Source organism: Streptomyces mexicanus (assembly GCF_902506575.1).
Taxonomy (GTDB): Bacteria; Actinomycetota; Actinomycetes; order Streptomycetales; family Streptomycetaceae; genus Streptomyces; species Streptomyces mexicanus.
The window spans coordinates 3,023,136-3,064,899 of sequence record NZ_LR732544.1 but is presented as its reverse complement, the minus strand read 5'-3'; the positions used below and the strand labels follow the sequence as shown (position 1 = coordinate 3,064,899).

Below are 41,764 nucleotides of genomic sequence, written 5' to 3'. Positions count from 1 at the left end.
GGTCGTCGGCAGCGTCGGATGTGTATAAGAGCCGGGACCCCTGGACCACCGTCTTCGTCCGACCTTTCCTCACGCCACTTTGGGAGCGCTCTCACCATGACCGCCGTACGACCCGAGACCACCGCCCGGACGGCCGCGGACACCTCCTTCCCGCCCGGTTTCGTCTGGGGCGCCGCCACCGCCGCCTACCAGGTGGAGGGCGCCGCCACCGAGGACGGCCGCACCCCCTCCATCTGGGACACCTTCAGCCACACCCCCGGAAAGGTCCGGGGCGGCGACACCGGTGACGTGGCCGCCGACCACTACCACCGCTACCGCGACGACGTCGCGCTGATGAAGGACCTCGGCCTGAAGGCCTACCGCTTCTCCGTCTCCTGGTCCCGGGTGCAGCCCACCGGCCGCGGGCCGGGCGTCGAGCGGGGCCTGGACTTCTACCGCCGGCTCACCGACGAGCTGCTGGCGGCGGGCATCACCCCCGTCGCCACCCTCTACCACTGGGACCTGCCCCAGGAGCTGGAGGACGCCGGCGGCTGGCCGCACCGCGACACCGCGGACCGCTTCGCCGACTACGCCGAGATCGTGGCCCGCGGCCTGGGCGACCGGGTCGGCGTGTGGACCACCCTGAACGAGCCCTGGTGCCCGGCGTTCCTCGGGTACGGCTCCGGCGTGCACGCCCCGGGGCGTACCGACCCCGCCGCCACCCTGCGCGCCGCGCACCACCTGAACCTGGCGCACGGCAAGGCGATCGGGGCGCTGCGCGCGAACCTCCCCTCCTCCGCGCAGACCTCCATCACGCTCAACCTGCACCAGGTGCGCCCGCTCACCGCCGGCCCCGAGGATGCCGAGGCCGCCCGCCGCATCGACGCCGTCGGCAACCGGATCTTCACCGGCCCGATCCTGGACGGCGCCTACCCCGAGGACCTGCTCGCCGACACCGCGCACCTGGTCGACTGGGGGGAGCTGGTGCACGACGGCGACCTCGCGGAGATCTCCCGCCCGATCGACGTGCTCGGCATCAACTACTACTCGCCGACCGTGGTCTCCCTGGCCCCCGACGGCGTCGGCTCGACCCGCGACGACGGGCACGGCGCGAGCGACCACACCCCGTGGACCGGCTGCGAGGACGTCGCCTTCCACCTCGCCAACGACGACGTGACCGCGATGAACTGGGCGATCGACGCCGACGGGCTGCACACGCTGCTGACCGAGACGGCCGCCGCGCACCCCGGGCTGCCGCTGATGGTCACCGAGAACGGCGCCGCCTTCGAGGACCACGTCACCGCCGATGGCCGGGTGGACGACCCGCAGCGGATCGCCTACCTGCACGCCCACCTCGACGCCGTGCGCCGGGCCATCGCCGACGGCGCCGACGTGCGCGGCTACTTCCTGTGGTCGCTGCTGGACAACTTCGAGTGGTCCTACGGCTACTCGAAGCGCTTCGGGCTCGTCTACGTCGACTACCCGACCCAGCGCCGCATCCCCAAGGCGAGCGCCCACTGGTACGCGGGCGTGATCCGCGCCAACGCGCTGCCGACGGCCACCGCGCGGGACTGAGCGCCCGGGCCGTGCCGGCGCGCGCCGGCACGCGGGCCCGGCCGGGTCGCTGACACGTGACACCGGCCGGGCGCGCCGGGCCGGCCGCCCACCCCGCGCGGGAGGTCCCGCACCGGCGAGGGACGATGGAGGCGGGAGCACACCGGTCCGGCTGTTAGATTCCTGGCCTGACTGACGGCTGCGAACGGAAGGCGGCGACCATGGCGGTCAACACGGGGCGGAGCCGGGGCGGTCGGCGGCCGACCCTGGAGGAGGTCGCTGCCCGGGCCGGCGTCGGCCGCGGCACGGTCTCCCGGGTGATCAACGGCTCGCCCCGGGTCAGCGCCGCCACCCGCGCGGCCGTCGAGGCCGCGGTCGCCGAACTCGGCTACGTCCCCAACACCGCGGCCCGCGCCCTGGCCGCCAACCGCACGGACGCGATCGCGCTGGTCGTCCCGGAACCGGAGACCCGCTTCTTCGCGGAGCCGTACTTCTCCGACATGCTGCGCGGGGTCGGTGCCGAACTGTCCGACACCGAGATGCAGTTGCTGCTGATCTTCGCGGGCGGCGACCGCGAACGCCGCCGGCTGGCGCAGTACCTGGCCGCGCACCGGGTGGACGGGGTGCTGCTGGTGTCGGTGCACGCCGACGACCCGCTGCCCGATCTGGTGGCCCAGCTGGAGATCCCGGCAGTGATCAGCGGCCCCCGCTCGGTGGGGGAGACGCTGCCCTCGGTGGACTCCGACAACTACGCGGGCGCCCGCTCGGCCGTGGAGCATCTGCTTCAGCGCGGCCGCCGCCGTATCGCCCACATCACCGGCCACCTGGACGTCTACGGCGCCCAGCGGCGCGTCGACGGTTACCGCGACGCCCTGCGCGACGCCGGCCTGGCGGTGGACGAACGCCTCGTGGAGGTCGGCGACTTCACCGAGGAGGGCGGCCGGCGCGCCATGGCCCGGCTGCTGGAGCGCGCCCCGGACGTGGACGCGGTCTTCGCCGGTTCGGACGTCACCGCCGCCGGTGCCCGCCAGGTGCTGCGCGAGACGGGCCGGCGCATCCCCGACGACGTGGCCCTGGTCGGCTACGACGACTCGGCCATCGCCCGCCACATGGACCCGCCGCTGACCAGCGTCCGCCAGCCCATCGAGGAGATGGGCCGGGCGATGATCGACCTGCTGCTGACCGAGATCGCCGACCACCGGCCCGTCCCGTCCCCGGCGCGGGAACCGCGCCAGACGGTCCTGCCGACGGAACTGGTGGTGCGGGCGTCGTCGTAGGCCCGCGCGGACACCCGCCGCCGGCCCGGCGCTTCTCACCGGCCCAGGGTCAGCCGCCAGAGCACCTCGCCGTCGTGCTGCTCGCCGGTCGCGCTCAGGCCGGCCGCCGCGGCGACGGCGGCGGAGGCGTGGTGGGCGGGATGGACGTGCGCGAGCACCGTGCGCACCCCGTGCCGGCGCAGCAGGCCGACCATGCCGCGGGCCGCCTCCGTGGCGAGGCCGCGCCCCTGCCAGGGGGTGCCCACGACCCAGGCGATCTCGGCCGCCGTGCCCTCGGCGCCCTCGGTGACGGTGGCCTGCACGGTGCCGGTCAGCCGCGCCTCGGCGCGCAGGCGGAGCACCCAGTTGCACCAGGAGACCTGCGGGTCGGGGGAGCCAGCGACGAGCCGGGCGTAACGCGTCCTCAGATCCGCCTCGGCCAGGGGCGCGCCGCCGATGAAGGCGTGCAGCGCCGGGTCGGCCAGCACCTCGGCCATCTCCGCGGCGTGTTCCACTCGCAGGGGCACCAGATCCAGGCGGGTGGTGCGCACGGGCTCGGCGTGCATGAGGAAGCCTCCCGGATACGCGTCAGCCGGTGACCGCGATTCACATCGCTGTCACCGGCTGACCACTCTGGGTGAGTGACGGGACTCGAACCCGCGACATCCTGGACCACAACCAGGTGCTCTACCAGCTGAGCTACACCCACCATGACCGGCGGCGGACTGCTTCGTGGTTTCCCCGACCGGCCGAGAAAAAGTGTACAGGGTCCGAAGGGGTGCTCGCGCACACATTGCCGGGCGCCCCTTCGGTGGACCCGTTCAGCCCTGCTGAGCAGGCATGACGTACTTCGCGGCGATCGCCTTGGCGGTGTCGGAGTCGGGGCCGGGCTGCGGGACGAAGACGGCCTCGCGGTAGTAGCGCAGCTCCGCGATGGACTCGCGGATGTCGGCCAGGGCCCGGTGGTTGCCGTTCTTCTCGGGGCTGTTGAAGTACGCCCGCGGGTACCAGCGGCGGGCCAGTTCCTTGATGGAGGACACGTCCACGATGCGGTAGTGCAGGTAGCCCTCCAGCGTCGGCATGTCGCGCAGCAGGAAGCCGCGGTCGGTGCCGACGGAGTTGCCGCACAGCGGGGCCTTGCCGGGCTCCTTGACGTACTCCCGTACGTAGGCCAGGACCTGTTCCTCGGCGTCCTTCAGGGTCGTGCCGCCGGCCAGTTCCTCGAGCAGGCCGGACGCGGTGTGCATCTGACGCACCACCTCCGGCATCGTCTCCAGCGCCGCGTCCGGCGGACGGATGACGATGTCGACGCCCTCGCCGAGCACGTTCAGCTCGGAGTCGGTGACGAGGGCGGCCACCTCGATGAGCGCGTCGTCGGACAGCGAGAGGCCGGTCATCTCGCAGTCGATCCACACCATGCGATCGTTCATATGTCTCACCTTACGGCGACCGGCCGCACACAGAACCGACGGTGCGGCGGCGGGCACGGGTACGGGTGCGGGGCGGCGGGATCGCTGCCCGCCGCCCCGCACGTCCCGGGCCGCTTCGCCGGTCAGCCGCCGCGCTGGCCCGGCACGCTGCCCGACAGGGCCGCCGGGGCGCGGCGGGCCTGGTGCTGCACCGGTCCCTCCGGGTGCAGGGACGACGCCGGACCCGTGGGCTGCGGGACCCCGGACAGGTGCCCGGTGGGGGCCGCCGCGGCGGACGGGGCGCCGGCCGCGCCGGTGGTGTGCGCCGGGGCCGTCTCGTTCTCCCCGGGCCGTTCGCCCTGCGGCCTGCGCGCCCGGTAGGCCGCCCGGTAGGCGGCCGGCGAGGAGCCCAGCTGCCGCCGGAAGTGTCCGCGCAGCGCCACGGGGGAGCGGAAGCCGCACCGGCTGGCGACCTCGTCCACCGAGTAGTCGGACGTCTCCAGCAGCCGCTGCGCCTGCAGCACCCGCTGGGTGATCAGCCACTGCAGCGGCGCGCTGCCGGTCAGCGAGCGGAAGCGGCGGTCGAACGTACGGCGGCTCATGTACGCCCGTGCCGCCAGCGTCTCCACGTCGAACTGCTCGTGGAGGTGTTCCAGTGCCCAGGCGACGACCTCGGCGAGCGGGTCGGCGCCGATCTCCTCCGGTAAAGACCTGTCCAGGTAGCGCTCCTGGCCGCCGCTGCGGCGCGGCGGGACCACCAGGCGGCGGGCCAGCGCGCCGGCCGCCTCGTTGCCGTGGTCGGTGCGCACGATGTGCAGGCACAGGTCGATTCCGGCCGCCGTCCCCGCGCTGGTGAGCACGTCGCCGTCGTCGACGAACAGCTCGCGCGGGTCGACGTGCACCGACGGGTAGCGCTTGGCCAGCGTCGGCGCGTACATCCAGTGGGTGGTGGCCGGGCGGCCGTCCAGCAGGCCCGCGGCGGCCAGCACGAAGGCGCCGGTGCACAGCCCGACGATGCGGGCGCCCTCCTCGTGCGCCCGGCGCAGCGCGTCGAGCGCCTCCTCGGGCGGCGGCGAGGTGATCGAGCGCCAGGCCGGCACGACGACCGTGCCCGCCCGCGCGATCGCCTCCAGCCCGTGCGGCGCGGTCAGTTCCAGGCCCCCTGTGGTCCGCAGCGGGCCCTCCTCGCCGGCCGCCACCAGCAGGCGGTAGCGCGGCACGCCGGCGTCCTGGCGGTCGATCCCGAACACCGACAGAGGTATGGAACTCTCGAAGATGGGGCCGCCGCTGAACAGCAGCACCGCGACGATCTCCTTGCGCCGTCGCCCGGACAGCTTCCGGGCCGCGGCGTCCGGCGCGGCAGTGGAGTCGTGGCTCATCCTGCTAAGCCCCCCTCGGTGGTCGCGGCTCCTCGGTTGTGTCGCTCCTGCACGTTTCCCCTCGGTCCTGCACGAGTCCCCCGCCGTAAGACAGTCAAGATCGAATCTACTGCCTCCCGCCGTGCCGCGGTGGCCAGTTCGGCACCCGGCACATTGTCGACATGGCAACTTGGCGTGAAGCATTCGATCACGAAGCGTTGCACTCGCGAGCCGCGCAGGGAAGTGCGCCTTGTGGCGGTGGCCAATCCCCATAGGGTGCGCAGACCGCCCGAGGCCCTTTCGATGCAGGTCGAACGGGGGGTGAGGGGTACTTCGGCCGGGTGATGCGCGAGTTCGAGAAGTTGGCTGAAAACCTACGGGCGCGTGCGCGTAAACCGGTCAGTCGGCCGGAGTTGTGCCCCCGGGGCGCGACCGCCCCGGTGGGCCCCGGTGCCCGTGCGCTGATGGCGTCCGCGGTGCGGGACGGGCTCCTCGGCACGCAGCCGGGCCGCCCCGCGTTCCGACTGCCGCAGCAGCACCCGGCAGACGCCGGTGAGGGCCGCCAGGCCCAGGGCCGTGCCGGTGGCCCCGCCCAGCGAGGTGCCGTACCAGAGCAGCACCACGGGCACCAGGACGCAGCTGAAGGCGGCCCAGCGGACCACGTCGCTCACCGTGTCGCCGGCTCCCCGCGCCCCGGGGCCGGGCACGCTCTCGCTCGCCCCGGGCGGCGACGGGCACCGCCCGGCGGCGGTACGGGGTCCGGACACGGCGTGCTCCCTATGCTCCTGCGGTGCTCCCCGCGGTGGCGGCTCACCGGGTCCACCGACCCACGGATCCACAGGATCCACAGGGGTCACGGCTTCACCGGGGTCATCGGCATCACCTGGTTCAACGCCTGTTCGATCGGTCGGTCACTGTGCGGAGCCGAACACCACCTGTGCGGCGGCGTGCGCGGGCGGTGACCGGGCGGTGGCGGCAGGTGAATCCCGCGCAAACCACCTGTACGAGGCAGCAACCATTGCGTTACGGGCGCCGGTCGTGCATGCTCCGGTGAACCGCCACGGAGAGTGCGCGGGGTCTGGGCTTCACAGGAGTGCCGCCGTACTCTTCAGGGTATGGGGACGGGAAGACCATTCCCGGACACAGCTCCGCCGCAGACTGTCGTCCCCTACGAAGGATCACAACGCCGAGACAGCCATGGCCGGTCACGAATTCCCCGAACCCGCGGACCGCAAGCGGCCGGTCGCCGATCCTACGGCGGCCGATCCCCTGGCCGGTCGAGAAGAGCCACGCCACCCTTGCGATCCGGCGTTCCAGCACGGCGTCGTCGTCGGCTTCGACGGATCCGTCTCCAGCGAGCGCGCCCTCGCCTACGCCATCGGCATGGCCCACCGGTCCCGCTCGGGGCTGATCATCGTGCACGTCGCCAACCGGCTGCCCACCACGGTGTGGGCGGGCTGCGAGCCGCCGGTCTTCGTGGACGTGCCCGACCACCGCACCGAGGTGCTGGGCCTGGAGCTGGCCTGCGCGGACTACCTCGCCGAGGTGCCGTGGATCCTGGTCGAGCGCGGCGGCGACATCTGCCACGAACTGGAAGAGGTCGGCAAGGAGTACGAGGCGGACGCGATCGTCGTCGGCTCCACGCACGGCATCGTGGGCCGCCTCTTCGGGTCCGTCGCCGGCCGGCTCGCCAAGCGTGCGCAGCGCCCGGTCGTCGTGATCCCCTGACGGGACCGGCGGCACCGCACCCTTATGGTCCCTCCCGGGCCTGTCCAACTCCCCTGACACCGGGGACGCCTCCGGCGCCGCCCGCGCGCGGCCAGGACCGGATGCGCCCCGTGGACTCCCCTTCACGCCCCCGGAGATTCCTTCCCTGCGGAGGTGTTTGTGCCCTTGTGAAGGGCATATACCGGTCACCGCACCACCGCACAGGCACGAAGGGAGCCCGCCGTGGCCAACGACGTCTCAGCGGGAAGCACCACCACCACCACCATCGCCGGCCGACTGGCCCTGTTCGTGACCCTGTTGGCCTTCGGCCTGGGGTACACGCGGGTCATCGACGCCGTGACCCCGGGCGACGCCGTCGTCCTCGCCCGCTACATCGGCGGCATATCCCTGTTCCTCGTGGGCCTGCTCGCCTTCCGCGACCGCGACACGGCCTCCGGCACGGCGTTCACCTCGCTGGGCGCGCTGTGGTTCGCCTGGTCGCTGTCCGCGCAGGGCCAGGTCGCCGCCGACGCCGCCGGACTGTTCCTCGCCCTGTTCGCCGCCGTCGTCCTCTCGCTCACCCTGGCCGGCGGCGACCCGCTCACGCAGGCCACGTACGGGCTGTTCCTGGTGTCCCTCGTCCTGCTCGCCGTCGCCCGGTTCGACGGCGCCTCGGGCCTGGCGAAGGTGGGCGGCTGGTTCGCCGTCGCCGCCGGTGCCGTGGCCTGGTACGCGGCGACCGCGGCCCTCGCCCACTGGCCCACGGCGCTTTCGCGGCGCGCTGCCGGCCGGGGGGTGACGGCCGCCGGCTGAGGCAGTGCCGGGCCGGGGGTCTGGGCGGCCCCGGCCCATGAAGAAGCGACCCCCTGTGCGGGTGGCACACAGGGGGTCGTTCATGTCCCGTGTCGGGCGGGGCGGTTACTCCACCGTCACCGACTTCGCCAGGTTCCGCGGCTTGTCGATGTCCCGGCCGAGGGCCAACGCCGTGTGGTAGGCGAGGAGTTGCAGCGGAATGCCCATCAGGATCGGGTCCAGCTCGTCCTCGTTCTTCGGCACCACGATGGTCCGGTCGGCCTTCTCCTGCTCCTGGTGGGCGACGGCGAGGATCTTGCCGCTGCGGGCCTTGATCTCCTCCATGGCCGCGCGGTTCTTCTCCAGCAGGTCGTCGTCCGGCACGATCGCCACCGTCGGCAGGGCGGGCTCGATCAGGGCCAGCGGGCCGTGCTTGAGCTCGGAGGCCGGGTAGGCCTCGGCGTGGATGTAGGAGACCTCCTTGAGCTTCAGGGAGGCCTCGCGGGCCACCGGGTAGCCCCGGACGCGGCCGATGAAGAGCATCGAGCGGGCGTCGGCGTAGCTCTTGGCCAGCTCCTCGATCTCCGCTTCCTGCTTCATGATCTCGGAGATCTGCTCGGGCAGCCTGCGCAGGCCCTCGATGATCCGCTTGCCGTCGCGCACCGACAGGTCGCGGATGCGGCCCAGGTGCAGCGCGAGCAGCGCGAAGGCGACGCAGGTGTTGGTGAAGCACTTGGTGGACACCACGCACACCTCGGGGCCGGCGTGCACGTAGATGCCGCCGTCGGCCTCGCGGGCGATGGCGGAGCCGACCACGTTGACCACGCCGAGGACGCGCGCGCCCTTGCGCTTCAGCTCCTGCACGGCGGCGAGCACGTCGTAGGTCTCACCGGACTGGGAGACGGCGACGTAGAGCGTGTCGGGGTCCACGACCGCGTTGCGGTAGCGGAACTCGGAGGCCGGCTCGGCGTCGGCGGGGATGCGGGCCAGCTCCTCGATCATCTGGGCGCCGATCATGCCCGCGTGGTAGGAGGTGCCGCAGCCGAGGATCTTCACCCGGCGCACCGCGCGCGCCTCGCGGGCGTCGAGGTTGATGCCGCCCAGGTGGACGGTGGCGAACCGGTCGTCGATCCGGCCGCGCAGCACCCGGTCCACGGCCTCGGCCTGCTCGTGGATCTCCTTGTGCATGTAGGTGTCGTGGCCGCCCATGTCGTAGGAGGCGGCCTCCCACTCCACGGTGGTGGGCTCGGCGGTGGTGCGGGTGCCCTCGGTGGTGTAGGTGCGGAAGTCGTCGGCCGTGAGGGTGGCCATCTCGCCGTCGTCGAGGGTGACGATCTGCCGGGTGTGGGTGACCAGCGCGGCGATGTCGGAGGCGACGAACATCTCCTTCTCGCCGATGCCGAGCACGACCGGGGAGCCGTTGCGGGCGACCACGATGCGGTCGGGGAAGTCGGCGTGCATGACGGCGATGCCGTAGGTGCCCTCGACCAGGCGCACGGCGGCGCGGACCTTCTCCTCCAGCGTGGCGGCCTCGGAGCGCGCGATGAGGTGGGTGAGCACCTCGGTGTCGGTCTCGGAGAGGAACTCCACCCCGTCCGCCTCCAGCTTGCGGCGCAGGTCGGCGGCGTTGTCGATGATGCCGTTGTGCACGACGGCGACCTTGTGGTCGGCCGACATGTGCGGGTGGGCGTTCACGTCGGAGGGAGCGCCGTGGGTGGCCCAGCGGGTGTGGGCGATGCCGGTGGTGCCCTTGAAGCGCGCGGGGACCTTCGCCTCCAGGTCGCGCACCCGGCCCTTGGCCTTGACCATCTTCAGGCCGGGCGTCTTCGGCGAGGTGACGACGATGCCCGCCGAGTCGTAGCCGCGGTACTCCAGGCGCTGCAGGCCCTCCAGGAGCAGCGGGGCGACGTCACGCTTGCCGATGTATCCGACGATTCCGCACATAGAGCTGTATTCCTCCGCTGGTCCTTCGTGGTGCCCGGCTGTGGGTGGTGTCCGTGGTCGAGGCGTCGCCTCAGCCGTAGACGATGCGGCGCAGCTGCCGCAGGGACAGCTCCGGCGGCGCCACCGTCCGGTACTTCAGGTCCGCCCCGATCCGTTCGAAGATCTCCGCGTTCACCAGGCCCTGGGCCTGCAGCTCGCGGTGGCGGCGACGGACGAACTCCTCGGTCGTCTCGTCGAAGAAGGCGAGCACGTCCTGGATCACGCGCAGCGCCTCGCCCCGGCTGAGCGGGGTGGAGCGCGTCAGATGATCAACAAGTTCGTCGTGCACCCGGTAGATCCTGGGGTACCGGGGACAGTTTCGCAAGAATCTTGCCCGAATTCGGGCAGGAGGCTGTTGGGGCTCTTGTGAACTCCTGTTCGCATCCTGTCCATACGGCGTCCCGCGTCCCGTCGCGGGCGTGGACCATTTTCAGACGCCATGGACATTCCACGCATGGGAGTTCCCGAGAAGCTCGCCGAGCGCATGAGCATGGCCGAGCAGCACGAGTACCTGCGCGCCAGATTCTCGCGCCGCACGATGATCAGGGGCGGCGCGGTCACCCTCGGCGCCGTCGCCGGTGGCGCGTATGTGACGGGCGCCACCGCGCAGGCGGCAGTCCCCACCCAGCGCACCGCCCCGGCCACCGAGCACGTCGACGGCGCCCTCGTCGCGCCCTTCGGCCGCCACCTCGCCTACGGCAACGACCCGCGCACCGAGATCACCGTCTCCTGGCAGGTGCCGGTCGCCGTCAAGAACCCCTTCATCCGCATCGGCGCGAGCCCCTGGGACCTGTCCCGGAAGATCCCCGCCGAGGTCCGCACCCTCTACACCCCGGCCGGCGTCGGCGCCAGCGGCGACCGCACCCAGTACTACCTGCACGCCAAGCTGACCAACCTGCGCCCGGGCAAGACGTACTACTACGGCGTCGGCCACCAGGGCTTCGACCCCGCCGAACGCCACCTGCTGGGCACCCTGGGCACCTTCACCACCGCCCCCGCCCACAAGGCGCCGTTCACCTTCACCGCCTTCGGCGACCAGGGCGTCAGCTACCACGGCCTGGCCAACGACGCCCTGATCCTCGGCCAGGACCCGGCGTTCCACCTGCACGCCGGCGACATCGCCTACGGCGACCCGGCCGGCCAGGGCAAGACCTCCGACACCGGCTTCGACTCCCGCGTGTGGGACCAGTTCCTGTACCAGACCGAGTCCGTCGCCAAGCAGGTGCCGTGGATGGTCTCCTACGGCAACCACGACATGGAGGCCTGGTACTCGCCCAACGGCTACGGCGGCGAGGAGGCCCGCTGGACCCTGCCGGACAACGGCCCCGACAAGAAGAACCTGCCGGGCGTCTACTCCTTCGTCTACGGCAACACCGCCGTCATCTCCCTCGACGCCAACGACGTCTCCTTCGAGATCCCGGCGAACCTGGGTATCTCCGGCGGAACCCAGACGAAGTGGCTCGAAGCGCAGCTGAAGAAGTTCCGGGCGTCGAAGGACGTCGACTTCGTCGTCGTCTTCTTCCACCACTGCGCCTACTGCACCTCCACCGCGCACGCCTCCGAGGGCGGCGTGCGCCAGGAGTGGGTGCCGCTGTTCGAGAAGTACACCGTGGACCTGGTCATCAACGGACACAACCACGTCTACGAGCGCACCGACGTCCTCAAGGGCGACAAGGTCACCAAGAAGCTGCCGATCGGGGGCACCGCCTACCCCGAGACCGACGGCGTCGTCTACGTCACCGCAGGCGCGGCCGGCAAGAGCCTGTACGCCTTCAGCGCCGACCAGACCTACGAGGGCCACGAGAAGGACATCGACTCCGTGTCCTCCTTCGTCTGCCTCAAGGACGGCGCCCGGCAGCAGGAGAGCGTCGCCTGGTCGCGCGTGCGCTACCTCGACTACTCCTTCCTGCGCGTGGACGTCACCCCGGCCGCCAAGGGCCGCTACGCCACGCTGACCGTGCGCGGCATCGCCGAGACCGGCGAGCAGGTCGACCACTTCACGGTGGCCCGCCGGGCGAAGTGACGCCCGCCGCGGCGGGCGGTCCTCACATGCGCTTGAGGACCGCCTGCTTCGCCAGCGTGAACTCCTCCTCGGTGAGCACCCCCGCGCGGTGCAGCTCGCCCAGCTCGCGCAGCCGCCGCAGCAGCGCGTCGTGATCGTCCTCGACGGGCGCGCGCTGCCCCGGCACCCCGGGCCCGGCCGCCTCCACCGCCCGCCGCCCGGCCTCCCCGCGCCCCTGGGGTGCGGCGGGCGCGGCCGGGTGCGGCAGCCGCGCCTGCACGGCCGCGGCGACCAGCGCCATCAGCGGGTCCTTCTTGAAACCCCACAGCTCCACCGCGTGCGGGTCGTACTTCGGCGGGGTCGTGGCGGACACGCCGCGCACCGAGAAGCGCAGACAGCCGTTCTCCAGGCCCACCGCGGGCCACCACTCCACCGCGGTGATGTCCGCGAGCGCCAGCGTGCGGGGGCCGCCCGCGGCCTTGGAGTCCTCCGTCTTCCAGTTCCACTCCAGCCGGATCTGCTCGCCGTCGAAGCCCGCCGTGCCGTCCCCGGCGGACACCGACACCGGCAGCGCCGGCCCGGGGAGCAGATACTCCGTCACCGGATCGGGTGAAACCTGCTCCAGCAGCAGGGCGCTGCGCACCTCGTCCACGAAGTACTCGGCGACGCCGTACCGGCCGGGCTCCACCAGCAGCTGGTAGGGGTCGTGCGGCTCGGTCAGCCGTCCCCCGGTCGCCAGCAGCAGCGGATCGGCGCCGTCGCGCAGCCGCAGCCTGAGCCGCCCCGCCTTCTTGCCCTGCTCGAACGAGATGCCCGCCAACGCGCGCAGCGGTACGGTCAGTTCGCCCAGCGCCTGGCGCAGCAGGCTCACAGCGCGGTCCCGCCCGGGGGTCAGGCGCAGGACGTCGCCGTCGAACGTCCAGGTGCCGTCCTTCTGGAGGATTTCCGCCATGGAGGGATTGTTTCACCAGTTCTGCGAGAGAGTGGTCTATACCCGTCGGGGCCCAGCGGCCCCGATCCTCGTGTGAAGGGAGCGCATGTGAGACGGCACCACAGCACGACTCCCCGCAACCTCCGTACCACCCGATTGGCCCGCGTCCTCGGTTCGCTGCTGCTGGTGGCCGCGGCCGGGGCCGTCACCGCTGGCGCCGCGCCCGGCACGGGCGGCGCGCAGGCCGCGACCCCGCTGGGCCGGGTGATCCCGGCACCGGCCGCGGTGCGGGAGGGCGGCAGCCCGTACCGCATCACGGCCGCCACCCGCATCCGCGTCGACGGCGGCGGCGAGGCCCGCCGCGTCGGCGCCTACCTCGCGGACGTCCTGCGGCCCTCGACCGGCTACCGGCTGCCGCTGACCACGTCCGGACCGGCCGGGATCCGGCTGAAGCTGGCGAAGGGCGGCCCCTACGGCCCCGAGGGCTACCGCCTCGACAGCCGCGCCGGCGGGGTGACGATCACCGCGACCGCACCGGCCGGCCTGTTCCACGGCGTGCAGACCCTGCGCCAGCTGCTGCCCGCCGCGATCGAGAAGAAGACCGTGCAGCCCGGCCCCTGGCTGGTCGCCGGCGGCACCGTCCAGGACAGCCCGCGCTACGCCTACCGCGGCGTCATGCTCGACGTCTCCCGGCACTTCCTGACCGTCGCCCAGGTCAAGCGGTACATCGACGAAGCCGCCCTGTACAAGGTCAACAAGCTGCACCTGCACCTCAGCGACGACCAGGGCTGGCGCATCGCCATCGACTCCTGGCCGCGCCTGGCCACCTACGGCGGCTCCACCCAGGTCGGCGGCGGCCAGGGCGGCTACTACACCAAGGACGACTACCGGGAGATCGTCCGCTACGCCGCCTCCCGCTACCTGGAGGTGATCCCCGAGATCGACACCCCCAGCCACACCAACGCCGCCCTCGCCTCCTACGCCGACCTCAACTGCGACGGCGTGGCACCCCCGCTCTACACCGGCACCAAGGTCGGCTTCAGCTCCCTGTGCGTGGGCAAGGACATCACCTACACCTTCCTCGACGACGTCATCCGCGAGGTGGCCGCCCTCACCCCCGGCCGCTACCTGCACATCGGCGGCGACGAGGCCCACTCCACCAGCCACGACGACTACGTGAAGTTCATGGACCGGGTCCAGCCGATCGTCGCCAAGTACGGCAAGACGGTCATCGGCTGGCACCAGCTGACCGCCGCCACCCCGGTCAAGGGCGCTCTCGCCCAGTACTGGGGCCTGGACTCCACCAGCGCCGCCGAGAAGCAGCAGGTCGCCCAGGCCGCGCAGAACGGCACCGGGCTGATCCTGGCCCCGGCCGACCGGATCTACCTGGACATGAAGTACACCAAGGACACCCCGCTGGGCCTGGCCTGGGCCGGCTACGTCGAGGTGCAGCGCTCCTACGACTGGGACCCGGGCAGCTACCTGCCGGGCGTGCCCGCCTCCGCGGTCAAGGGCGTCGAGGCCCCGATGTGGACCGAGACGCTGTCCACCTCCGACCAGCTCGACTACATGGCCTTCCCGCGGCTGCCCGGCGCCGCCGAGCTGGGCTGGTCGCCGGCCGCCACGCACGACTGGGACACCTACAGGACGCGGCTGGCCGCGCAGGCGCCCCGCTGGGACGCCCTGGGCATCGGCTACTACCGCTCGCCGCAGGTGCCCTGGCCGAGCAGCTGACCCCTGCCGCACACCGACGGGCGCCCCGCGGGACCGTACCGCGGGGCGCCCGCCCGTGTCCGCGGCCCTGCGCCCTACAGCCCGGCGATCGGGTTGCGCAGGGTGCCCACCAGCTGCAGCGCGCCCGACGGATCGGCCAGGTCCACCATCTGCCGGTTGTCGCGCAGTTGCAGCCGGTTCAGGCAGGACAGCGCGAACTCCGGGGCGAACACGTCGTACCGGCGGAAGCGGTCGGCGAGGTGCGGGTTGGCCTCCTGGTAGGCGCGGGTGACCTCGGCGACCGTGCGCCAGAAGGCCTCCTCGGTGACCACGCCCTCGGCGGCCAGCTGCGCGGCGAGGAAGCGGAAGAAGCAGTCGAAGACGTCCGTGAAGACCGACAGCAGCTTCATGTCCTCGGGGACCTCGGCCCGGATCCGCGCGACCTCGGGCGGCAGCGCCGCGTCGGGGTCCATCACCACGATCTCCTCGGCGATGTCCTTGTAGATCGCCCGCCGCACCACCCCGTCCCTCAGCACCAGGATCGTGTTCTCGCCGTGCGGCATGAACGCCAGGTCGTAGGCGTAGAAGCTGTGCAGCAGCGGCGTGTAGTAGGCGCGCAGGTAGTGCCGCAGCCACTCGGTGGGGGCCAGGCCGGAGCGTTCGATCAGCGCGGCCGCGAAGCCGTGGCCCTCGTGGTCCACGTGCAGCAGCGAGGCCATCGTCGCCAGTTGCTCGCCCTCCTCCAGGGACGGCACCGGGCTCTCCCGCCACAGCGCGGCGAGCATCTTGCGGTAGGGCGAGTACCGGTCGGTGGCCCGCTCGTACTCCAGGTGCCGGTAGCCCACGGCCGCCCGCTCCCGCAGGATGCTCAGCCCCGTGGACTTCAGCACGGGGTCGGCGTCGATCAGCCGGGCCAGCCAGTCGTTGATGGCGGGCGTGGCCTCCATGTAGGCGGCGGACAGGCCGCGCATGAAGCCCATGTTGAGCACGGACAGGGCGGTCTTGACGTAGTGCTTCTCGGGGTGCGAGGTGTTGAAGAAGGTCCGGACGGACTGCTGGGCCAGGTAGGCGTCCTCGCCCTCGCCCAGGCACACCAGGTGCTTCCTGGCGACCTCGGCGGCGAAGGTGACGGCGAGCTTGTTCCACCACTGCCAGGGGTGGACGGGGATGAGCAGGTAGTCGGCCGGGTCCAGGCCCTGCGCGCGCAGCACGCCGTGGAACCGCTCGACGGTCTCCTCGCCCAGCTCCTGCCGCAGGAAGGACCCGTACTCGATGCCGGCGCCGGCCGTGAACGCCGCCCGCGAGCGGTGCGCGGCCAGCCACACCAGCCGCACCGGGCTCGCGGTCTCGGGGGCGTAGGACAGATAGTCGTGGACGCCGAAGCCGAGCCGGCCGTTGTTGGCGACGAAGCAGGGGTGGCCCTCGGTCATGCCGGTCTCGATGTCCTGGAAGCCGCCGCGGGCCAGCTCGGCGGAGGTCACCCGCGGCTTGGTGAGCTTGTAGCAGGTGCTCGCCAGGGTGGAGGAGATCTCCTCCAGGTACACCGGCAGGATCGTCTCGCTCAGCCCGAGCGTGTCCTTGAACTCCAGGAAGAACTCCAGGGCGTCCAGCGGCAGTGCGGCGCCGTCGCGGTGGCGGGTGACGGAGTCGGCGTCCACCTGCCAGTGGTCCAGGGCGCGGCGGGTGGCGGTGAAGCGGTAGCGGGTCAGGCCGTCGTCGCCGTGGACGGCCCAGCCGTCGCCCTCCCGCTCGGGGGTGATCAGGCGCTCGTGCGCGAACTCGGCGAGCGCCTTGCGTATCAGCAGCCGGTTCGCCCGCTCCCAGTGCCCGGGGTCGAGGTGGGCCACGGCGTCGGCGAGGCTCATGCGGCCACCCCCGTCGCGGCGGCGAACCGCTCCCGGGTGCAGAAGCTGAGCAGGGCCGTCTTCTCCGGCTTCCGGATCTCCCGCTCGGGGACGAAGCCGACGGCGGCGTTGAGGGCGTGCACGGCGGTGTTGCGCACGTCCGGCTCGACGACGACCCGCCGCACCTGCTCGTCCTCGAAGAGGTGGGCCATGACGGCGGTGATGACGGCCCGCGTGAAGCCGTGCACCGGCCGGTCGGTCGGCGGGGTGAGGAAGTGCATGCCGACGTCCCCCGGTCGCGGCTCGTACAGCCCGACCAGTTCGCGGTGGGCGGGGTCGTACTTCTCCATGAGGAAGACGGGCTCGCCCTCGCGCAGCCCCAGCAGGGCGTGGTGGTGCTCGTCCGCGGCGATCTCGGCGTAGACGCGCTCGACGTCGCGCACGGTGGCGTCCCGCATCATCCAGAAGGCCGCCTTGGGGTGGGTGACCCAGGAGTGCAGCAGTCCGGCGTCCTTCGGCGGATCGACGGGGCGGAAGGTGAAGGTCATACGGAGAACTCCTGGAATGCGATGGTCTTCTCGACCGGGTAGTACTCCCTGCCGAGCAGTTCGCGGATGATGCAGCTGTTGCGGTAGGCGCCCATGCCCAGGTCGGGACTGGTGATGCTGTGGGCGTGGACGCCGGCGTTCTGCAGGAAGACGCCCCGGCCGGTGACGTCGATGGCGTAGTTGCGGCCGATGTCGTGGTTGCCGTGGGAGTCGTAGCGCAGCCGGTGCCGGATCGGCGCGAGGAACTCCGGTTCGGTGTACCGGTAGCCGGTGGCGAGGACCAGGCCCTCGGAGCGCAGCTGGAAGTCCTTGCCCTGCTCCTCCTGGCGGAAGGTGAGGGTGTAGACGCCGTCCTCGTACGTGGCGTGGTTCAGGGAGGAGTTGGTGAGCAGGCGGGTGGGGACGGGGCCGGCGAGGTTCTTCCGGTACAGCAGGTCGAAGATCTCGTTGATCAGGTCGCCGTCGATGCCCTTGAACAGGCCCTTGTGCTGCTCGGCGAGGCGGTAGCGGGTGTCCTCCGGCAGGGCGTGGTAGTAGTCGATGTACTCCGGGGAGGTCATCTCCAGGGTGAGCTTGGTGTACTCCAGGGGGAAGAAGCGCGGGGAGCGGGTCACCCAGTTCAGCCGGTAGCCGTGGACGTCGATCTCGCCGAGCAGGTCGAGGTAGATCTCGGCGGCGGACTGGCCGCTGCCCACCAGGGTGATCGACTTCTTGCGCATCAGGGCCGAACGGTTCTCCAGGTAGCGGGAGTTGTGCAGGAAGTCGCCGCCCAGTCCCGCGCAGGCCGCGGGGAGGTGGGGTGGGGTGCCGGTGCCGAGGACCAGCCGGCGGGCGCGGTAGGTCCCGCCGGTGTGGGTCCGCACGGTGTACACCTCGTCGGCCTCGTCGTACGTCACCTCGGTGACCGTGGTGCCGAAGCGGACGCTGCGGAGCCGGTGCGCCGCCCAGCGGCAGTAGTCGTCGTACTCGACGCGCAGCGGGTAGAAGTTCTCCCGGATGTAGAACGAGTACAGCCGGCCCTTCTCCTTCAGGTAGTTGAGGAAGGAGTACGGGGAGGTGGGGTCGGCCAGGGTCACCAGGTCCGACATGAACGGGGTCTGCAGATGGGCGCCGTCGAGGAACATGCCCGAGTGCCAGGCGAAGTCGGGCTTGGACTCCAGGAAGAGGCCGCTGAGTTCGGCGATGGGCTCGGTGAGGCAGGCCAGGCCGAGGTTGAAGGGGCCGAGCCCGATCCCCACGAAGTCGTACGGGTCGGTCGGGGCTTCAGGACGCGCGGTCAAGGGACTCTCCCAGGTACTGCTCGGCGTGGCCGGCGATCAGGTCGAGCACGGCGGCGATGTCGTCGGCCGTGGTCTCGGGGTTGAGCAGGGTGAACTTCAGGTAGTGGCGGCCCGCGACCTTGGTGCCGGCGACGACGGCGTCACCGGAGGCGAACAGGGCCTTGCGGGCGTGCAGGTTGGCGCGGTCGATCCGGGCCGGGTCGGTGACCGCGCGCGGGACGTAGCGGAAGACCAGCGTGGACAGGGCCGGCTCGACGACGACGTCGAAGCGCGGGTCGGCGGCCAGCAGCCGGTGGCCCTCCCGCGCGAGGTCGCACACCTCGTCGAACAGCCGTCCCACGCCCTCGGCGCCCATCACGCGCAGCGTCATCCACAGTTTCAGGGCGTCGAAGCGGCGGGTGGTCTGCAGGGACTTGTCGACCTGGTTGGGGACGCGCTCGGCGGCGGCGCGGCGGGGGTTGAGGTAGTCCGCGTGGTAGGTGGCGTGGCGCAGGGTCGCGGCGTCGCGGACCAGCACGGCGGAGGAACTGACCGGCTGGAAGAAGGACTTGTGGAAGTCGACCGTGACCGAGTCGGCGTGCTCGATGCCGGCGAGCAGGTCGCGGCGGGTGGGGGAGACCAGCAGTCCGCAGCCGTAGGCGGCGTCCACGTGCATCCAGGTGCCGTACTCGGCGCACAGCTCGGCGATCTCGGGCAGCGGGTCGATGGAGCCGAAGTCGGTGGTGCCGGCGGTGGCGACGACGGCCATGGGGACCAGGCCGTCCTCGCGGCAGCGCCGCAGTTCCTGGGCGAGGGCGAGGGTCTGCATCCGCTGGTCGCGGTCGACCGGGAGCGCCACCACCGACTCCGGGCCCAGGCCCAGGAGTTTCGCGGACTTCTGCACGCTGAAGTGGCTCGCCCGGGAGGTGAAGATGCGCAGTCTCGCCGGCCCGGCCGGCCCTTCCCGGCCCGGCTTGGCCTCCTCGCGGGCCAGCAGCAGCGCCTGGAGGTTGGACTGGGTGCCGCCGGAGGTGAACACGCCGTCGGCGGCGGGCCCGAGGCCGATGCGGGCGGCCGTCCAGTCGATGAGCCTGCGCTCGATGAGGGTGCCGCCGGCCGACTGGTCCCAGGTGTCCAGCGAGGAGTTGACGGCGGACAGCACCGCCTCGCCGACCACCGCCGGGATCACCACCGGGCAGTTGAGGTGGGCCAGGTAGCGGGGGTGGTGGAAGTAGACGGCGTCCCGCAGGTAGACGTCCTGCAGTTCGTCCAGGGCCGCCGTGGTGTCGTGCAGCGGGCGGTCCAGGTCGATCCGCTCGATGCGGGGGGCCAGGGCGTCGACCGTGACACCGGTGAACGGCCGGTCGGTGGCGGCGAGCCGGGCGGCCACCCGCTCCACTCCTTCGGTCACCGAGCGGCGGTAGTGCTCCGCGGTGAGGTCATTGAGCAGGTGTGAGCGCATGGGGGGTCCTCCGAGGTGTGGGGACGGTCCGTGGCGGGACGAACGGGCGGCGTCGCGCGAACATCAACTTAGGTTAGCCTAACCTAACTCTATGTCGCGCGTGTCCCGCCCCTCCGTGACCGGGGTCACGCCTGAGCCGCTGTCACCGGGCGCGCCGGGGCCCTACTCCTGGGCGCGCAACTGCTCCTCGCTCAGCCCATGCCGCCAGTAGCCGACGAAGGTCACGCGCCGCTTGTCGATCCCGCGCTCGCCGACCCAGTGCCGGCGCAGTCGCTTGACGCACCCGGACTCGCCCGCGAGCCAGACGTACGGGCGCTCGGCGGGCGGCAGCACGGCCTCGCGCAGGGCGGTGAGGGCAAGCGGGGTGGACACCGGAAGGCTGCCGTCCCGCCCCAGCCAGGTGACCTCGGCGTCGGCGCGTGTGGCGACGTTCTGCACGTCACCGGCGTGCGGCACCTCCAGCCAGGCGCGCACCCGGGTGCCGGCCGGCAGGGACTCAAGGATCGCGGTCGCCGCCGGTACGGCGGTCTCGTCGCCCCACAGCACCACCAGATCGGTGTCCTCGGGCGGGCGGAAGCGGATCGCCCTGTTGTCCTCGATCGCCGGGCCGAGCAGCAGGACGCGATCGCCGGCCATGGCCCGGGCGGCCCAGCGGGAGGCCGGTCCGGCGCGACCGGGCGCCTGGGGGCCGACCCCGTGCAGGGCGAAGTCGATGTCGATCTCGGCGGTGTCGCCCAGGGCGTCGCGGCGCAGCGCGCGCAGGGTGTAGGAGCGCATCACCGCCCGTACGTCGTCGGGCAGTTCCCGCCAGGCGTGCCACCAGCCGTCGCCGTGGTCCAGCGGGACCACGGGCTCGCGCTGACCGGGGTGCGGCAGGAACAGCGACAGGGACTGGTCGCGTCCGTCGGAGCGGAAGGCGCGCAGGTCGGGCCCGGCGAAGGTGACGCGGACCAGGGACGGGCCGAGCCGCCTCGTCCGTACGACCTGCAGGGAGAAGAAACGGAACGGGGCGGCTACGGCCGTCGTCATGGATGCTCCTGAGTGTGCGTCAGGGGGCCGGGGCCAAGGCGCGGGTCAGGAGACCTTCTTCGCGGTCTCGATGGCCTGGGCGAGGTTCTCCAGCAGCGGGGCGCACTTGTCGTAGGACAGGATCGGCTCGGGGGTGCGCGCGATGACCTGGCCGGCCTTGACCGCGGGGAGCTTCTTCCAGGTGGCCTGGGTGATGTCAGCGGGCTGGATGGCCGAGGTGCGGTCGTCCATCATGATGATGTCCGCCGGGTACTTGTCGACGTTCTCCCAGCTCAGCGACTCGTACCAGCCGCCGCCCTGCTTCTTGGCGCTCTCCGGGGGCTCGACGAAGTGCACGCCGAGGGCCTTGAAGTACTCCAGGTCGATGGAGAGGTTGGTGCCCGAGACGTAGAACAGGTCCTGGCTGGCGGAGCCGGCCATCACCTTGATGTCGGGCTTGGCCTTGGCGGCGGCGCGCAGCCGGGCGGCCGCGTCCTCGAACCGCTTCTTGGCCTGCTTGACCTTGTCGGTGGTCACGTCCGCGCCGAGCGAGGCGGCGAGCGCGAGCATGCGCTCCAGCGGCTCGGGCAGCTGCCGGTCGTAGACGGAGATGCCGACGGTCGGGGCGCCCCCCGCCCGGATCTTCTTCGTCGACTCCTCGGGGACATACCAGAGGGTGCCGACGTTGTCGAACATGGTGGAGATGAGGACGTCGGGCGCCAGGGCCGCGTACTTCTCGATGTTGAACTGGCCCCACTCGTTGCCGAGGACGGTCACCTTGCTGACGTCCATGTCACCGGCCTGTACGTCGGCCTTGCCGTCCTTGGTGGTCGTCGGCCCGAACACGCCCTTGGCCTGGATGCCGTAGTCGTACAGCGCGGCGGCGACGCCGACGAACGCCACGATGTTCGCCGGGACCTTGTCGGCCTTCACCGTCTTGCCGCGGTCGTCCTTGAAGGACCAGGGGCCGGACTTGGCCGCCGTGGTGCCGCTGCCCGAGCCGCCGCTTTTCGCATCCTCGTCACCGCAGGCCGCGAGCACGGCGCCGAGGCCGAGGGCGCCGCCGGCGGCGAGGATGCCGCGGCGGGTGAGAACAGTGGCACGGGCGTTGGACATGGGTATGACTGCTTTCGAACGGGGCGGGACGGCCCGCCGGACAGGTTCGAAAGGTAGGTTAGCCTAACCTCAGTCTCTGTCCAGGGGGCGGGGCGCCCCGGCGGCGTCCAGCGCCGGGGTCACCACGGCGAGCGCCCGGTCGAGCAGGGAGCGGTGAGCCGGGCAGCGGAAGAACTCCGTCCGCTGCCCGCACACCCGACGCCTCATCGAGGCGGCACCGCCTCAGCTCGTCAGCCCCAGCTCGCGGGCGATCAGCATGCGCTGGACCTCGCTGGTGCCCTCGCCGATCTCCAGGATCTTGGAGTCGCGCCACATCCGGGCCACCGGATACTCGTTCATGAAGCCGTAGCCGCCGTGGATCTGCGTGGCGTCTCGGGCGTTGTCGACCGCGATCGTGGAGGAGTACAGCTTCGCCAGCGCCGCCTCCTTCTTGAACGGCTCGCCCGCCACCAGCCGGTAGGCCGCGTCCCGCCAGGCCAGCCGGGCGGTGTGGGCCCGCATCTCCATGTCGGCGATCTTGAACTGGATGGCCTGGTTGGAGCCGATCGGACGGCCGAAGGCGTGCCGCTCCTTGGCGTACTTCACCGACTCGTCCACACAGCCCTGCGCGAGCCCCGTCGCCAGCGCCGCGATCGCGATGCGGCCCTCGTCCAGGATCCGCAGGAACTGCGCGTACCCGCGGCCCTCCTCGCCCAGCAGGTTGGCCGCCGGCACCCGCACGTCCTGGAAGGACAGCTCCCGGGTGTCCGAGGCGTTCCAGCCGACCTTCGAATAGGCGGGCGCCACCGTGAAGCCGGGCGTGCCGGACGGGACGATGATCGCGGAGATGAGCGGCCTGCCGTCGGGCTTGCGGCCCGTCACCGCCGTCACCGTCACCAGGCCGGTGATGTCCGTGCCGGAGTTGGTGATGAAGCACTTGGTGCCGTTGATCACCCATTCCCCGGTCTTCTCGTCCAGGCGGGCCGTGGTGCGGGTGGCGCCCGCGTCCGAGCCACCGTCGGGCTCGGTGAGGCCGAATGCGCCCAGGATCTCGCCCGCGCACAGCTTGGGCAGCCACTGCCGCTTCTGCTCCTCGGTGCCGAACAGATGGATCGGCATGGTGCCCAGCGACACCCCGGCCTCCAGGGTGATGGCCACCGAGGAGTCCACCCGCGCCAGCTCCTCCAGGGCGATGCCCAGCGCCAGGTAGTCGCCGCCCATCCCGCCGTACTCCTCCGGGAACGGCAGCCCGAACAGCCCCATGCGGCCCATCTCCCGGACGATCTCGTACGGGAACTCGTGCCGCTCGTAGAAGTCACCGATCTTCGGCGCCACGACGTCGTGCGCGAACTCCTCCACCGTGCGGCGGAGTTCCTCCAGCTCGGGGGTCAGACGGTGGTTCATGCTCGATCACTGCTCCTTGTGGGAGAGGGCGCGAAGGGTGCGCGAGGGGCTGGGGCGGCCCAGCTGCCCGGCCATCCACGCGCTGGTGGCGACGAGGCGGTCCAGGTCGACCCCGGTGTCGATGCCGAGGCCGCGCAGCATCCACACGAGGTCTTCGGTGGCGAGGTTGCCGGTGGCGGACCGGGCGTAGGGGCAGCCGCCGAGGCCGCCCGCGGAGGCGTCCACGGTGGTGACGCCGTGCTGGAGCGCGGCCAGGGTGTTGGCGAGGGCCTGGCCGTAGGTGTCGTGGAAGTGCACGCCGAGGACGTCGGTGGGCACCCCGGCCTCGTTCAGCGCGGCCAGGAGTTGCAGCACGTGGCCGGGCGTGGCGACGCCGATGGTGTCGCCGAGGCTCAGCTCGTCGCAGCCCATGTCCCGCAGCGCCCGGCAGACCCGGACCACTTGGTCCACGGCGACCGGCCCCTCCCAGGGGTCGCCGAAGCACATGGACAGATAGCCGCGCACGTGCGCGCCCTCGCCCTTCGCCCGGCGCACCACCGGCTCGAACATGGCCAGCGCCTCGTCCACCGTCCGGTTCAGGTTGGCCTTCGCGAAGGACTCGGTGGCGCTGGCGAAGACGGCGACCCGGGTGGCGCCCAGCGCCAGCGCGCGGTCCAGGCCCCGCTCGTTGGGCACGAGGACGGGCAGGTCCACCGGCAGGTCGCTCACCTGCGGGAACAGCTGCTCTGCGTCCGCCAGTTGGGGGACCCACTTCGGGTGGACGAAGCTGGTCGCCTCGATCGTGGTCAGGCCCGCGCCGGCCAGGCGGCGGATGAACTCCGCCTTCACCTGTGTCGGCACGGTCGCCTTCTCGTTCTGCAGGCCGTCGCGCGGGCCGACCTCGTGGATCCTGACCCGGGCGGGCAGGTGGGGGGCCGGGACGGCCTGCAGAACTTTCGGCGGCCGGTGGTCGCCGGCCGTACGGCGGGGGGTCCGGACGGCGACGGCGGCCGGCACGCGGCCCCTTGGAGCCGCGCGCCCCCTGTCGCCCCCTACAGCTGCCCGCCTTACAGCCGCGGGTGTGCTCATGCCGTCTCCTCCTCCACGGGCGCGATGACCGCCAGCACCTGGTCCATGGCGACCGCCGTGCCCGGGGTGACGTCCAGTTCGGTGACCGTGCCGGCGTGCGGGGCGGAGATGACGTGCTCCATCTTCATCGCCTCCACCACCAGCAGGCTCTGGCCGGCGGTCACCTCGTCGCCGACGGCCACCTTCACCACCGTCACCGTGCCCGGCATGGGCGCGGTCAGCGAATCGGCGCCGGAATGGGCCGCGCGGATCAGGGAGGCGGCCACCGGGTCGTGGTCGCGCACGTGCCAGGCGTCGCCGTCGCGGCCCAGCCAGTCGGCGGCGCGGTGGAAGGTGTGCCGGACGCCGTCGAGGGTGACCGACACCGTGTCCTCGGTGACCGTGTGGGTGCCGCGCGGGGTGTACTCCACCGGGTCGGTGACGCGCAGGTGGAAGGAGACCGGCTTGGGCTCCGCGCCCAGCCGCCAGCCGGACGGCACGGAGAACGGGTCGATCCAGCCGCCCTCGCCCTTCGGTCGCAGCGCGTCCAACCGTACGGCGGCGGCGGCCTCGTAGACCTCCTCGGGCACGCCCGGGGCGGCCAGCTCGTCCACGACGCGCTCCACCAGCCCGGTGTCCAGCTCGCCCGCCACGACCGCCGGGTGGGCCAGCAGCCGGCGCAGGAACCCGGCGTTGGTCTGCACGCCGAGCGTGACCGTCTGAGCCAGGGCCGCGCGCAGCTTCCTGAGCGCGGTGGCCCGGTCGGGGCCGTAGGCGATCACCTTCGACAGCATCGGGTCGTAGAGGCTGCCGACCTCGGTGCCCTCGGTCAGCCCGGAGTCGGTGCGCACCCCCTCGCCCTGCGGCTCGCGCAGCCTGAGCACCGTGCCGCCCGAGGGCAGGAATCCGCGGGCGGGGTCCTCGGCGCACAGCCGGGCCTCGACCGCGTGCCCGGTGAGGGTGATGTCCTGCTGCGCGAACGGCAGGCGCTCGCCCGCCGCCACCCGCAGCTGCCACTCCACCAGGTCCAGGCCGGTGATCAGCTCCGTGACCGGGTGCTCCACCTGCAGCCGGGTGTTCATCTCCATGAAGTAGTACGAGGACGGGTCACCGCCGGGGACGATGAACTCCACCGTGCCCGCGCCCCGGTAGCCGCAGGAGCGGGCCGCCTGGACCGCGGCCTCGCCCATCGCCGCCCGGGTGGCCTCGTCCAGAAGCACGCTGGGCGCCTCCTCGATGATCTTCTGGTGGCGGCGCTGCAGGGAGCACTCGCGCTCCCCGAGGTGGAGGACGGTGCCGTGGCCGTCGGCCAGGACCTGGATCTCGATGTGCCGCGGGGTGTCCACCCAGCGCTCGACCAGGAGGGTGTCGTCACCGAAGGAGGCGCGGGCCTCGCGGCGGGCGGCGGCGATCTCGTCCGCGAGCCGGTGCTCCTCGCGCACCAGCCGCATGCCCTTGCCGCCGCCGCCCGCGGACGGCTTGAGCAGCACCGGCATCCCGATGCCGCGGGCGGCCTCGGCGAGCTGCTCGTCGCTCAGCCCCGAACCGCTGGAGCCGGGCACCACCGGCACCCCGGCCGCCTTCACCGTCTCCTTGGCACGGATCTTGTCGCCCATCAGGGCGATCGCGTCCGCCGGCGGCCCGACGAAGACCAGCCCGGCCGCCTCGCAGGCGCGCGCGAAGTCGGCGTTCTCCGCCAGGAAGCCGTACCCCGGGTGCACTGCCTGTGCGCCCGTGCGGGCGGCGGCCTCGAGGAGCCGGTCGATCGACAGGTAGCTCTCGGCCGCGGGCGCCGGACCGATCCGCACCGCCGTGTCCGCCTCCCGCACGTGCCGGGCGCCGGCGTCGGCGTCGGAGTACACGGCCACCGACCGCACGCCGAGCGCGCGGAGCGTGCGGATGACGCGGACGGCGATCTCGCCGCGGTTGGCCACCAGAACTGTCTCGAACATGACTACGAGGTCCCCCTCACATCCGGAAGACGCCGAACTGGGGGTCACCCAGCGGGGCGTTGGCGCACGCGGTCAGGGCCAGGCCCAGCACCTGGCGGGTCTGAAGCGGGTCGATCACTCCGTCGTCCCAGAGCCGGGCGGTGGCGTAGTAGGCGTTGCCCTGCCGCTCGTACTGCGCCCGGATGGGCGCCTTGAAGGACTCCTCGTCCTCGGCGGACCACTCCTCGCCGCGCCCTTCGAGCTGGTCCCGCTTGACGGTGGCGAGCACGGAGGCGGCCTGCTCGCCGCCCATCACGGAGATCTTGGCGTTCGGCCACATCCACAGGAAGCGGGGGGAGTAGGCCCGGCCGCACATCGAGTAGTTCCCGGCGCCGTACGAGCCGCCGACGACCACCGTCAGCTTGGGCACGCGGGTGCAGGCCACCGCCGTGACCATCTTGGCGCCGTGCTTGGCGATGCCGCCCGCCTCGTAGTCCCGGCCGACCATGAAGCCGGAGATGTTCTGCAGGAACACCAGCGGGATGCCGCGCTGGTCGCACAGCTCGATGAAGTGGGCGCCCTTCTGGGCCGACTCGGAGAACAGGATGCCGTTGTTGGCGACGATCCCCACCGGGTGGCCGTGGATCCGGGCGAAACCGGTGACCAGGGTCTGCCCGAACTCGGACTTGAACTCCGCGAACCGCGAGCCGTCCACCACGCGCGCGATGATCTCGCGCACGTCGTAGGGGGTGCGCGGGTCCACGGGCACCGCGCCGTACAGCCCGTAGGGGTCCACCTTGGGCTCGACCGGCTCGGTGACCTCCCAGGGCAGGGACGAGCGCGCGGGCAGCGTGGAGACGATGGTGCGCACGATCCGCAGGGCGTGGGCGTCGTCCTCGGCGAGGTGGTCGGTGACGCCGGAGATCCGGGAGTGCACCTCGCCGCCGCCCAGCTCCTCGGCGGTGACGACCTCACCGGTGGCCGCCTTCACCAGCGGCGGGCCGCCCAGGAAGATCGTGCCCTGGTTGCGCACGATCACCGCTTCGTCGCTCATCGCCGGGACGTACGCCCCGCCCGCCGTGCACGAGCCCATCACGGCCGCGATCTGCGGGATGCCGGCGCCGGACATGCGGGCCTGGTTGTAGAAGATCCGCCCGAAGTGCTCGCGGTCGGGGAAGACCTCGTCCTGCATCGGCAGGAAGGCGCCGCCGGAGTCGACGAGGTACAGGCACGGCAGCCGGTTCTCCAGGGCCACCTCCTGCGCGCGCAGGTGCTTCTTCACCGTCATCGGGTAGTACGTCCCGCCCTTGACGGTGGCGTCGTTGGCGACGATCACGCACGCGCGGCCGCTGACCCGCCCGATCCCGGCGATGACCCCGGCGGCCGGCGCCTGCCCGTCGTACATCCCGTCCGCCGCCAGCGGAGCCAGCTCCAGGAACGGCGAGCCGGGGTCCAGCAGCGTGTCCACGCGGTCGCGCGGCAGCAGCTTCCCGCGCGCGGTGTGCCGTGCCCGCGCCTTCTCCCCGCCGCCGAGCCGGGCGGCGGCGAGCTTGGCGCGCAGCTCCTCGACGAGCGCCAGGTGCCCCTGTTCGTTGGCCCGCCAGGCCTCCGACGCGGGGTCGGCCGCGCTCGTCAGCTCCGGTGCCTCGTGCATCCTTGCGGTCCCCTCACCCGTGGCCGGCGGTCGCCGGCCTGCGTGTTAATGAGCGTTAACGCATCTCCTTCAGGTTAACGACCGCTAACCCGACTGTCTAGAATCGTTTTCATGGCCACGCGAACCGACGCCCCCACCCGCCGCGAGCAGATCCTCAAGGAAGCCGCGCGGCTCTTCGCCGAACGCGGCTTCCACGGCGTCGGCGTCGACGAGATAGGCGCCGCGGTGGGCATCAGCGGGCCCGGCCTGTACCGGCACTTCGCGGGCAAGGACGCGATGCTCGCGGAGCTGCTGGTCGGCATCAGCGGTCAGCTGCTCACGGGAGCGAGGCGGCGGCTGGCGGAGGCCGGCGGCGGGGCCGGGCCGGAGGCGGTCCTCGACTCGCTCATCGAGGGGCACATCGACTTCGCGCTCGACGACCGTCCCCTCATCACCTTGCACGACCGTGAGCTGGACCGCCTCCGGGACAGCGACCGTAAGCTGGTGCGGCAGCTGCAGCGGCAGTACGTGGAGCTGTGGGTGGACGTGGTCCGGCAGGTGCACCCGACCCTGGCCGAACCCGCCGCCCGGTCGGCCGTCCACTCGGTGTTCGGGCTGCTGAACTCCACGCCGCACCTGGGACGGCGGGGGGTGCTGCCGGGCCGGGGCGCGACGGCGGAGCTGCTGCACCGGATGGCGAAGGGGGCGTTCGCGGCGGCGGCGCCCGCGGAGGGCTGAGCGGGACAGGCACGCGTGCGCCGCGCGCCCCGCCCTCCCCCTCCCTTCGCGTGATGAGGGTTACTGCCTCACCTCTTTACTGGCTCGCCTACCCGCCGGTACGTTGGGATGAGCAAGCGCTTAGACAGGTAGCTGCTGGCAGTCAGGCCGAGGTACGTGGAGGTGGCGGCGTGCGCCGTACGGTGTTCAACGAGGATCACGAGGCGTTCCGGGAGACCCTTCGCGCCTTCATCGAGGCCGAGGTCGTACCGGTGTACGACGAGTGGTTCGCGCAGGGCATCGTGCCCCGCGAGTTCTACTACAAGCTCGCCGAGCTGGGCCTGTTCGGCATCAACGTGCCCGAGGAGTTCGGCGGCGCGGGCCTGGAGACCCACAAGTTCGAGGCCATCCAGTACGAGGAGACCGCCCGCGCGGGCGTGACCTTCGGCGGCTCCGGCGTGCACGTGCTGCTCGCGCTGCCGTACATCAAGATGCTCGCCACCGACGAGCAGAAGAAGCGCTACCTGCCCAAGTTCGTCTCCGGCGAGGAGATGTGGGCCATCGCGATGACCGAGCCGGGCACCGGCTCGGACCTGGCCGGCATGAAGACCACCGCCAAGCTCTCCGAGGACGGCACGCACTACGTCCTCAACGGCGCCAAGACCTTCATCACCGGCGGCGTGCACGCCGACCGCGTCATCGTCTGCGCCCGCACGTCCGCGCCGACGGCCGAGGACCGCCGCCACGGCATCTCCCTGTTCGCCGTGGACACCAAGTCCGAGGGCTACTCCGTGGGCCGCAAGCTGGACAAGCTGGGCCTGAAGACCTCCGACACCGCCGAGCTGGCGTTCGTCGACGTCAAGGTGCCCGTCGAGGACCTGCTCGGCGAGGAGAACAAGGGCTTCTACTACCTCGGCAAGAACCTGCCCTCCGAGCGCTGGGGCATCGCCTTCGGCGCCTACGCGCAGGCCAAAGCCGCCGTCCGGTTCGCCAAGCAGTACGTGCAGGAGCGCACCGTCTTCGGCAAGCCGGTCGCCCACTTCCAGAACACCAAGTTCGAGCTGGCCGCCTGCCAGGCCGAGGTGGACGCGGCCGAGGCCGTCGCCGACCGCGCGCTGGAGGCGCTGGACGCCGGCGAGCTGACGCCCGCCGAGGCCGCCTCCGCCAAGCTGTTCTGCACCGAGGTCGCCCACCGCGTCATCGACCGGTGCCTGCAGCTGCACGGCGGCTACGGCTACATGAACGAGTACCCGATCGCCCGTCTGTACGCGGACAACCGCGTGAACCGCATCTACGGCGGCACCAGCGAGATCATGAAGACGATCATCGCCAAGGACATGGGTCTGTAAAGGACACGGGTCCGCAAGGGCCCGCGTCAGGGGTACCGGGTCCGTCACCCGGCCGAAATCAGTGCAGGATACAACTGACACATGAGTCAGGCACTTCAGTCGCTGCTCGATCTGCTCGACCTGGAGCAGATCGAGCAGGACATCTTCCGCGGCACATCCCGCTCGGCGGTCGTCCCCCGCGTCTTCGGCGGGCAGGTCGCCGCGCAGGCGCTGGTCGCCGCCGGGCGCACGGTCCCCCCGGACCGGCACGCGCACTCGCTGCACGCCTACTTCCTGCGCCCCGGCGACCCGGGCGCGCCCATCGTCTACACCGTGGACCGCATCCGCGACGGCCGGTCCTTCACCACCCGCCGGGTGGTCGCCGTCCAGCACGGGCAGCCCATCTTCCACCTGTCGACGTCGTTCCAGACGTACGAGGAGGGCCTGGACCACCAGGCGCCGATGCCGCCCGCGCCGGACCCGGAGACCCTGCCCACCTCCGCGGAGCGGCTGCGCGGCTACGACCACCTGCCGCCGGACGTGGTGGAGCGGTTCCTCGAGGCGCGTGAGGCGGTCGATCTGCGGTACGTCGACGAGCCGCCGTTCGGGCGGTTCGGCGCGCCGCGCGAGCCGCACTCGCAGGTGTGGTTCCGCACCAACGGCAAGCTCGACGGCGACATCGACGCACCGCTGCTCCACGTGGTCCTCGCCACCTACGTCTCCGACATGACCCTGCTGGACTCCGTGCTGCTCGCGCACGGGCGCGGCGGCTGGGCCGTCGGGGACGTGGTCGGGGCGTCGCTGGACCACGCGATGTGGTTCCACCGGCCCTTCCGCGCCGACGAGTGGCTGCTGTACGACCAGGAGTCGCCCTCCGCGCACGGCGGGCGCGGCCTGGGCCAGGCCCGGATCTACACCCAGGACGGGCGGCTGGCCATATCGGTGATCCAGGAGGGCGTGGTCCGCGTCCCCCGGGAACACTGAGGAGCATGGCGGACGCACCAGGCACAGCGGACACGGCGGACCCGGCCGACCCGGCGGACACGGCGCACCAGGGCAGCGGCGGCGGCGAGAGCACCTTCACGGTGATCGTCGCCGCCCTGGCCAACCTCGGGATCGCGCTGGCCAAGGCGGTCGCCGGGGTGATCAGCGGCTCCAGCGCGATGCTGTCGGAGGCCGCGCACTCGGTCGCCGACACGGTCACCGAGGTACTGCTGCTCACCGCGCTCAAGCGCAGCGCGCGGCCCGCCGACGAGGAACACCCCCTCGGCTACGGCCCCGAGCGCTACGTCTGGGCGCTGCTGGCCGCCGTCGCCACCTTTGTCGGCGGCGCCGTCTTCTCCCTGTACGACGGCATCCACACGCTGGTCTCCGGGGAGAACCTCGGCGACCCGCTCGCGTCCTACCTCGTGCTCGCCGTCGCCTTCCTGCTGGAGGGCTTCTCGCTGCGCACCGCCGTGCGCCAGGCCCGCGGCGAGGCGGCCCGCCGCCGCGTGCCCTTCCTGCGCTACCTGCGGCGCACCGCCGACACCGCCGTCAAGGCCGTGGTCATGGAGGACTCGGCCGCCCTGATCGGCCTGGTCCTGGCCGCGGGCGGGCTGCTCGGCGGGCAGCTGACCGGGTCCGGTGTCTTCGACGGCGTCGCCTCGCTGTGCATCGGCGCGCTGCTGCTGTACGTCGCCTGGGTGCTGGGCCGGTCGAACGTGGAGCTGCTCATCGGCCGGCCGCTGCCCCGCGCGACGCGGGAGGGGATCCGGGCGGAACTGCTGGCGGTGGAGCACGTCGAGGCCGTCCTGGAGCTGACCACGCTGGTGCAGGGTCCGCAGGAGGCGCTGGTGGCCGCCAAGGTCGACTTCCGGGACGTGTCGAGCGCCGCGCAGATCGAGTGGGCCTGCGAACAGGCCGAGCAGCGGCTGCGGGCGCGGTTCCCGGCGGTGAGCCGGGTCTATCTCGACCCGACCCCCCGCCGCGCGGCCTCCGGCCCGGCACCGGCCCCGCCCTAGGGCCTGTCCGGGGCCTGGGCGCCCGCTAGAGCAGCCCCGCCTGGTCCAGCAGGTACGCCGTCATCGGGTCGTAGTAGCGGGGGCTGACCACGTGGTCGTCGAGCGGCACCGTCACCTGCAGGGTGCCCTCGGCCTCGGCGAGGAACAGCGCCGGGTCGTTGCAGTCGGCGTAGCCGACGCTGTCCACGCCGTGCTGCCCGGCGCATCCCGCCCAGCCGTGGTCGGCGACCACCAGGTCCGGCAGCGGGCGGCCGGCCCGCTCCAGGCCGGTGAGGACGGCGCGCATCGGCTCGCCCGAGTGGGTGTGCCACAGCGTGGCACCGTGCTCCAGGACCGCCACGTCGGCGAACTGCATCACGTACCCCTCGTCGGTCTGCAGCCCGTCCGGGATGACGACGATCTCGCAGCCGGCGGCGCGCAGCGCGGCGGCCGTGGCGCGGTGCACGTCGAGCAGGCCGCCGGGGTGACCGGTGGCCAGCAGCACCCGCTGCCGCCCCTCGGCCGCCTTGCGCAGCCGGCCGGCCATCCGCTCCAGGGCGGCGACGGTCAGTTCCGGGTCGATGGTGTCCTGGCCCTGGCGGTACTCGGGGTCGTCGTTGACGCCGACCCGCTCGGCCATCACCGCGAGCACGTCCTGCTCGTCGCTCCACCGGTCGCCGAGTTCCAGGCCGAGCCAGAAGTTGCGGTCGCCGTTGGCCAGTTTGCGGTAGTGGGAGAGGTTGTTCTCGCGCGGCGTGGCGACGTTCCCGGCGATACGGGTCTGCACGAGATGGTCGAGGAGTTCGGCGCGGCTGGGTGTCCCGGATATCGGCATGGTCCCCATTGTGGGGCAGCGTCCCGCGCCCGTCCCGGCCGTTGTGGCCGCTGGGACACGTCTCACGCCCGGACCGCCGTCACTGTCCGCTGCGGCGCGGGGCCGATAGCGGTTGCGTCTGTGCGGTGCGGGGCGGCCACGGGCGCGTCCGGTGCGGTGCAGGGCCGAGCGCGGTCGTGTCTCGTGCGACGCGGGGCCACCACGGGCGCCTCAGGCGCGGCGCGGGCCGATCACGGGCGCGTCCGGTGCGGCGCGGGGCGACCACGGGCGCGTCCGGTGCGGCGCAGGGCGGCCACGGCCCCCCTCAGGCGTGCCGCAGGGCGAACCACAGCTCCATGCGCACGTCCGGGTCGTCCAGGTCCGCGTGGAGCAGGGCGGCGCAGCGGGTGATGCGGTGGCGGACGGTGTTGCGGTGGACGCCCAGGGCGGTGGCGGTGCGGTCCCAACTGCCGTGCAGGGACAGCCAGGCGCGCAGGGTCTCGGTGAGCACCGGCGTCAGGGGGGCCAGCAGGGCGCGGGCGTGCGCCGCCGCCTCCCGCGCGGGCAGCAGGTCGGCCAGGCCCGAGCCGAGGCCGTGGGTCACCAGCGCGGCGCGGGTGGCGCGGGCGCGGGCCAGGGCGCGGGCCGCCTGGGTGTCGGCGGCCGGCCAGCCGGACGGCTCGACGGCGGCGCTGACCCCCAGGGTCCAGCCCGGCTGCGCGGTCACCTCGCGCCCGGCCGGCACCAGGACCCGTACGACACCGTCGGCGAGGTCGACCAACGGGGAGCCGAGCGCGGCGCCCAGCGCCGAGGCGGCCACCGCGTCGGCGGCCTGCCCGCCCGGCCGCGCGTGCACCACCACCCACCGGCCGCCCCCGAGCAGCGGCGCCACCTCCTCGGGCGGGGCGCCCAGCAGCAGCCGGACCAGCGCGGAGGACCGGGCCGCCCCGGTGCCGCTCTGGTGCTCGCCGGTCAGCAGCGAGAGCAGCACCGCGGCCACGGAGGCGATGGTGTGGTCGCCCGGCTCGCGGTGCGCGGAGGCGACGGCGAGCACGAACTCCTGCCCGGCGCCCAGCGCGTAGGCGGCCAGATGGAAGCCGGCCACGGTGTCGGTGGCGGAGGACCGGGCGCGGCCGGTGACGGCCCGGGCCAGCGCGTCCAGCGCCTCCCGCACGGCCGGCGGCTGCTCCTCGCGGCCCGCCTCGGCGATGCGGGCGCCCTCGGGACCGTAGAGCACGGTGCGGCCGGCGACCCGCTGGGCCAGCTGGCGCAGCACCGAGGGCACCGGGTCGGCGCGGGACGCGGCGGCGGCCAGGGACTGCTGGGCCTCGGTGACCCGGCGCAGCTCGGCCAGGCGGGCCTGGGCCATCAGCTGCCACACCGCGCGGGCCACCCCGGAGAAGGTGGTGTGCGGCGGGACCTCGACCAGCGGCAGCCCGTGCCGCTCGCAGGCGGCCACCAGGGCGGGCGGCACCGTGTCGTGCACGGGTGTGACCCCGAAGCCGAGGGCGGCGCCGCCCGCGGCGGCGATCCGGGAGACGTAGGCGTCGAAGTACGGCGAGCCGTCGTCGGTGAGCGCCGCGTCCGTGATGTGCACGCCGGCGGTCAGCAGCAGCTCGCCGCCCAGGAGATAGGGGTACGGATCGGCCATCTCCGAGGTCTGCGCCCAGTGGATGACGGTGTCCGGCGGGCCGGCGATCCGCCGCAGCGCCAGGTCCTCCCGGCCCAGCAGCGCCGACAGCGGGATCGGCGTCCCTGTCCCCCCGGGCCTCGCCCGCGCCTCGCGTCCGTGCCCGGTGGTCCGCGCCTGGTGGTCCGCGCCCGATGGTCTGCGCTCGGCGGTCTGCGCTCGGCGGACGCAGTCCCGGCCCTGGCCCCGGCCCCGGTCCCGGCCCCTCGGTCATACCCGTAATACCTGAGAGCTACGGCCCGGGACAGCTCCGCAGCGGGACGCGGACGACGTCCCCCGCTCCGTAATTTCCCCTCAGACGCGCTCGACGGGCGGGCGCGGCGGAGGGGAGCGACCCATGGGGGAGGAGCGGACGGTTCGCGCCGTGCGAGGCGGTGCCGCGCGGGGCGGTGTCGTGGGGGAGAGGCGGCCGGCTCGGGCCGGACGTCGCAGCCACAGATGGTGGCGGGCTCTGCTCGCCGTCCTCGTCGCCGCCGCGGTGGTGGTCCCGCTGTCGGCCGCCGCCCGGCCCGAGATCCCCGCCCCGGCACCGGCGGCCCTCCCCGCGCCGACCCGGGCGACCCTGGACGCGGCGTACGCGGCCAACCGGGCCGACGCGGCGCGGGCCGCCCGCCTGGCCGCCGCCCACGGGGACGTTCACCGAGCCGCGGTGGAACGGGAGTTGGCGGCCCCCGGGCACCGGCTGCTCGCCTTCGACGGACGCGGCCCCGGCCGGGTCACGGAGGTGATCGGGGACCTGGCGCACGCGGACCGCGTGGCGATCCTCGTCCCCGGCTCCGACACCTCGCTCGACACCTACGACCGCTTCCGGGCGGGCGCGTCGGCGCTGTCCACGGAGCTGGCCCGCCGCGCCCCGGCCCCGGCCCGCACGGCGGTGGTGGCCTGGCTCGGTTACCGGACCCCGGGAACCGTCAGCACCACCGTCCTGACCACGGGGCGCGCCGACCGGGCGGCCCCGCGCCTGCGGCAGGCGGTGCACGACCTGCGGGGCGTGCTCGGCCGCGGCCCGCGGATCACACTCGTGTGCCACTCCTACGGCTCGGTCGTGTGCGGCCGTGCCGCCGCCGGCCTGGACGTGGACGACATCGCGCTCATCGGCAGCCCCGGCACCGGGGCCGACTCCGTGGCCGCGCTGCACACCCCGGCCCGCGTCTGGGCCGGGCGCGGCACCGATGACTGGGTGGCGCACGTGCCGCACGTGCGGGCCGGGCTGTTCGGCACCACGGTCGGCTTCGGCACCGACCCGATGGACCCGGCCTTCGGCGCGCGCACGTTCCCGGCCGGGCGCGGCGGCCACAGCGCCTACTTCACCCCCGGCTCCCCGTCCCTGACCCACCTCGCCCGGATCGTCCTCGGGACCGAGCCCGGACAGCACGACGGTGACGGAGCCGCAGACGGCGACGGAAACGGCGATGTGAGCGGTGACGGAGACGAAGGAGAGGCACGGTGACCGAGCGAACCCTCGCCCATCCCCCCACGGAAGCGACCGCACCGCCCCGCAGGCCCCGCCCGCCTCGGCCGTCCCGCGGGTCCTGGCGGTCCCGACGGCCCCGAGCGTCCTGGCCGGCTCCGCTGTCTCGCCTGAACGCCGCGGCCCAGCGTCTCCACGCCGCCACCCCGCCCGGCCGGGATCGCGCGGTCGACGCGCTCAGGGCCTGCGCGATCCTCGGCGTGGTGCTGGGCCACTGGCTGGTCACGGCGCTGGTCGTGCCGGCCGGCCCGCGCCCGGCGCTGCGCACCGCGAGCCCCCTGCAGTACCTGCCCGGGCTGGCGCCCGTCTCCTGGATGTTCCAGACCCTCGCCGTGTTCTTCCTGGTCGGCGGCCATGTGGCCACTCGGGGCCACCTCTCGGCGCGGGCCCGGGGCATCGGCTATCCGCGATGGCTGCGGGCCCGGCTGTCCCGCCTGTTCCGGCCGGCCGCCGCCGTCCTCGTGCTGTGGACGGTCGCGGCGAGCGCCCTGCTGCTGACCGGCGCCGACCCAGGCACGGTCCGCACGCTCGTCAAGCTGGCCCTGTCCCCGATGTGGTTCCTGCTGGTCCACGCGGCACTGACGGCCGCCACCCCGCTGCTGACCCGGCTCAACCCGCTGTGGCCCCTGGCCGTCGTCCTGCACGTGGACCTCGTGCGCTTCGGCCTCGGCGGCCCCGACTGGCTGGGCTGGCTGAACCTGCCCGCGGGCTGGCTGGTGCCGTTCACCCTGGGCGCCGCCTGGACCCGTGGCGAACTGGAAGGCCGCCGCGCGGGCCGGGTGCTGCTGGCCGGCGGCGCAGCGGCCACCGCGGCACTGGTCGCCTGGGCGGGCTACCCGGCGTCGATGGTCGGCGTTCCGGGCGCTCCGGTCTCCAACCTGAACCCGCCGACGCTGGCCGCCGTCACCTTCGGCCTGGCCCAGTGCGGCCTGGCGCTGCTGCTGCGCGAGCGGCTGGAGCGCGCGATGCGCCGCCCGCCGGCCTGGGCGGCCGTGGTGCTGGTCAACCTCTCCGCCATGACGATCTTCCTGTGGCACCAGACGGCGCTGATGGCGACCACGGCCACGGGCCTGCTCGCCGGCCGCCTCCCCGGCCTGCACTCCGTCCCCGACGGCCCGGGCTGGGTGGTGGCCCGCCTGGCCTGGCTCCCGGTCTTCGCCCTCGCCCTGACCGTGTGCTGGGCGGCCTTCCACGGCTACGAGCGGGCCGGTGGCCGGCGCCCGCCGCGGGTGGTGCGCGTCCGGCGGCCGGACGCGGCCCGCGTCACACCCCCTAAGGTGGGCGCGTGATGCCAAGGGGGGAAGCCGTCCGGCGCGCGCTGCGGATGCTGCGGGACGACCTGTGGACCGTGCGGGCCGATCCGCTGCCCGCCTCGGTGTGGCTGCGCTGGCTGCCCCACGGGATGGTGTGCCTGGCCGCGCTCGGGGTCTTCACCGGTGCTCTGCCGTACCTCATGGACTCCGGTCACGTGGTCGCCGCGTTCGCCCTCCCGCTCGCGGTCGGCCAGAGCGGGGCGATGGTGCTGGCCCTGTGGCGGCCGGTCCCGGCGTGGTGGCTGTCGACGGCCGCGACGGCGCTGCAGGCGATCACCGTGCACGGCTCCCTGCTGTCGGGGCGGACGGCCGGGTTCCAGTGGCCCTGGACCGTGGCGGGGATCGTCGGCCACCTGTTCGTCCTGCTGCTGCTCGCCCTGCGGGTGCGCACCCGCGTCGCCGCCGAGGCGCTGGGCGTGACCGCGCTGGTCACCTATCTCCTGCAAGGCGTGTGGGGCGCGGCGAACTACCAGTCCACCGGTGTGCTCGCCGTGGCCCTGTCCGCGGTGGTGGTGGTGCTGGGCATCGCCCTGCGCGGCCGCCGTGAGGCCCGTGCGGAACTGGTGCAGCAGACGACGCTCACCGCCGAGGAACGTGCCCGCCGCACGCTGCTGGAGGAACGCAGCCGCATCGCCCGCGAACTGCACGACGTGGTCGCCCACCACATGTCGGTGATCTCCATCCAGGCGCAGGTGGCCCCGCACCTGACGGAGAACCCCTCGGAGGAACTGAGGGAGAACCTGGCCGGCATCCGGCACAACGCTCTGGAGGCGCTGGCCGAACTGCGCCGGGTGCTGGGCGTGTTGCGTTCGGCCGCCCCCGAGGCCCCTATGGCCTCGGGGGGCCGGGCCCCGCGGCGGCCCCGCAGCCCCCGCAGCCCGCCCTCGCCCGCCTCGGCGCCCTGGTGGAGAACCCCCGCGCCGCCGGGCTTCACGTCGCCCTGGACGTCCAGGACCGGCGGCGCACCGCCTGGCCCTATCCGCCCGGTGTGGAGCTGTCGGCGTACCGCATCGTGCAGGAGGCGCTCAGCAACGCCCTGCGTCACGCCCCGGGTTCGACGGTCCGCGTGGAGGTCGTGCACGTTCCCGAGGGCCTGCACCTGCACGTGGTCAACTCCCGCCCGCGGCAACGGGTCCCGCCCTCCGCGGGCGCCGGGCACGGCCTGCTGGGCATGCGCGAGCGGGCGGCCATGCTGGGCGGGCACGTCACCGCCGCCAGAACACTGCACGGCGGCTTCTCCGTCTCCGCGTTCCTGCCCCGGGACGGCACCGCACCGGCGGACGACCCCGTACCGCCCGGCCCGCGCGTCGAGTACATCGCCCCGGACGGCCTGCCCGTCGTCCACCTGGAACCACCGTCCGCCGCCCCCACCGCACAACAGGACGCGCCGGGGTCCGGTGCACCGCACCCGACAGGAGAAGACACGCCATGACGAGCGGCAGCATCCGCGTACTGATCGCCGATGACCAGCAGATGGTCCGGGAGGGCTTCAGCGTGCTGCTCAACACCCAGCCGGACATCGAGGTGGTCGGTCAGGCGGTGAACGGCCTGGACGCCGTCGCCAAGGTCACCGAACTCGCCCCGGACGTCGTGCTGATGGACATCCGCATGCCCGGACTGGGCGGCATCGAGGCCACCCACCGGGTCACCACCGAGGCGCCCGGCACCAAGGTGCTGGTGCTGACCACCTTCGACCTCGACGAGTACGTGTACGAGGCGCTGTGCGCGGGCGCGTCCGGGTTCCTGCTCAAGGACGCCTCCGCCGACCGGCTGGCCGAGGCGGTCCGGGTCGTCGCGGCCGGTGACGCGCTGCTGGCGCCGGGCATCACCCGCAAACTGATCGCAGAGTTCTCCCGGATGAACGGCCGGCCCCGCGCCCCGCTCAAGGAGCGCGTCGGCGACCTCACCGAGCGTGAGACGGAGGTGCTCGCCCTGATCGCCCAGGGGCTGTCCAACGCGGAGATCGCCGAGCGGCTGGTCGTCGCCGAGCAGACGGTGAAGACCCACGTGGGCCGGATCCTGGTGAAGCTGGGGCTGCGCGACCGCACCCAGGCGGCGGTGTTCGCCTACGAGTGCGGGCTGGTCCGCCCCTCCGGATACTGACGCATGCGGTGCGCACCCCCTGGTCAGGCACCGGTCGGCGGGGCTAGCGTCCCGGGCATGGCAGCTGTCCGCGACCTCGCGTTCGACCCGTGGGACCCGGCGTTCGTCGCCGACCCCTACCCCGCCTTCGCCGAGCTGCGTGCCCGGGGCCGGGTGCTGTACTACGAGCCGAGCGACCAGTGGCTCGTGCCGCACCACGCGGATGTGTCGGCACTGCTGCGGGACAGGCGGCTGGGCCGGACCTACCTGCACCGCTTCACGCACGAGGAGTTCGGCCGCACGCCGCCCCCGCCGGAGCACGAGCCGTTCCACGTCCTCAACGACCACGGGATGCTGGACCTGGAGCCGCCGGACCACACCCGCATCCGGCGCCTGGTGTCGAAGGCGTTCACCCCGCGCACGGTGGAGCGGCTGAAGCCGTACGTGCACCGCCTGGCCGACGAGCTGGTCGCCCATCTGGTGCGGGAGGGCGGCGGGGACCTGCTGACCGACGTCGCCGAACCGCTGCCGGTCGCGGTGATCGCCGAGATGCTGGGCATCCCGCAGGCGGACCGCGCCCGGCTGCGGCCCTGGTCGGCGGCGATCTGCGGGATGTACGAGCTGAACCCGAGCGCGGAGACGGCCGCGAAGGCGGTGCGGGCGTCGGTGGAGTTCTCCGACTACCTGCGGCAACTCATCGCCGAGCGCCGCGAGCAGCCGGGCGACGACCTGATCTCCGGGCTGATCGCGGCCCACGACGAGGGCGACCGGCTCACCGAGCAGGAGATGATCTCCACGGCGGTGCTGCTGCTCAACGCGGGCCACGAGGCCACCGTCAACGCCACCGTCAACGGCTGGTGGGCGCTGTTCCGCCACCCCGGCCAGCTGGCCGCCCTGCGCGCGGACCACACCCTGGTCCCGTCCGCCGTCGAGGAACTGCTGCGCTACGACACCCCGCTGCAGCTCTTCGAGCGGTGGGTCCTGGACGACATCGAGATCGACGGCACGACGATCCCCAGGGGCGCGGAGATCGCCATGCTGTTCGGTTCCGCCAACCACGACCCGGCCGCCTTCACCGACCCCGAGCGCCTGGACCTCACCCGCCGCGACAACCCGCACATCTCCTTCAGCGCCGGCATCCACTACTGCATCGGCGCCCCGCTGGCCCGTATCGAACTCGCCGCCTCCCTCGCGGCCCTGCTGCGGCAGGCCCCGACCCTGCGTCTGGCGGCGGAGCCGCAGCGCCGGCCGAACTTCGTGATGCGGGGGCTGACGGGGCTGCGCGTGGAGGTGGGGTGATCAGGCCGCCAGGTCCCGCCGCCGCGATCCCGCCAGTCCGCCCGCCACCAGCACCACCGCGATCCCGACGAGCACGCCCACCGGCCCCCAGGTCATCTCCCCGCCCGGCAGCTTCGGCAGGTGCCCGAACGGCGAGAGGTCCAGCACGACGCGGGGTGCGTCGAGCGCGGGCCCGATCCACCCGAGGAGCAGCACCGCCCCGGCCACCGCCCACGCCGCCACCGCGGCGCGCGGCAGCAGCCCGTGCAGCAGGACGGCGACGCCGCCGATCATCCACACCGCGGCCACCTGTACCAGGCAGGCGCCCAGAACCGCACCGGGCCGCTGCCCGTAGCCGGCCGCGAAGCCGAGCCCCGCCAGCACCATGATCAGCACCGAGCCGCCGAAGGCGACCGCCAGATGCCCGGCGGCCCACCGCAGCCGCCCCACGGCGCTCGCGAGCACCGGTTCGGCGCGGCCCGAGGTCTCCTCGCCGCTCAACCGCAGCACCGACGCGACGACGTAGAGCGCGGCGACCATCCCGAGCATGCCGACCATCGCGGAGAGGAAGGCGTCCGTCAGCCCCGCCCGGCCGCCCATCCGCTGGATGATCTGCCGTGCCTGGTCGTTGTCGCCGACCAGTCTCGCCGCGCCGGTCGTCATCGCGCCGTAGACCAGGCCCGCGAGGAAGAATCCCACGCTCCAGCCAAGGAGGCTTCCGCGCTGCAGCCGCCAGGCCAGGCCGCCCGCCCCGCCCAGCCGGCCCTCGGCCGGTCCCGGGCGGGAGGGCAGGAAGCTCATGCCGACGTCCCGGCGCCCGGCGAGCGCGTAGGCGACGGCGGCCTGGAGCGCCGCGGCCGCGGCGAACAGCGGCAGCACCCACCAGCGTTCGACGGCGAAGGGCCGCAGGTTCTCCAGCCAGCCCAGCGGCGACAGCCAGGTCAGCACCGACGAGCCCTGGTCGTGGGCCGAGTCGCCCGCCGCGCGCAGGACGAAGGCCGCGCCCAGGGCCCCCCCCCAGCTGCCCGGGAGCGCCCGCCTCGCGCGCGGTCTGACCGCCGCCGCCCCGCGCGCGGCCTTCGGCCTGCGCGCCCCCGGCGACCCGGCCCCCGGCCCGGGCCCGCCGGCGCTGCCCTCGCTGTCGCCGCGCGGCTGGCTGGCGGCCCGACCGCCC

General features: G+C 73.0%; 35 protein-coding genes, 1 tRNA gene and 1 pseudogene. 15 read left to right on the top strand and 22 right to left on the bottom strand.

Translation table 11 applies throughout. The annotated features are described in order from the left end of the window. The first annotated feature begins 96 nt into the window (after positions 1-96). Both GV126_RS13680 and GV126_RS13675 read left to right on the top strand, forming a co-directional pair. Positions 97-1,554: a GH1 family beta-glucosidase gene (locus GV126_RS13680; RefSeq protein ID WP_159666171.1), complete on the top strand. Its 1,458-nt coding sequence runs from the start codon at positions 97-99 to the stop codon at positions 1,552-1,554. Positions 1,555-1,754: 200 nt separating this feature from the next. Beyond that, complete coding sequence (locus GV126_RS13675; protein ID WP_159666168.1) at positions 1,755-2,810, top strand: LacI family DNA-binding transcriptional regulator; 1,056 nt, start codon at positions 1,755-1,757, stop codon at positions 2,808-2,810. 35 nt (positions 2,811-2,845) lie between these two features. Here the strand turns inward: GV126_RS13675 and GV126_RS13670 are convergent, their stop codons facing one another. From GV126_RS13670 to GV126_RS13650, 5 genes are all read right to left on the bottom strand, one after another. After that, positions 2,846-3,355, bottom strand: coding sequence for a GNAT family N-acetyltransferase (locus tag GV126_RS13670; RefSeq protein WP_159666165.1), 510 nt, complete (start codon positions 3,353-3,355; stop codon positions 2,846-2,848). Between the two features lie 70 nt (positions 3,356-3,425). Then, positions 3,426-3,498, bottom strand: a tRNA-His gene (locus GV126_RS13665). 112 nt (positions 3,499-3,610) lie between these two features. Beyond that, positions 3,611-4,219: an oligoribonuclease gene (gene orn / locus GV126_RS13660; RefSeq protein WP_159666163.1), complete on the bottom strand. Its 609-nt coding sequence runs from the start codon at positions 4,217-4,219 to the stop codon at positions 3,611-3,613. 122 nt (positions 4,220-4,341) lie between these two features. Then, the gene (locus GV126_RS13655) at positions 4,342-5,577 is read right to left on the bottom strand and encodes a helix-turn-helix domain-containing protein (protein ID WP_159666160.1); all 1,236 of its coding nucleotides are present in this window, start codon (positions 5,575-5,577) and stop codon (positions 4,342-4,344) included. Positions 5,578-5,930: 353 nt separating this feature from the next. Next, entirely contained in the window at positions 5,931-6,323 is a 393-nt protein-coding gene (locus GV126_RS13650) for a hypothetical protein (RefSeq protein WP_419795991.1), read from the bottom strand. A 430-nt stretch (positions 6,324-6,753) separates the two neighbouring features. On the opposite strand from GV126_RS13650, the gene GV126_RS13645 reads away from it, so the two are divergent. Beyond that, complete coding sequence (locus GV126_RS13645) at positions 6,754-7,284, top strand: universal stress protein (protein ID WP_159666157.1); 531 nt, start codon at positions 6,754-6,756, stop codon at positions 7,282-7,284. Positions 7,285-7,506: 222 nt separating this feature from the next. Further along, positions 7,507-8,076, top strand: a complete 570-nt coding sequence (locus tag GV126_RS13640; RefSeq protein ID WP_159666154.1) for a GPR1/FUN34/YaaH family transporter — start codon at positions 7,507-7,509, stop codon at positions 8,074-8,076. Between the two features lie 105 nt (positions 8,077-8,181). On the opposite strand, the gene glmS is transcribed toward GV126_RS13640, so the two are convergent. Continuing rightward, the gene (gene glmS, locus GV126_RS13635; RefSeq protein WP_028421966.1) at positions 8,182-9,999 is read right to left on the bottom strand and encodes a glutamine--fructose-6-phosphate transaminase (isomerizing); all 1,818 of its coding nucleotides are present in this window, start codon (positions 9,997-9,999) and stop codon (positions 8,182-8,184) included. Between the two features lie 70 nt (positions 10,000-10,069). Then, a complete protein-coding gene (locus GV126_RS13630) occupies positions 10,070-10,327 on the bottom strand; it encodes a hypothetical protein (protein WP_028421967.1) in 258 nt (85 codons plus the stop codon). 165 nt (positions 10,328-10,492) lie between these two features. Here GV126_RS13630 and GV126_RS13625 point away from each other — a divergent pair, with 165 nt between their 5' ends. Further along, positions 10,493-12,061 carry a purple acid phosphatase family protein gene (locus GV126_RS13625; RefSeq protein WP_185946661.1) on the top strand — a complete coding sequence of 523 codons (1,569 nt, stop codon included), beginning with the start codon at positions 10,493-10,495 and terminating at the stop codon, positions 12,059-12,061. A 22-nt stretch (positions 12,062-12,083) separates the two neighbouring features. Here the strand turns inward: GV126_RS13625 and GV126_RS13620 are convergent, their stop codons facing one another. Further along, positions 12,084-12,992: a DUF4429 domain-containing protein gene (locus GV126_RS13620; RefSeq protein WP_159666127.1), complete on the bottom strand. Its 909-nt coding sequence runs from the start codon at positions 12,990-12,992 to the stop codon at positions 12,084-12,086. Between the two features lie 87 nt (positions 12,993-13,079). Between GV126_RS13620 and GV126_RS13615 the strand changes: the two genes are divergently transcribed. Beyond that, a complete protein-coding gene (locus GV126_RS13615) occupies positions 13,080-14,705 on the top strand; it encodes a beta-N-acetylhexosaminidase (protein WP_185946662.1) in 1,626 nt (541 codons plus the stop codon). A gap of 74 nt (positions 14,706-14,779) precedes the next feature. Here the strand turns inward: GV126_RS13615 and GV126_RS13610 are convergent, their stop codons facing one another. The 11 genes from GV126_RS13610 to GV126_RS13560 form a co-directional block, all read right to left on the bottom strand. Beyond that, complete coding sequence (locus GV126_RS13610; protein ID WP_159666121.1) at positions 14,780-16,549, bottom strand: IucA/IucC family protein; 1,770 nt, start codon at positions 16,547-16,549, stop codon at positions 14,780-14,782. Next, entirely contained in the window at positions 16,546-17,076 is a 531-nt protein-coding gene (locus tag GV126_RS13605) for a GNAT family N-acetyltransferase (RefSeq protein WP_159666118.1), read from the bottom strand. Before GV126_RS13605 ends, GV126_RS13610 begins: the two co-directional genes overlap by 4 nt. Next, the gene (locus GV126_RS13600) at positions 17,073-18,356 is read right to left on the bottom strand and encodes a lysine N(6)-hydroxylase/L-ornithine N(5)-oxygenase family protein (protein WP_185946663.1); all 1,284 of its coding nucleotides are present in this window, start codon (positions 18,354-18,356) and stop codon (positions 17,073-17,075) included. The genes GV126_RS13605 and GV126_RS13600 overlap by 4 nt, the downstream gene beginning before the upstream one ends. After that, positions 18,340-19,797, bottom strand: a complete 1,458-nt coding sequence (gene desA / locus GV126_RS13595; protein WP_159666115.1) for a lysine decarboxylase DesA — start codon at positions 19,795-19,797, stop codon at positions 18,340-18,342. The genes GV126_RS13600 and desA overlap by 17 nt, the downstream gene beginning before the upstream one ends. Positions 19,798-19,959: 162 nt before the next feature. Next, positions 19,960-20,826 carry a siderophore-interacting protein gene (locus GV126_RS13590; RefSeq protein WP_159666111.1) on the bottom strand — a complete coding sequence of 289 codons (867 nt, stop codon included), beginning with the start codon at positions 20,824-20,826 and terminating at the stop codon, positions 19,960-19,962. A gap of 45 nt (positions 20,827-20,871) precedes the next feature. After that, the gene (locus tag GV126_RS13585; RefSeq protein ID WP_159666108.1) at positions 20,872-21,921 is read right to left on the bottom strand and encodes an ABC transporter substrate-binding protein; all 1,050 of its coding nucleotides are present in this window, start codon (positions 21,919-21,921) and stop codon (positions 20,872-20,874) included. Positions 21,922-21,990: 69 nt separating this feature from the next. Then, positions 21,991-22,128 (bottom strand): hypothetical protein, encoded by a 138-nt coding sequence (locus GV126_RS13580; RefSeq protein WP_159666105.1) that lies wholly within the window; start codon positions 22,126-22,128, stop codon positions 21,991-21,993. A 15-nt stretch (positions 22,129-22,143) separates the two neighbouring features. Beyond that, a complete protein-coding gene (locus GV126_RS13575; protein ID WP_159666102.1) occupies positions 22,144-23,304 on the bottom strand; it encodes an acyl-CoA dehydrogenase family protein in 1,161 nt (386 codons plus the stop codon). 6 nt (positions 23,305-23,310) lie between these two features. Further along, positions 23,311-24,234: a hydroxymethylglutaryl-CoA lyase gene (locus GV126_RS13570; protein ID WP_236570256.1), complete on the bottom strand. Its 924-nt coding sequence runs from the start codon at positions 24,232-24,234 to the stop codon at positions 23,311-23,313. A gap of 134 nt (positions 24,235-24,368) precedes the next feature. After that, positions 24,369-26,303, bottom strand: coding sequence for an acetyl/propionyl/methylcrotonyl-CoA carboxylase subunit alpha (locus tag GV126_RS13565; RefSeq protein WP_159666096.1), 1,935 nt, complete (start codon positions 26,301-26,303; stop codon positions 24,369-24,371). Positions 26,304-26,319: 16 nt separating this feature from the next. Then, entirely contained in the window at positions 26,320-27,936 is a 1,617-nt protein-coding gene (locus tag GV126_RS13560; RefSeq protein WP_159666093.1) for a carboxyl transferase domain-containing protein, read from the bottom strand. A 111-nt stretch (positions 27,937-28,047) separates the two neighbouring features. On the opposite strand from GV126_RS13560, the gene GV126_RS13555 reads away from it, so the two are divergent. The 4 genes from GV126_RS13555 to GV126_RS13540 all read left to right on the top strand — a co-directional run bounded on the left by GV126_RS13555 (position 28,048) and on the right by GV126_RS13540 (position 31,963). Next, complete coding sequence (locus GV126_RS13555) at positions 28,048-28,653, top strand: SACE_7040 family transcriptional regulator (protein WP_159666090.1); 606 nt, start codon at positions 28,048-28,050, stop codon at positions 28,651-28,653. A gap of 170 nt (positions 28,654-28,823) precedes the next feature. Continuing rightward, on the top strand, positions 28,824-29,981 hold the full coding sequence (locus GV126_RS13550; protein ID WP_159666087.1) for an acyl-CoA dehydrogenase family protein: 1,158 nt from the start codon (positions 28,824-28,826) through the stop codon (positions 29,979-29,981). 81 nt (positions 29,982-30,062) lie between these two features. Then, positions 30,063-30,944, top strand: coding sequence for an acyl-CoA thioesterase (locus GV126_RS13545; RefSeq protein WP_159666084.1), 882 nt, complete (start codon positions 30,063-30,065; stop codon positions 30,942-30,944). Positions 30,945-30,949: 5 nt separating this feature from the next. Next, complete coding sequence (locus GV126_RS13540; RefSeq protein WP_159666081.1) at positions 30,950-31,963, top strand: cation diffusion facilitator family transporter; 1,014 nt, start codon at positions 30,950-30,952, stop codon at positions 31,961-31,963. Positions 31,964-31,988: 25 nt separating this feature from the next. Here the strand turns inward: GV126_RS13540 and GV126_RS13535 are convergent, their stop codons facing one another. Both GV126_RS13535 and GV126_RS13530 read right to left on the bottom strand, forming a co-directional pair. After that, positions 31,989-32,777 (bottom strand): phosphatase, encoded by a 789-nt coding sequence (locus tag GV126_RS13535; protein ID WP_159666078.1) that lies wholly within the window; start codon positions 32,775-32,777, stop codon positions 31,989-31,991. Positions 32,778-33,081: 304 nt separating this feature from the next. Further along, complete coding sequence (locus GV126_RS13530; RefSeq protein WP_159673650.1) at positions 33,082-34,503, bottom strand: PucR family transcriptional regulator; 1,422 nt, start codon at positions 34,501-34,503, stop codon at positions 33,082-33,084. Positions 34,504-34,810: 307 nt separating this feature from the next. Between GV126_RS13530 and GV126_RS13525 the strand changes: the two genes are divergently transcribed. From GV126_RS13525 to GV126_RS13505, 5 genes and pseudogenes are all read left to right on the top strand, one after another. Continuing rightward, positions 34,811-35,896 carry an alpha/beta hydrolase gene (locus GV126_RS13525; RefSeq protein WP_419796098.1) on the top strand — a complete coding sequence of 362 codons (1,086 nt, stop codon included), beginning with the start codon at positions 34,811-34,813 and terminating at the stop codon, positions 35,894-35,896. 122 nt (positions 35,897-36,018) lie between these two features. Continuing rightward, on the top strand, positions 36,019-37,206 hold the full coding sequence (locus GV126_RS13520; protein WP_419796099.1) for an acyltransferase family protein: 1,188 nt from the start codon (positions 36,019-36,021) through the stop codon (positions 37,204-37,206). Between the two features lie 35 nt (positions 37,207-37,241). Then, positions 37,242-38,662, top strand: a pseudogene (locus GV126_RS13515) (sensor histidine kinase). After that, positions 38,659-39,333, top strand: coding sequence for a response regulator (locus GV126_RS13510; RefSeq protein ID WP_159666072.1), 675 nt, complete (start codon positions 38,659-38,661; stop codon positions 39,331-39,333). Before GV126_RS13515 ends, GV126_RS13510 begins: the two are co-directional and overlap by 4 nt. Before the next feature lie 57 nt (positions 39,334-39,390). Beyond that, positions 39,391-40,611 (top strand): cytochrome P450, encoded by a 1,221-nt coding sequence (locus tag GV126_RS13505; RefSeq protein WP_159666069.1) that lies wholly within the window; start codon positions 39,391-39,393, stop codon positions 40,609-40,611. Here GV126_RS13505 and GV126_RS13500 read toward each other — a convergent pair. Continuing rightward, positions 40,612-41,764: ABC transporter permease (locus GV126_RS13500; protein WP_236569979.1), on the bottom strand; the 1,153-nt coding region annotated here is incomplete at its 5' end.

Excerpts from the sequence above, each read along its gene's own strand:
- GV126_RS13680 (WP_159666171.1), top strand. The coding sequence starts at position 97 with ATGACCGCCGTACGACCCGAGACCACCGCCCGGACGGCCGCGGACACC.
- GV126_RS13675 (WP_159666168.1), top strand. The coding sequence starts at position 1,755 with ATGGCGGTCAACACGGGGCGGAGCCGGGGCGGTCGGCGGCCGACCCTG.
- GV126_RS13670 (WP_159666165.1), bottom strand. The coding sequence starts at position 3,355 with ATGCACGCCGAGCCCGTGCGCACCACCCGCCTGGATCTGGTGCCCCTG.
- orn (WP_159666163.1), bottom strand. The coding sequence starts at position 4,219 with ATGAACGATCGCATGGTGTGGATCGACTGCGAGATGACCGGCCTCTCG.
- GV126_RS13655 (WP_159666160.1), bottom strand. The coding sequence starts at position 5,577 with ATGAGCCACGACTCCACTGCCGCGCCGGACGCCGCGGCCCGGAAGCTG.
- GV126_RS13645 (WP_159666157.1), top strand. The coding sequence starts at position 6,754 with ATGGCCGGTCACGAATTCCCCGAACCCGCGGACCGCAAGCGGCCGGTC.
- glmS (WP_028421966.1), bottom strand. The coding sequence starts at position 9,999 with ATGTGCGGAATCGTCGGATACATCGGCAAGCGTGACGTCGCCCCGCTG.
- GV126_RS13625 (WP_185946661.1), top strand. The coding sequence starts at position 10,493 with ATGGGAGTTCCCGAGAAGCTCGCCGAGCGCATGAGCATGGCCGAGCAG.
- GV126_RS13620 (WP_159666127.1), bottom strand. The coding sequence starts at position 12,992 with ATGGCGGAAATCCTCCAGAAGGACGGCACCTGGACGTTCGACGGCGAC.
- GV126_RS13610 (WP_159666121.1), bottom strand. The coding sequence starts at position 16,549 with ATGAGCCTCGCCGACGCCGTGGCCCACCTCGACCCCGGGCACTGGGAG.
- GV126_RS13605 (WP_159666118.1), bottom strand. The coding sequence starts at position 17,076 with ATGACCTTCACCTTCCGCCCCGTCGATCCGCCGAAGGACGCCGGACTG.
- desA (WP_159666115.1), bottom strand. The coding sequence starts at position 19,797 with ATGCGCTCACACCTGCTCAATGACCTCACCGCGGAGCACTACCGCCGC.
- GV126_RS13590 (WP_159666111.1), bottom strand. The coding sequence starts at position 20,826 with ATGACGACGGCCGTAGCCGCCCCGTTCCGTTTCTTCTCCCTGCAGGTC.
- GV126_RS13585 (WP_159666108.1), bottom strand. The coding sequence starts at position 21,921 with ATGTCCAACGCCCGTGCCACTGTTCTCACCCGCCGCGGCATCCTCGCC.
- GV126_RS13580 (WP_159666105.1), bottom strand. The coding sequence starts at position 22,128 with ATGAGGCGTCGGGTGTGCGGGCAGCGGACGGAGTTCTTCCGCTGCCCG.
- GV126_RS13575 (WP_159666102.1), bottom strand. The coding sequence starts at position 23,304 with ATGAACCACCGTCTGACCCCCGAGCTGGAGGAACTCCGCCGCACGGTG.
- GV126_RS13565 (WP_159666096.1), bottom strand. The coding sequence starts at position 26,303 with ATGTTCGAGACAGTTCTGGTGGCCAACCGCGGCGAGATCGCCGTCCGC.
- GV126_RS13560 (WP_159666093.1), bottom strand. The coding sequence starts at position 27,936 with ATGCACGAGGCACCGGAGCTGACGAGCGCGGCCGACCCCGCGTCGGAG.
- GV126_RS13555 (WP_159666090.1), top strand. The coding sequence starts at position 28,048 with ATGGCCACGCGAACCGACGCCCCCACCCGCCGCGAGCAGATCCTCAAG.
- GV126_RS13545 (WP_159666084.1), top strand. The coding sequence starts at position 30,063 with ATGAGTCAGGCACTTCAGTCGCTGCTCGATCTGCTCGACCTGGAGCAG.
- GV126_RS13540 (WP_159666081.1), top strand. The coding sequence starts at position 30,950 with ATGGCGGACGCACCAGGCACAGCGGACACGGCGGACCCGGCCGACCCG.
- GV126_RS13535 (WP_159666078.1), bottom strand. The coding sequence starts at position 32,777 with ATGCCGATATCCGGGACACCCAGCCGCGCCGAACTCCTCGACCATCTC.
- GV126_RS13510 (WP_159666072.1), top strand. The coding sequence starts at position 38,659 with ATGACGAGCGGCAGCATCCGCGTACTGATCGCCGATGACCAGCAGATG.
- GV126_RS13505 (WP_159666069.1), top strand. The coding sequence starts at position 39,391 with ATGGCAGCTGTCCGCGACCTCGCGTTCGACCCGTGGGACCCGGCGTTC.